We start from the raw sequence: 44,366 nt of genomic DNA, 5'->3' as shown, positions 1-44,366 counted from the left end.
GTTTCTGTTTTGGCTGCGGCTCTCCCAAACTCAGACCCTCTGCCATAATCCCTCTGTCAATAGGGTTTGAGACGCGCTAACCCTGCTATTTTTATTAACTGAACCGTATTGACACATAACCAATTGTCCACTAATTATGCAAGTTAAATTTGGAATTGGTAAAAAGTGAAATGGTGCGTTACGGTTAAAACCATAACGCACCATTCTTGATATTTACTAAAATTGATTTTGCGTATTAATAAATACCACTTTCTCGATTCAGTTGTTCATCATGCTTGGCAATTACCCAAATTGCATGAATACTACCGGGTAGCCAACCTAAAACTGTGAGCAGAATGTTAATAAACAATGTTGGGCCTACTCCAACTGTCAAGAAAACGCCTAAAGGAGGCACTAAAAAACCTAGAAGATAACGAACTAATTTCATGATTTTGTTGTATTTTTGTGACTTTGTTTAGTTACATTCTTTGAAGATGCCGATTTAGTAAATCCACCTTCGGATATTTTCTTTGGAGTAGAAAAATGATGAAATTACTATTTCTACTCCCTTTAATATTTATCTAGAAGGTAATTCATTTTGGCTTTTTACATCACCACTGCCGGTTAAAAGATTTTTTTCAACAAAGTAGTTGTTAATGAAAGTGTTAGCAAAGGTTAGAATCACTGGCCCAAGAAGGAAACCAATAATTCCACTAACTGAGAAACCAGGAACTAGGACTGCTGCTAACCAAAAACACAAACCGTTGACGATGAGCGAAAATGCTCCAAATGAGAGAAAGTTAAGCGGTAGCGAGAGAGCAGACAGAACTGGTTTAACTGAACCGTTAATTAGACCAATTACTAAAGCGGCAATCAAAGCTGCGGGAAAATTAGCAATATTAACGCCTGGAACAACTAAATCAACAATCAACAGGCTCAAAGCTGTAGCTAGGGCGGTTAATAATGGTGTCAACATTTTTTTGACCTAATATTTTTTGTTTGTAACTTCTTATCTCATCTTTAACTATGTGCCAGACTTTCACCTCTCTTGGAAGATAGAATTTGTTTCTACCATTAGGTCTATTATTGAGAAAACTACTCGCTGTAAGGGCAATTCATGAATTGCCACTACCTAAAAATCAGCGTTTTGGCTAAAGTTTTACGTAAATCCTATAATTTAATCAGATTTTCCAGACTCAGGCTGATAGTAAAGGGCTGATTTATACAAGACTTGTTCTTGATGGGTTTCTAAAGTGCAATTAGACAAAGGGTAAGTTACACAAGTCACAACATAGCCAGCCTGTATTTCACTTGGACGCAGAAATTTTTGCTCACTTTGATTAACTTCACCGCTAATGAGTTTGGCAATACAAGCAGAACATTCGCCTTGTTTACACCCAGATGGTAGGCGGATACCAGCTTCTTCCGCCATATCTAGAATATATTGATCGTCTGGTACTGGAATGGTGCGATCTAATCCAATTGTAGGATTGATGAATCGAACTTGATAAACTGCCATCTGCTGTTTCTTATTGTTTAACTGTTTTCATCGACAAACTAATCCGCTTCAGTTTCTCGTTGATTTCTAACACCTGCACTTTAACTACTTGTCCAACTTTGACAACTTTTTTCGGATCGTCTACAAATCTATCAGTAAGTTGAGATATATGCACCAAGCCATCTTGATGTACGCCGATATCAACGAAAGCGCCGAAGTTGGCGACATTTGTCACGATTCCTTCTAGTTCCATTCCCACCTTTAAGTCCCTGATTTCCTTAATTCCTTCTCGGAAGGTGGCATACTTAAACTCAGCCCGAGGATCTCTACCTGGTTTTTCTAGTTCGCTGAGGATGTCGCGTAGTGTGGGTTCGCCGACGCTATCGGTAACGTATTTCTTCAGGTTCGTCTTTTTGAGTTTTTCGGCAATTTGTGTCACCTGATTTAATGGCACATTTAGATCGGATGCGATCGCTTCTACTACAGAATAACTCTCTGGATGCACTGCTGTATTATCCAATGGATTGTCACCGCCGCGAATCCGTAGAAAACCGGCCGCTTGTTCAAAAGCCTTTGGCCCCAACTTCGGAACTTTCAAAAGTTGGCGGCGATTTTTAAAGGCTCCATTCTGGTTCCGATAGGAGACAATGTTATTGGCAACTGTTGCCGTAATCCCAGAGACGGAAGTCAGAAGTTCTTTGGAGGCAGTATTCAAGTCTACGCCGACGTAGTTAACGCAGCTTTCTACAGTGTCATCCAATTTCTTTTTCAACAACTTCTGATCGACATCGTGCTGATATTGTCCCACACCAATGGATTTGGGATCGATTTTCACTAGTTCCGCCAAAGGGTCTTGCAAACGGCGGCCGATGCTAATCGCACCGCGCACGGTAACATCTAAATCGGGAAACTCTTCTAGTGCTACAGGACTCGCAGAATATATAGATGCGCCAGACTCATTCACCATCACCTTAACGGGTTTGCGTTCTATTGTTTGCAATACTTGCGTCACAAACTCTTCTGTCTCGCGAGAGGCTGTACCGTTACCAATGGCGATTAACTCAATCTTGTACTTTTCAATCAGATTTTTGACAGTTTGTGCAGCTTTAGTACGTTGTTCGGCCGCTTGGTGGGGAAAAACCGCTTGGTATTCCAAAAATTTCCCTGTTTGGTCGAGGACTGCAACTTTACACCCAGTTCTAAATCCAGGGTCTATCGCTAAGGTTGGTTTCATTCCGGCTGGTGCAGACAGCAGCAACTCTCGCAGATTAGTTTCAAATGTCTTGATTGATTCTATGTCTGCATAGATTTTTTTCTCAGAAATGACCTCTCCCATTAGAGAGACTTTCATCAAACGGTTAAATGCATCCTTCAACATCGCCTGATAAAAATCCCGAATTGGCCGAACTTTGGTCTTAATTTCTTTCGACTCCAGATAGTAAAGTACCGTATCTTCATCGAAAGCGATTTCAAAGCTTAAGATTTTTTCGGTTTCACCCCGACACAACGCCAGCATATTATGGGGTGCAATATTTTTTACCCTAATTTGATAGTTACGGTACATCTCAAATTTGGTTGTACCTTCGGGATAATCGTCTTTGATGCGGGATATAAATACCCCTTCTTCTAAAAGATAATCGCGGATATATGACCGCAATTCCGCTTTTTCAGCGACTTCTTCCGCTAAAATATCAGCAGCACCTTTAAGCGCCTCTTCTGCTGTTTTGACTCCCGTGGTTTCAGAAATATACTTAGCTGCTTCTTCCTCCAGTGAAGCCGTTGCAGCATTTTTGAGGTTTAGCGATTTGATGAATTCCGCCAATGGTTCGAGTCCTTTTTCTCTGGCGATAGTGGCGCGGGTGCGTCGTTTTGGTCGATAGGGTAAGTATAAATCCTCAAGTTCGGTTTTTTGTAAGCAGGATGAGATTTTGGCTTTGAGTTCATCTGTGAGTTTACCTTGTTGTGCGATCGCACTTAAAATTACCGATTTTCGTTCTTCCAGTTCTGTTAAATAAGTATATCGATCAGCCAGTTCCCGTAGTTGCACTTCATTCATTTCATCGGTGCGCTCTTTACGGTAACGTGCAATAAAGGGAATTGTTGCACCCTCCGCCAAAAGTTCCAGCGCGTTCTGCACCTGATGGGGTTTGAGGTTTATTTCAGTCGCCAGTAGTTGAGGAATGTTCAGCATTAGGTGTGTAAAATAAAAAAATGAAAATGCTACTTCTAAAGGTAATATGCTAGATCCTTATCCTGGCGCAAGGCCAAAGTTTTAAGCTCATTTACCTTATGATTGCTCACAAGAGTGTAAGCGAAATAGACAAAACCCACCTACGCAAGTAAGTTTTAAACCCTATTAATCCGCGTAGATGAAGGAGAGTTTGTATAGCATAGCGCAGCTATCCTGAGTCGGGAGAGCGCTAGAACAAGTATCACTGAAAAAATGTATAATTATACACTTAAATTTTGCTACGCATAGTGTCTGAATGCCCCCACTTTGATAGTTCATTACACGCAGTGTCTACCACAAATGAAGGGGTTATTCGTCAAGCTTTTGAGTGCTTCATCTATCGCAATAATTATTCCAATTGGTGATAAGATGCAATGTTGCGTAATCTTGATTTTCCATAACATTTATTTCGTTCGACTGTTGTGCCTAAAACCTTATTGGATGTAAAATTGACCACAATTACCAAAACAATTTGTTTGATAAGCACAATAACTTTTCGTTCAGAGGTTTGCTAAGATGCCTTTGTTTTTCTTGATACCACTGTGTACTGCTTTAGCCACAGGCTACTTATTTAAAAAGAGTACTGATGAAATTGCATATCTTGCAGGTGTATTTGCAGCCATTAGCTTGATTTTAAGTCTAGTATTGGCACCCTGGCAGATTCAGTTTGGATTGTTAATCACTGTCTTAATAATTACGAACAGACTTTTGCAGAAAAATGAGTTCAAACAAACTGAAGCTACAGGAAAAAAACCTAGAGAAATTAAATAATATCAACCACGACAAACTATTTTTTTCTCAACTTTAAACTGCTGGAAATTATCAGACACATAAACCAGTAATGTCATTGACAACAAAACTTGTTAAATTTTTCATAGGGGTCTTAAACGCCAGTTATTCAGATGATTTTTAGGTCAGAATCACCAACTGGATTCTGTTAGCGGATAGCTAGGGTTTTGCCCGTTCTGACTGCTGAATTCTGTTTTCGATAAAGTTTGATCGTAAAATTCAGAAATCGGGTTTTCTTATTTACTTGGTATCATAGATAACTCTGAGAAATATTTTTTCTAAGATGTACAAAAACTTAATATCTTCGTGGATAATATAGAAAAAACAATTCAGACTATCGATTTTCATCTATGATATTTGCGGAATTTAGTTAGTGCTTAAGTATACTACGTAATATGTGCAGTTGTCTGCACTGTTGTTCAAGGCTAATTCTGCTTTCTCAAACTCTTAACTTTACGCTTCTAGAGTCTAATATTAAATCGCTACTTCCGTGAGTTTATTAGCCAGAAAGCGCTTCATAAATGTACAAATATATTAAAAATAAAAATTCATATATGGGAAAGTTTTGATTTTATGAAGTTTTTGTTTAAGTATATTTTCGGTAAATGAATTTTTGATGAAGTGTGGCGATAAATTTGCAACACGCTTTTCTCGTGGTATTCTAGTAAGTGGTTATATGTAACAATAAATTTAGAGTAAATCTCTAGTTAAAATTACATATAATTAATTAAGAACCATAAAACAAGCCTAAGACTAAATGTAAAACATCTCAAATCTTTAAATTAACGTAAACTGTGAGTTAATCGCCAAACGCTAGTTTACATTAGCCGTTAGTCTCGTGAAAAACTCAATTTTGGCATTAAGTAAAATTCCCCACAAACCTGTAAACATTACTTTAGACTAATTCATCTCTGGATTTTCCGCAGCCAAGCAGACTTCTATTACTAATTGTGTTCCCATGTCCAAAAAAAGTACGTATATACACTTAAGCTGAGTACAAATTTTTATTAATTCGGCTTAGTTACCAGCCCAGGTTAAAGATATGTATGTAAGCTTGGAGGATAACGAAGCCTTCGATTTTCGCATATCTGCATCAACTATGACACAGATGTTGCGATCGCACTAAAAGTACTCTGGAAGCATTGGCTGATACGGAAGACTTCTGCAATTCGCATTTGGGTAAAACCAAACTGGGAATACAACCACAAGCACTCTACGCTGATAATACCGGATGCTGCAATAATACAGTAACCGTTCTACAAGTTGTATAGTATTTAGTTGCTAACTCTTGGCATAGCTTCGATGGTCATTTTGATATTAGTCACTTCAAGATAGCCTTCTTAATGTTGTTGTCTATCTAATGAAGTAGAAGTCGAATTGCACAGAAAGTGTGACCGAAATTCAGAAACATCCAAAACAATAGGCTGTCTACTGTCCGGTTCATACCTACTATCTGGATTAAGGCAAATGTACGATGAAATCTATATTGGAAATTTCAAAATTTAAAATAATTCCCTACATCATCTTGTTTGTCAGTATTCTATTTAGTATTTCTGGGCAATTGCTGATGAAATATACCATGAGTCATACAGATGAGGGACTATTTGATTGGGCATTTATTCAAAAATTAGCATTAGCTGTTAGTGTTTATTGCTTGGGAATAGTCAATTGGATACTGGCTTTGCGTTCAGTAAAATTGAGTATTGCTTATCCACTGACTAGTTTAAATTATGTTGGTATACTTTTCGGCTCACACTACTTTTTTAATGAGGTGATTACACTAACTCGAATTGCAGGAGTAATCACTATTTTTCTAGGTATTCTTTTAGTGGTTATTCCTCTGAAAAAGTCTATATAAATTTATCTATAGTAAATCCTACAAAACCTATTGAAAAATGAACATTCTTACTTGGCTGCTTTTATTGATTGTAGTTTTATTCGGAACAACGGCTAACATATCATTAAAATATGGACTTCATATTTCTAGCCCTACTAAGGAGGGTAGCACATCTATTATAAATCTTTTATTGTCTCGTTACTTTTGGATTTGGTTTATCTGCTATGCATTTATGACTATATTATGGCTATATGTATTGCGAACCATTCCTCTAAGTCAAGCATTTCCAGTTTTAGGACTAATGTATGCACTAATACCGATTGCTTCTCACTATCTTTTAAAGGAGCGAGTTGTACTTAGCCAATGGATAGGAATATCTATTATTATAACTGGTGTAGTTCTGGTTGTAAATTGATAAAAGAGCCGAAGATTGAGGTTATTGATATTATTAACAGCCTCTGAAGATAAATCTCAAAAACATAGCTACAAAAATATAAATTAAATTTATGAATATAGGTATCATTGGTGGAGGTATAACTGGTCTAGTATTAGCCCAACGTCTTGCACATCAAGGACATATAGTAACTGTCTTCGATAGTAACAAACAGCTTGGTGGGCTGACCACCTATCATGATTATGGGTTGTTTACTTGGGATCGCTTTTATCACGTTATCCTACCTTCTGATACTCATTTAATAAATTTTCTCAGAGATATTGGTCTTGGTGATAAACTGCGTTGGCATCGAAGTTTAACAGGATTTTATGACAATAAAAAATTCTATTCTATCAGTAACACTATAGAATTTCTCCGCTTTCCTCTATTTGGACTTATAGGTAAAATCAGATTAGCCTTTACTCTCCTCTATGGTTCACGCCTTAATAATTGGCGGCGCTTAGAGAAGATTTTAGTGGAAGATTGGCTATTAAAACTTGGTGGTAAAAGTACATACGAAAAGCTCTGGAAACCTTTACTTCTATCCAAATTAGGAGAGAACTATAAGCGGATATCAGCAGTTTTTATTTGGGCTTATATTAAACGACTATTTTCAGCGCGGGATTCTTCATTAAATAAAGAACAGCTTGGTTATGTCTCAGGCGGTTACAAAACTGTTTTTGACCATATAGAAAAATTAATTTATGCGGCTGGAGGTCATATCCGCACAGGGGTTGCCGTAGAATATATCGCACCTCATTCAGCCGGTGGAATGTGGGTAGAATTTCAGGGTAAAAAAGAACATTTTGATAAAGTCATTTTTACTGGCCCAGTTAATATTTTGCAACAAGTTGCTGCCAATGAACTGGTAAAAGTTTCAGACACTGGTGAAACAGTAGAATACCTGGGTGTAATCTGCATGGTATTGATTACTCGCAAAGCTTTAGTTCCTTATTACGTAGTAAATATCGCTGATAGAACTATTCCTTTTACCGGAGTCATCGGTATGAGCAACTTAATTTCTTTGCAAGAAACAGCAGGATATCATATTACATTTCTCCCAAAATATATCCTTTCCACTGACCCGTTGCTAAAACAGCCAGATGAGGAATTGCGCCAAGTATTTTTCCAGGGTATACGTTTGATGTTCCCAGAACTCAAATCAGATGACATTGTAGCAGCACACATAAATCGAGCTATTAAAGTGCAGCCACTACAAGTTTTAAATTATTCCAGCCTTGTTCCAAAAGTGAGTACTGAAAACGAAGATTTTTTCGTCGTCAATACTTCACAGTTGGTCAATGATAGCGTTAACAATAACGCAGTTGTGCGACAGGTCGATGAATTTCTCAAGAAATCAACATTGCTGAATTCTTGAAATTTGAGTAATTGGATTTCATTTTAAAAATCATCAGGAGTATTTATGAGTCTTTTTGTTCTTTTACCCGCATACAACGAGCAAGAATCAATTCGCCCCTTGTTCAAAAGGTTTCAGACATTGCAGCAAATCTCTAATATGGAGATAAAACTGATTCTTGTTGATGATGGTAGTAGTGATGCAACTGCTCAGATTGCTTTAGAAGAGTCTCAATCACTGGGGGTATTACTTAACTTAGTCCAACATCCCAAAAATGCTGGTTTAGGTGAAGCAATTAAAACAGGTTTCAGGACTTTCTTAGAAATTTCTCAAGAAGGCGATTTTTTAGCCGCAATGGATTGCGACAACACTCAACCACCAGAACTCTTAATAAAGATGTATGACACTATGATAGCTGGTAGCTATGATATTGCGATCGCATCTAGATATCGAAAAGGCTCTAAAGTCATAGGTTTATCAAAATTTAGAGAGATAATGAGTTACGGAGCTAGCTGGCTGTTTAGAATTGCAGCCCGTGTACCTGGTGTAAGAGACTATACTTGTGGTTACAGGCTGTATAACCGTAATTTTGTTAGTAAACTGGATATGTATTATGGCGACAATCTATTTACTGAAAGTGGATTTGCCTGCATGATAGATTTACTACTGAAAGCCAAAGTACTCAGGCCAAAAATTGCAGAAGTTCCAATGGTTTTGAGATATGACCAAAAGCCAACTGCCAGCAAAATGAAAATTCTGAAAACTATTACTCGAACCCTGAAGCTCTTATTTAAGAATCTATTATCCACAGGAGAAACTTCCAATTTAAGTCAGACTTTCAATGAGCAAGAAACAGCAAGAATTCCGCTCAAAATGGCAAATCGCAAATAAACCTGAGAGAGATAGTCTAGATTGCAGGAAATAAGATTGCATATTTAGTAAGAGTTAGTCGTCAGGAAATTTCTTTATTCTTACCAGAGTTAGAGCATCTTTTAGCTCGTAACTCCCTTCGTTGAGAAGAGTACTAGTTAAATACATAATATTAGGTGCATCTCATTTTGCGCCGTCATCCTCAATGGTGCGAACTTTCAAAATCTCAGCCCGCAAAGCCGGGCTTTTTTATCGAAACAATCGGGTCTAAAACCGGACTTCGTCCCGCTACGAAGACAGCCTTTTAAGGCGAAAAGTTTTTGGAGCGGGGCATAAATCCCCGTTACAAAAACGGCCTCCTGCCTTCGTTAACGACAAGCCTTTTGAAGGAGGGTTAGGGAAATCCACACTACTTTTCAAAGAATTGGTCAAGATGGTAGTTGAGTAAATTTGCTAGAGTGAACACACCAGGATTTTTCAGTCAAATCTCTGAATTACGCCAGCAGACGAGGCTACCCATGCTTACAAGTACGCTACTTCTCTCAAATCAACTTCCCACCTTACAATATTCCTCTACACCAGAGCGTTTCGATGAAACCTGGGAAGCCCCCCTGGCTACCCTCCTGGGATTAGGACGCGCCGCAGGTGCTGACTTCATCGAATTATTTTTAGAACGTCGCAACTATATTAGTTGTCTTGCAGAAGAGGATTCTATCACCAGTATTTCACCAAGTCTGTCTACAGGCGCGGGAGTCAGAGTATTTCGCGGCAAAGCCGATTGCTACGTCAGTACTAATGACCTTTCCTTTTCCGGTTTGAAAGCAGCTTTAGAAAAAGGTCTATCTATCCTGGGATTGCAATTACCTGCTCCTAAAGCTTTCATCCCAGAAATTAACCTAGAACTACTGAGAGATTACGCCACCAAAAGAGGTAAAGATGCATGGCTACCAGTGTGTAGCTCTATCCGCGAAATGGGAGAAGTCCTCCTTGATGGGACTGCTCACCTGAAGCAAAAAGCTAGCCACGTCCAATCGCGCCGTGCTACCTATTTTCGGGATTGGCAAGAAGTCTTAATCGCCGCCAGTGACGGAACTTTTGCCCGTGATATTCGCCTCACCCAGTCGGTAGGATTTAACCTATTGTGTGCTGATGGTGCTAATCGTACCTCAATTGGCGATCGCGCGGGTAATACTAGCGATGCCAATTTCTTGAGAACTTGGGATTCTCAACAAGCCGCCGAAAAAATAGCAGAATCTGCCGGCAAAATGCTCTACGCCGATTACGTAGAATCAGGTACTTACCCGATTATTATGGCCAATCACTTTGGCGGCGTAATCTTCCACGAAGCCTGTGGACACCTCCTAGAAACCACTCAAATTGAACGCAATACCACTCCTTTTGCTGACAAAAAAGGCGAAAAAATTGCCCATGAAAGTTTGACAGCCTGGGACGAAGGGCGCTCTGAAAATGCCTTCGGGACAATTGACATGGATGACGAAGGTATGCCTGCTCAAAGAACCTTATTAATTGAAAAAGGCGTTCTCAAAAACTTCTTAGCAGATAGAACAGGTTCTTCGCGTACCGGACACCCCAGAACTGGAAGTGGCCGCCGCCAAAATTATACCTATGCTGCTGCTAGCCGGATGCGTAATACTTATATTGATTCTGGCGAATATAGCACTGATGATTTATTTACCTCTGTTGATAAAGGTATTTACTGTAAGAAGATGGGTGGTGGTAGTGTTGGTGCTACAGGTCAATTTAACTTTAGTGTTGATGAAGCTTATTTGATTGAAAATGGCAAAATCACTAAACCGCTAAAGGGAGCAATTTTAATTGGTGAAGCTAAGGAAATTATGAATAAAATTTCTATGTGTTCCCAAGATTTGGAAATTGCCCCAGGTTTTTGTGGCTCTGTCAGTGGCAGTATTTACACCACAGTCGGACAACCCCACATCAAGGTTGATTCTATTACCGTCGGTGGACGATAAGAATTTTAGATTTTGGACTTCGACTCTGCTCAGTCGAACGATTTTGGATTTTGGATTTTGAATACAATCCAAAATCCAAAATGCTCAAGCTCTCGGATAATTCCGTAGGTTCAATCTAAAATTTAAAAGAACAAATTGTTTGACTGTTAATTCAGTCAGAATTATTCGAGAGAAATATAAGCAATAACATCCAAAATCTCATCTTCAAAATAGAATCCCTGCAAATCTAAAATCTAAAATCCAAAATTGACTATGCCAAATATCAATGAAATTGCAAACTCTGCCAAGGACAATGCCGAGAAGCTTGGCATTAAAAAATTTGACATTTATGGCTCAACAGTAGATGATACTAGCGTGCAAGTAGACCAAGGTGAGCCAAAACAAGTTAAAGCTTCAAATCGCTCTGGTGTTACTGTTCGTGTCTGGAATGAAGATAATACAATGGGTGTCACCAGCACCACAGATGTAGATTCCAAAGGACTGGAATTAGCTTTGAAAACTGCTTATGAAGCCAGTTTCTTTGGTGTTAAAGAAAATGTTCCTGATTTCAGTCCCGAAGCTACTGTTCCTATTGCAAATAAAGCCCAAGATAAGACACCCCAAGCACCTGTTGCTGCACTCATAGAAAGATTGTTGGTAGCTGAAAAAGAATTACTAGCGGCTCATCCAGCAATTAAAGGTGTGCCTTATAATGGTTTATCGCAAAGAGATATTGACAGGTTTTATCTAAATAGTGAAGGTGCTGTGAGAACTGAATCTCATTCCTTAGCATCAGTTTATCTTTACAGCAAAACTGAAGAAGAAGGGAAAAAACCTCGCAGTGCAGGCGCTTATAGAATCAACCAAAGTTTAGATAATCTAGACATCAATGGTTGCATCAAAGAAACCGCCGATAAAACTATCAGCCACTTGAACTATGAAAAAATCAAAACTGGTAAATATCGAGTTGTTTTCTCACCGGAAGCTTTCTTAAGTCTCTTGGGTGCTTTTTCTAACTTGTTTAACGCTCAAAGCATTTTGGATAATCAAAGCCTATCTACTCCTGATGATTTAGGTAAGCAAATTGCTTCTCCTCTGCTTTCAGTTTTTGACGATGCACTGCACCCAGCTAACGTAGGAGCAGAAACTTTTGATGGTGAAGGAACTCCGACTCGTCAGATTTCGCTAATTGAAAATGGCGTTTTAACAAGCTTTCTCCACAGTGCAGGCACTGCTAAAAGGTTGAATACCCAGCCAACAGGTAATGCCAGTATTGGTGCAAAAGTCAGCGTTAGTCCAAATTTTTATCACGTTTTTACAACAGCAACTCCTGAAGAAGAGTTAAGTTTAGACACTGCTGAAAATGTGATTTTTATCGATGATTTACAAGCTCTCCACGCAGGAGTTAAATCCTTGCAAGGTTCCTTTTCTTTGCCGTTTGATGGTTGGCTAGTTAATAAGGGTGTCAGGACAAGTATTGAGTCAGCAACTGTTGCTGGCGATTTCTTGGAACTCTTAAAGTCAATTATTTATGTAGAAAAAGAGGCTGAGTTAACGCCAGGGGGAGTTTGCCCGAAAGTCTGGGTTAATGAACTGTCAATTACCGGTGAATAAAATTTAGTAAGTGCAGAGTTAGGAGTTGAATTTAACTCTTAACTCATCACTTTGAAATCATGGCTGATCATTAATATTCACCACCAACGCTAATGGCAGTGTTAAACACATCAGCACCGCTTAAATCAATATTAGCCAAAACTGCGCCATTTACGTCAGTATTATATAAACGGGAATTACTCAAATTAACGTTGGTGAGATTGGCATTATTTAAGATAGTATCGCTGACGAATGCTTCTGTGAGATTAGCTGACTTTAAATTTGCGCCTGTTAAATCAGCACCTTCTAAATTAGCACCTTCTAAATTAGCTCCTTTTAAATTTGCATTTCTCAGGTCAACACCTATCAAATGAGCGCCTTTGAGGTTTGCTCCTGCTAAATTACATCCCAAACATGCTCTAGTTTCCAGCAAGCGCTTGACAGGGGCGGAGTTTTCTGCTTTGACGGGAATAGGAGCAGCTAAAGATAGCGTGCTGAGTAAGGCTGCTGCCGTCAAAAAAATTCGTTTCATATTTACCTCCGACACTTCTAAAAGTCATTAAATTTTTGACTTCTACGATACCAGTGTGCCAAAATTACAGAATTCTGTACTCATGCGATCGGAGGAATATATAATTTCTATGAGATTAGGTATTCTTCCATAAACTAGTCCGATAGGCTTAAAATTAAAGGTTTTTTAGCAGATATTACAAGTCCTTTGACACCGCAAGCAACGCCGAAAAATCATTTTTAAACCGCAGAGGCACAGAGAGCGCAGAGAAGGCTTTTCGCGGTTCGTTCTCTTATACCTCAAATTTAATGGAACAGACCACTAGTACCGCAAGGCGGAATTCGGAATTCGGAATTCGGAATTCGGAATTAACTGTTCGCAAGGGTTTCAGACATTCCAAATGGTAGGTTTATTTCCGCCGTGACGTACTAGTAGTCTGTCAAATTCATTTTGACGGTTAAAGAGACGCGATAAATCGCCGTCTCTACAGGGAATTTATCCGTCAATTAGTTCTTGACAGACCACTAGTCCCATTATTGATTTGGGTATCAGCTTCCTTGGCTCCTAATTGAAGACTTGTTTAACTGACTAACTGCGCGGCGGAATTGAAAAACTGACGACACAACCCTTTAGTAAGCAAAATTGTCGTCAACAAGTTAGCGAAAGCAACCATAAAGATAATTAAAATTTCGTAAGATACCGCATCCAGAGGCTTCACACCAGCTAGTAACTGTCCGGTGGTAATTCCTGGTATTGCGACCATCCCGATGAGAATCATTTGATTGAGAGTGGGGAGCAATCCGGCTCTGATAGCCTCTTTGCGATACTGGCTAACTGCTTGCTGGGGCGTTGCACCTAAGCTCAAGTGGGTTTCTATTTCGAGATGGCTGGAATTAATGGTGCTGACAAGACGATCGCCTGCGATCGCAGCTGCATTGGTAGCATTACCTAAAACTATCCCTACTAAGGGAATTATATACTGTGGTTCATACCATCTGTCTGGTTGAATAATCAAGAAGTTGGTGTAAAGCACTGTCAAGGCGGTACTAATTAAAATTGCACCCCACACCAAAGGCAACAGATGAGGAATTTTTGGAGTAATGCGATTTCGTGCGACAATCGCCGTAATTGTCAGCATGATTGCTAATAGCGCCAAAACTGCCCAAGCATTGTCTAAAGCCAAGATGAAATCTAAAATGTATCCCAATACAAGAAGTTGTAAGATGGTTCTCCCAGTAGCAAGGGCTAGGTTCAACTCTAATCCTAATTTTTCCCAGGCAGATAAACCAATGGCGATCGCCATCAATCCCACAGCAATAGCTAAATCCACGAAATCCAGCTTGATCAGATCCTGCATGGGTTCTCTATCTCCTATTATTTTCTTCTCTAAGCAGCCTACACAAGAGGAACTTTGATCCGATGTGTTGGATCTTGGTTGATATATATCATCTTCATCAATTCAAAATTCAAAAATGGTACAACCTTAACATGGCAAACTCCTAGTATGTCTACTATCTGTAAATTAAATGTGCGGTAGTCTACCGCCCCACAATTTAAGTAAAAACCCTAATAGATGCGTATCTTAGGCGATAGTCTTTTAATTGCTCCTTTTTGATTAACAATTCAATCAGCAAAAATTGACTCTCGAAGTGCATCCTTTGTATCTCCCGATAAAATGAGAACTCATGATCCAAAGTGTAAATCCCATCCCTGCCTTTGATATCAAGCAGCAATACACCACCATCGAAGCAGAAGTAAGTGCAGCCGTTTTAGAAGTTCTAGCTTCTGGCCGCTATATTGGTGGCCCCCTAATCGAAGGCTTTGAGCAACAATTTGCTGCTTATAATACTGTTACTCAATGTGTGGCTTGTAATTCTGGTACTGATGCGCTCTACTTAGCGTTACGAGTCTTGGAAATTGGTGCAGGCGATGAAGTGATTACAACGCCTTTCACCTTTATTGCGACATCTGAAGTAATTAGCGCCGTGGGTGCAAAACCTGTTTTCGTTGACATTGACGCTACTACCTTTAATTTGGATGTAGAGCAAGTAGCAGCAGCGATTACACCTAAAACTAAAGCGATTATCCCGGTTCACCTGTTTGGACAACCTGTGGATATGACATCATTGATGGCGATCGCTCAATCTCACAATTTGGCAATAATTGAAGATTGCGCTCAGTCTACAGGCGCAATGTGGGCTGATAAAAAAGTAGGAAGTATTGGACATATTGGTTGCTTTAGTTTCTACCCTACCAAAAATCTTGGTGGTTGCGGCGATGGCGGAGCAATAACGACTAACGATCCTGCGATCGCTACTAAACTGCGAATACTACGAGAGCATGGTAGTAAAGTTCGATATTTACACGAGGAAATCGGTGTAAATAGCCGCTTGGATGCTCTCCAAGCAGCCATATTGAAGATTAAGCTGCGTTATTTAGATACTTGGAACGATCGCCGCCGAGATATCGCCAACTATTATTATCAGTTCCTTAGCCAAATTCCGGGAATCGTCCCGCCTCAAGAATTACCTGGGGGTATTGGGGTATGGAATCAATATACTGTTCGCATCTCAGGCGAAGGGCGAAATGGTTCTAGCGCCAAACATCGGGATTGGGTGCGTAATCAATTGCAAGAGAAGGGCGTAAGTTCAATGATTTATTACCCCTACCCTTTACATTTGCAGCCAGTTTATCAAAATCTGGGCTATCAAATTGGAGACTTACCAATAGCAGAGCAAGCTTGCCATGAAGTCATAGCTTTGCCCATGTTCCCAGAATTGACACAGCACCAGCAAGACCAGGTGATTTATGCGTTGAAGGATTGTTTGGGGTGAGGGGAGGAGGGGAGGAGAGGGGGAAAGGGAGTAGGGAGCAGGGGGAGCGGGGGGAACAGGGGGACAAGGAGGACAAGGGGGAATTATTAAAATTAAGTCTCTCCCTTGTCTCCCCCCTCTTCCTTGTCTCCCTTGTCTCTTTTCCATGCCCAATGCCCACTCCCTACTTCTTACTTCTGAGTTAGCACTCTTGCAGTCGCCAAGGCTTCTACTAAGCCACGTACAGCCGCAATCATTGCTATTTCGCTATTGAGTTGGTTGATGGCGGAACCAACACCAACACCAGCTGCACCCGCAGCGATCGCTAATGGTGCTGTAACGTTAGAAATGCCGGAAGCACACAATACTGGTACTGACACCACACGGGATATTTCAAAAGCTGCTGCCAAGGTGGGAGCAGCTTTTTCAATTAATCCTAAAGTTCCAGGGTGAACTGGGTTACTGCTAGTACCGCCTTCGGTTTGGATAATGTCTGCTCCAGCTTTCACCAGTTCTTCTGCTAACTGTACCTGTTGATCTAGTTCCAAAATGTGGGGAACGGTGACAGATAGGGTGATTTCTGGAAGAAGAGCGCGGGTTTGCTTAGTCAGCGCTAGCACTTCCAAAGCCTTAAAGCGGCGACCTTGAGCATAGAAGGAATCGAAATTCCCGATTTCAATTAAATCAGCACCAGCTGCCACAGCTTGCACAAATTTTTCTGGCTCTACTGCTGACACACAAACTGGTAATTTTGTCAAACTTTTAGCTAATTGTACCAAAGTGCGATCGGCGGCAATGTCAACAAAAGTAGCACCGCCAAATTCCGCAGCTTTGACAGTAGCAGCAACGCTAGCAGCGTCGAAATTATTCAAGCCGCTAATCACTTTCAGAACGCGGCGGTTATTAAATGCACGTTGGAGACTAGGATGCATCGTCATGGTTAGGCTTTTGAAGCTATGAGAATTATAAATTAGGTATATTCTACCGTCCCTCAGTTGATCGGCGACTAAATAGCGATCGCAGTTGCCAAATTTTGATAGTTTTATTTTGACAAAGTTTTACCACTGAAAGCGATCGCATAAACTTTGGCTGAATGCCTCAATACGCTTCGGTTCAGGTTTTTTGATGAAAATTCTAGATCGCAAAGACGCGATAAATCTTTCGTCAAGACGAAAGACAAAATTATTGTAGAGACGGCGATTCATCGCGTCTCTTGTCTGATTCATCGCGTCTCTTGTCTTAACCGAACAGTATTGGCACAGCACTACCACAAACCATAAAGTTCAGCAGATATCTATGTGAAAATAATTAAGTCCTGTTCAGTTATTCTTTTCAGGAGGAAGATATGACTGAAGAAATAATGGCAAAATTTGACGATCAAGAAATACTTGAACTCTGGGATAATAGAGCTAAAGACTGGGATATTCAAGTTGGCGATGATGGTGACAGCAATCGAATTCTGAACTCAGATCCAGTCATCTGGAGTTTCGCTGGTAATGTTGCAGGATTGTCTGTCCTCGATGCTGGTTGTGGCACAGGATATCTAGCACGCCAGCTTTGCCTGAAAGGGTCCAGCGTAACTGGTATAGATTTTTCACCTCAAATGATAGAAATTGCCAAATTCAAAGCTAGTCAAAATAATCTAGATATAGATTTTCATTTGGATTCATGCACTGAACTAAAGTCGCTTCCAGATGAGCAATTTGATATGATCGTCTCGAATTATGTTCTCATGGATTTGCTCGATCTCGAAGGAGCAATAAGAGCATTCAATCGTGTTCTTAAGCCTAGTGGTATTGCAATCCTTGTGTTCTCACATCCTTGCTTTCCCCAAGGCAAATCGACGACTGTAAATGAGGATGGGACGGTTTTTTATGGTTGGCCTTCTTCTTATTTTGAAAGAACACAACACAACGATGAACCTTGGAACCATTTTACAACGCCATTTATCTGGTTTCACCGCCCTCTTTCCGATTACTGGAAAACTTTCAAAGCAGCAGGTTTTTCTGTAGAAGAATTTGAAGAACCAAGAATTACTCCGGAGCGATATCATCTTGCAGAAAACGACCGAAAGCTATTCAATTCCAAAACACGCCCCTTTTCGGTAGTTTTTAAACTCAAGAAAGTAATTCGTAATTCGTAATGCGTAATTCGTAATTCGTAATTCGTAATAGAGCCTCCGGCACGCTCCGCGTTAAGCGAAGCTATGCCGCAGGCTTTACGTAATTAAGTTTTGTAATGGCAATTTAGACCCCTATTTTTAAATATGGGGTTCCCTTTCTCCTGCTTTTTGATCGCTATCCTAGTCAAACTCTAAAGGCCACAAATCTGCAATTGGTACTTCCCATCCTGGTAGCAGTTCGGGAACTGTTAAAATATCGCCATCACGAAGGATTATTGCTTCTTGTCCAAGGTTGTAAACTTCAACAATTCGTTCATCTGGATTGAGCAAAATTCCTACCTTAGTTCCCAAACTCAGAAATTCTTGAATTTTGGTTCTCAAATCCTCTAAATTATCACTAGGGGACTTCACCTCTACAGTCAAATCAGGAGCCAATTGAGCAAAAGACTTAGGACTGCGACGCAAGCGTTCGGCTAAAACAAATGAAGCATCTGGTGCGCGTAAATCTGAATTTGGCAATCTGAAACCGGCGCTAGAAGCTGCTGTTCGTCCCAGTTTACGCGGTCTAACCCAGTTACGTAACTGGGCTACCATTTCAGCTGCGACTTCATCTGATTCGTATCCTGATGGACTCATAACAATAATATTACCCTGAACTAGTTCCATGCGAAAGTCGGGATGCTGTTGCTGCATTTGTTCCAAGTCTTCAAGCGTTAGGGACATAAAAACCTCTAATTATCACACGCCTTGTATCTATATTATGGAGACAACAGACCTCTTTAGGAGCCAAGTCGCAAGTCGGAAGTACAGTTTTGTAACGGGTATTTAGAGGATGTTTGAAAAGTTTTTTGGTCGGTAGCAAAACGTTTTAGATCCCCCTAAATCCCCCTTCAAAAGGGGGACTTTAATTCCGGTTCCCCCCTTTTGAAGGGGGGTTAGGGGGGATCTAGAAGTTCCTAAAATTACAGCCGACCACTTTTCAAACAACCTCTTATACTAAAGATGAAAAAATATAAGCATTAAAATCGAATATTATTGCTTATTTTTCAAAACACTCCATTGCTATTTGAACTTTCTCAACTTGCCTGGGTGCTTGCATTTCGTTAAAAAGTGCGTAGGCGTAGCCCGTCGCAGACATCGCTTGCACAAAACTTTCCCTACTTCGATCAATTTCACCCATTTTTTTATGAGTCAATGCCAACTGATAATAAGCCTCAGCTAAGTCTGATTTAGCACCAATTTTATCAAGAATTTCTATCGCTTCTGAATGATGAAAAATTGCTCTGGCAAATTCTCCCTGTTCTCGAAAAAGTTCAGCCAGACAACTTATAGCCTTAGCCTTAATTTGGGTAAAGTTGTTTTGTTCAGAATGAAATATAGCTCTTTGGCACAATTCAAAGGATTTTTTTAGATTACCTAAATTTTTATAAGTTAAGCAGAGAGTTACTAAACTATGTCCTATTCCCCATAAAGTTACTCTAGTTGATGATGACATGGCATAAAAGGCAACTTCAGCAAGACCAAAAGCATCTTCTTTGCTACCAGAGCGTGATTTTATCAAAGCTAGACAGCATTGAGCATAAGTCATATAATCATCAAGGTTGCTATTCTGTTCAGCAAGGCTACAAACAGAATTGAAACAATCTTCGGCTGCTTCTATTTCCCATAATTCAAGTTTGCAAAGCCCTGTATTAAATAAAATAGATATTTTTGTTTGTTTGACATCTAATGTGCCTAAGACTTTCCCTGATTTTTCATAACATTCTATAGCTTCTCTAATACACCCGATTATTCGATATGTATAGCCAAGTATATTGTTAAGTCTAATTAGCCTTTCTGGCGATTTTATATCATCTATTATCCGTTGAATTACAGAGAAATTTTTCTGGAGCAGTCCCAGTTGGTAAAATGAGCAACCCAAAGGCAAACCTATACTCCACTGTTTACCTCGCCCTTGTAAAATTACATCACCAGCTTGCTCAAAATCACTAATTTCTACATAGTGATAATAAGCTTCTAAAGCAGTTAAAGCATCTGTGATATTTTTGATAGCTGTAACTCGTTGCGTCCAAGATTCGGCAGCTTTTCGGTTTACTAATTCCCATTCTTCACTGACTAACCTTAACCGACTAATCGCTTCATCACGAATTACCGGATGCAGCCAGTATTGTCCTTTTTTCGCTTCTATTAAAGACAAATCTTGCAGAGATTTAATTACACGTCTACGTTTTTGTTCTGGTACATCCCAAAGCAAACATAAAACTCCCTCAATAGGTAGTGAAGGAATATCTTGATAACGATAGCATCCTAAACGACACAAGAGGCGATAGGCTTCTAAGTCATTTTCTTGAAGACGGGTAAATTGACTGGTGACTAAATCTTTTAATTCTCTTTCTATTAACAAATCTGTACAGTTTTCCTGCCAATAGGCGTGTATATCACCAGAAAAATCTGTCAATATTGCTCCTCGGAGAATTTGCATTGCTTTGGCGTTACCTCCATAAGCTCTGCACATTTCATTGAGAATAGTACAATCACAATTGATGTGGCATCTGCTAAAAAACTCTCGCCATGCTTCATCATCTAAACCTCCGAGTGGGTAAAGATAAACCTCTACGCTAGATTCCCGCAAACGCTCACGACTTGTTACTAAAGTAATTGAATGTACATCCGAGTCTGCTAATACTCTCAATAGCTCAACATAAGGACGACGATATTCTAGGAACTTGCCATTTTTATCGAGAGCAGTTTCTAGATTATCGATAAATATCCCAATTTTAGAAGTTTGTTCTCGGAGTTTGCGCCGTAGCCGTTCTAAGCTGATACCAAAGTCTCCTCCCGGTTCTTCGTTAAAGTATCGCCGTAGCCATTCTTCAACTACACTCTCTACAGGAGTAAGGTTTTGGATTTCTGTGGCCATCCACAGTTCTAGAACAAAATTAAATTTTTGACTTTTAAAATATTTGCGTGCTAATCTAGTTTTGCCAACACCACCTTCACCCTGGATGAGGATAACTTTTTCTCCCCGGCTGACTAGGGTGTGGAGTTCGGCTATTTGGCGATCGCGCCCTACAAAGTTAGAATCTAAATCTTGGGGTTTAGTCCCATTCGTTGCTAAATTTGGTATCTGGGAAGCTTTTTGCGACTGTTGGGTTGTTCTAAATCCCTGAACCACGCCTTGGAAGGTAGATTTTGAGACTTTCGAGCCTAGCACTTTGGAAAGTAAATGCCAAAGGTCTGCACCAACTGCTTTTAAATGCGCCTCTGTATAACCACGGCTGTTAGCGATATGCTGGTAAGTCCGCTTTTCATCCTCCCACAAATTACGCAAGATAATCCTTTGAGTTTTATCTAGATGTTCTCCCGTCTCAAGAAAAACCAAGTTATCTAAAAACTCTAAGGCTTCTTCTACACCCATTTCCTAACTTGATGTATCATTTGTAATTATTATAACCATATTTTTACTACTTCTTCATACTTACCATACTACAAAATACTTTTTCCTACTCGGTAGGAAAGTTACTTTATCCGACTGCAAAGCATTCTGGTCTGTATTACTCTTGTAATTAATACAGGCGAAGTTAAGTTAAGCGCCAATAATAAGGTGGTTGAGGACAGATTTTACCAGCGCTACTACTGCAAGATTAGTAAATCACAGATATTACTTGTTACCGTCCGATATTAATGACTCATGAAAGTGATGTCTACTAAACAGCAGTGGGTATTAACTAACTAGATTCTGTAGAGCGTATTTACAACTAAGTATGTAAGTCTTTATCCTACAGGAGGTTCAATGATGTTAGACAGAGATTGTCATCATGATTGCAATCAAAATCAGTGCCCTTTTGCCCAAGATACACGTAATCCTAATAGATATGTTTGTCTCAAATGTGGTGTTGAACGAGAAATAAATAAGTATTCCTCTGGTTTCGGCTCGTTTTTGCTGCTGTTGTTGAGCCTGTTTATTTCGTTTCAACTATTAGTTAGTTATGAAAAGCAAAGCAATCCACAAAGGCAGCAACAGTCTTTGAATAATTCACCCAATCAGGTAAATATCCACGTGTAAAACTAATCTTCATCCTGGGTAGGATTTCCCATTTTCCGTTTTGTAAATGAAAAATGGGAAATCAAAAAGAATATTCACTGCTAAAAAATCAGCTACTTTCGTGAGTAAAATTATGGACACCAATGAGGATACGCTTTTATTTCGCTTTGCTTCTAAGTCTTTGAAATATTTTTTGTTAGCGCTGTTTGGGATTGCGATCGCTTACGTCCTATCCAGTGGTTTAGGGATCTTACAAATCATCCCCATACTGCTGTACCTGTTACAACAGTTTTTGCTTCCCGTGGGAATTATTCTGTTGTGTTTAATTACAATAGCGGTAATTATTGAATCCCTGCGTTAAGAATTGAGGAAGTGATTCAATTTTGGATTTTAGATTTGAGACTTCTCCTTCAATCCAAAATCCAAAATTTAAAATCTAAAATCGAATTTATTTGCCGTAGTAAACCCTGGCATTTCGGTATCCTATATTTCGCAGATACTTATTCCATTCCTCAGCTTGGAATCGATCGGAGAAAGGCCCTACTGCCACGTGTGGTCCTCGTGGTTGCGTCCTTTCGAGGACTGCGCCAGATCGTCCTAAATCTTGACTAAATCGGGCTAGATTCTGCCTAATTTGTTCTGCGATCGCAGATAACTGTTCTTGAGTGGTGGGAATAGCGACATAATATCTAGAGACTTGCTTGGGAGGATTTATATTGTTGCGATCGCCTCCAAAGCCTCTATTACCTATATCTATTTCCTGTCCGTTAGCAAAGCTGAGAATCCGGGCACTATATATTCCCCGTGACTGTAACTCATTCACCCGTTGTTGGGCGTTAGATACTCTGTTAAAAACACCTGACTGAATAACATTCCTTCCTTGGTACTGGCGAATGTAAGCACTGGGTTCAATTCGGCGGATTGCTTGTAGCGTCTGGAAATCACTACTATCTACGTAAACTAAGTAGCGCTCAAAGTTCTGGTTATATTGACTAAACTGTGTAGGTTGGGGGGGCTGAAAGTTCAGATCGGATTGATTGTTTTGTAATGGTTGGGGGGGTTGAAAGTTCAGATCGGATTGATTGTCCTCCACTAGTTCTGCTGGTTGTAACTGCGGTGATGGCTGTTGACCAAAAGGAATTGGCGGTGGTGGTAAAGCTTCACCTCCTTGTTGAGCCAGTAGCATACTGTTGTGGATTTGTGCTTGTGCTGGGGTAAAGTCAGAAATCAGCACTAACCATCCTCCTACTAACAGGGGGAGAAGTCGGATAGTGGGCTTCCAACCCTCAGAACTTCGGTACAGCATCTGAAATGGGGTAAATTTACTTGGTATTCCTCTCGACATAGTACTTAGAAAGTAGTCAAAGTATTTTTAGACAATTTCCATCAGGAACTAATTAGTTCACCGTTGTAGCAACTATATAGCGTTAACGTAAAATTAGCTCATCTGCGTGGCAAAAAATACAGATGTAATTAATCTTAGATAAGGGTGATGGAGGAGTAGAGCAGGGGGAGCGGGGGAGAGAAGAATGGCTTCCCAGTTCTCTTGGATGATAACGGAGTGAAGAACAATATTTATTTGCTTCTTCATAAACTGAAGTGCTTTAGTAGCAAGGCTTTTAAGAGTGTATGCTACAATTGGACAACCACGCAGCTATCGTGTCGTGCTTTGTATGAAAAAAGTCGTCGTTGGTCTTTCTGGTGGCGTTGACAGTTCCACCGCCGCAGCTATCCTGCACCATCAGGGCTATGAAGTGATTGGTTTGACTCTTTGGCTAATGAAAGGCAAAGGTCAATGTTGCTCTGAAGGTATGATCGACGCGGCTGATCTCTGTGAACAATTGGGTGTTCCCCATCAGATTGTAGATATTCGGGATCTGTTTCAGACGCATATTGTCGATTATCTGGTGACTGGTTACAGTGCTGGAATCACGCCTTTACCTTGCTCTCAGTGCAATAAAACAGTGAAGTTTGGGCCAATGGTACAGTATGCTCATGAACAATTGGGGTGCGATCGCATCGCCACTGGTCATTATGCCCGAATTAGCTATGACGAAGCAACTGGACGTTACCAATTATTAAGGGCTGTTGACCGCAACAAAGACCAGTCATACTTCCTCTATGATTTGTCTCAAGATTTACTTGCAGCAACGATATTTCCTCTCGGCGAACTCGAAAAAACTGATACGCGCCGGATTGCGACTGAATACGGACTGAAAACTGCCGACAAGCCAGAAAGTCAAGACTTATGCTTAGTGGAAAGTAACGGTTCCATGCGGGCATTTTTGGATAAATATTTAGCTCCCAAAACAGGCGATATTGTAGATACTACAGGCAAAGTTTTAGGACAGCATGATGGTGTCCATCACTACACCATTGGCCAGCGCAAAGGTTTGGGGATTGCGGCTGCCGAACCGTTGTATGTGATTGAATTAGATGCAGCCAATAATAAAGTAGTAGTAGGCGATCGCACCAAGGTAACTCAGCCAGAATGCACTGTCGGACGGGTAAACTGGGTTTCCATTGCCCAACCATCCACCCCAATTCATGCCGAAGTGCAAATTCGCTATCGTTCAACCGCTACACCAGTGACGGTGATTCCGTTGGAAAACTCTCGTGTGCGTTTGGTGTTTGATGAACCCCAATTCAGCATCACCCCCGGACAAGCGGCGGTGTGGTACGACGGGGAAAAAGTGTTAGGTGGCGGAATTATTGAGCAATTTAGTTAATAATAACTCTTACCCTGTTTTGGCATAAACTAAAACCACCCTGTCCTGATAAACGAGGAAGGGTGGTTTTAGTTTTTAATGGATATATGTCGAAAGAACCTATCTCTGACGAGTTTTTGATAGAGTTATTAAAAAGCTATACCTCAGCAGAGGCGGCAGAGATTCAACAGTACATAAGTGAGTGGGATGCTGCTACCTATACCAGTGTTGCCCAAAGCATTTTAGACCATGCTAATAGAAAAGGAATTAACCCATTAAAGTATCTACGCAAAGCTCATAACTTTAATAAAAAAGGAGCGATCAGAGTTCCGAAAACTGGATATCGTGGAGATAGTTCAGCTGTATACCGTAAAGGCAATGAATATCTGATTGTCAGACCTGACCAATATGGTACTGAAAAGATAGTTACTTATGGAGTGAATTATGACTAAAGCAATTTTAAATCAGCAAGAATTAGTTAAGATAAATATTAGTCAATTATTAGTACAATTGACTAATATTTATCAAAATACACGCGGCGAACGACAAGAAATTTCTATTCAGTTTCCACCAGAAGATGAAGAGTTTTCACTTTTAGAAGAACTTGAACTTTTAACAGTAAATATTAGAGGGTATGCAAGTCAAATTCAAAGCACAGGTAAAATTGTCAATCAAGACCAGGCAATTGAGCAATTACAAGCTATGCAAGTTTTAAATATACCTCAGATTGCGGGTTTTTATTTTGGCAGTACTGACAATTATGAACAGATAAAGAGTTATATTAGAACGTTAGACTACTTGCGGTTACTGGTGTTGGAATATTTACAGTTTCAAAGTGACTAAAATCATTTATCTAATGCTCCTTCAAACTCTTTCAAAGCTTGTACAGTTCCTACTTGCCAAGCTCGCTCAACTGTAGTAGCAACGATTTGAGTTAGAGGGATATTTGGGAAGTTAGAACTGTTATCAGATTCGATGTAATTTCCATCTCTGATTAAATAAATCCTCAGCTTTTTACTATCGTAAATCCATAGTTCTGGAACTGCGATCGCTTATCCTAAAAGTGATGCGTAAAATACTCGTAATTATTATTCCAAGTCATTCTCTGCTAAATCTTCATCCAAGATTGTTTCAATATCTCGTCCGCCATAAATGACTCTAAGAATCTGTATACCCGAATCCGAAGGAAGATAAAAAACAAGATACTTTTTAAATCCTTTTATTGCTTGCTGTCGAACACCAGCTAAATTAGGATGAGAGAATTGACAAGATTTTCCCATTCCTGGCATTTTACCCAGTTGTTTGAAAGTTGTTTCTGCTGCTGCAAGAAACCGATCTGAAGCTTCCAAGTTATCTTCTGCAATATAAGTTGCTAATTCTATCAAATCGCGGATGACTTGCGGTCGTTTGCTTACGTCGCTCATTAACCTTGGTTTGACCCTTTATGCTTGGTGATTCTTTCTCGCACAGCTTGGCGTATATCTTCCCAATCATCAGGAGTCATCTCAGTTGCATTCCCAGAATTTAGACCTTCTAAAAGCATCGTTTCCAAACGTTCAGCCGCTTGACGCTTTTGGTCTTGGCGCACTAACTCACGGAAATATTCACTGACACTGCTGTAACCACCAGTCGCCACTTTCTCTTCTATATAAGTCCGCATCGCATCAGGGAGAGATATATTTATACTTTTCACTGGTACTGCTTCCCTAATTTTTCCTTCATAATATTATTTTATGGCAGTTTATGCCATTTATTGCCATATTAGGCTCAATTAGCAAAAGTGAATCCTGAAAAGCGATACCTACGGCGGGCTACGACTACCTACTCTCTATCAAAAATTACTTCTACACTTGTTGTCGTTACTCTCGCACTGATTTATAGGAACATATACTAACTAACTGATTGATCGAGCTTATCTAACGCTTCGCTCAGAGCTTGACGACAAAACTCTGGATAATTGTCAATAGCTTTAATTTTTTCAGCCATTGACTTAGTAACTCGAATAGCAATCCGTTCTGTTAAAGGCTCATCTCTATCAGTTTTAAATCCATATTTTTTAATGTCTGGGTTGCCTTCAGGGTTAGGCATTTTTTAAGTATTGTGAATGTAAAGTACGATCAATTGGGCAACGCATTGTATGCTTAAAATTGGCGAGTATTTCCCCTAGAGAAGTTAATACCCGCCAATGTCCACTTTTAGCAAATAGACAATTCTATTTTATGTTCACAAGGTCAGAACTCGAAATCAAAACTACTCTTGAATTACATGATTTGTGTCATAGGTACGGGATTAAGCCTACAGGAAACCCAGGTTACAAGACGAGCTTCATCGTATCTCTAATGGCATTTCCCCAACTAGCGCTACAGCAGATGAGACAAGGAAGGGGATTGAAGACTCCTGACTTTAACACTATCCAGATAATAAGCACTGCAATTGATGAAATGGGTTCACCTACTGATGAACAGTCAGCACTCATCAAAATCACTCTTGAGGGAAGGAGAATGAACTATCCAGACAGATACGACCAAGAGAAACTGCTAGGTTTGCACATGGCTAAGATGAAACTGGAGCAAGTGATAGGACTGTTAGAAATGCAATAACTCTTCACTAACTCTCTAGACTCTCTTCATTCACTTTAGGGGAGTTTTTTGTTAGGGTATACCCCCAATCTCTCGGAGCGCTGATACCAATTTCAGAACCCAGAACCCTATATCCCTAAACTCTTTTTTTCTACGTACCAGCATTTGATAAGTTAGTACATAATCTGAAACAATAACAGTAAAAGCAAAGAGGGGATTACGTTGAGTCACAATCCAGATGCCATAGCCCCCCACGGTGGACAGTTGGTTAACCGTATCGCCACACCAGAACAAAGAGCAGAGTTTCTCTCAAAAGCTGACTTTTTGCCGCGAGTGCAACTTGACGATCGCGCCGTTTCCGATGTAGAAATGATTGCGATCGGGGCTTTTAGTCCACTCACGGGTTTTATGAACCAGGAAAACTACGATCGCACTGTTACAGAAATGCGACTAGCTAATGGTCTTGTGTGGTCAATCCCGATTACACTATCGGTCAGCGAAGAAGTAGCTTCCCCGTTGCAAGAAGGTGGCTTAATCCGTCTGGATAACTCCAGAGGTGAATTTATTGCAGTTTTGCAACTCACGCAAAAATATAACTACGACAAAACCCGCGAAGCAATAAATGTCTACCGCACTGATGATGTCAAACATCCAGGCGTACAGGTACTCTATAACCAAGGTAATGTACATCTGGCGGGTGATATTTGGCTATTGCAGCGTGAACCTCATCCCCAGTTTCCCACTTACCAAATAGACCCAGCTGCCTCACGGCAACTATTTAAAGACAAGGGTTGGAAAACAATCGTTGGTTTCCAAACTCGCAACCCTATCCACCGCGCCCACGAATATATTCAAAAGTGCGCTTTAGAAATTGTTGATGGTCTATTTTTGCACCCATTAGTCGGAGCAACAAAAGAAGATGATATCGCCGCCGATGTGCGGATGCGCTGCTATGAAATTTTGCTGGAACATTACTACCCCTTAGATCGGGTAACTTTGGCAATTAATCCAGCCGCAATGCGCTACGCTGGGCCTCGTGAGGCAATATTCCATGCTTTAGTCCGCAAAAACTACGGCTGTACTCACTTTATCGTCGGACGGGATCATGCTGGCGTTGGTGACTATTACGGTACTTACGATGCTCAGTATATCTTTGATGAATTTACCCCAGGTGAATTAGGCATTGTGCCGATGAAATTTGAACACGCTTTCTACTGTATGCGTACTAAGCAGATGGCAACATCTAAAACCAGTCCCAGCAAACCAGAAGAACGCATTCACCTATCGGGGACAAAAGTCCGAGAAATGCTGCGGCGTGGTGAATTACCTCCACCAGAATTTTCTCGTCCTGAAGTAGCAGCAGAGTTAGCGCGGGCAATGCGGATAGAAGTACCTGTTTAGGGCATTGGGAATTGAAAAGAGGCAGAGGGGCAGACAAACTTACTCTTTCTCTCCAAAGAACAAATAAAAATTGAAAAGAGGCAGGGGGCAGAGGGGAAAACTCTTCTCCATTTCCCCCTGCTCCCTGCTCCCTGCTCCCTGCTCCCTGCTCCCCTGCTCCCCACTCCCCACTCCCCACACTTTTGTAACTTTACAATACAGAGTTCAGCCCTGTAAGCTGCTAGCTAATGGGCTTAGGGCTGATAGCTAATTATGAAACGCCGCACGTTTTTACATAGAATTGGCTCAATACTCGCGGTATTGGGAGTAACGGAAGCTGAGTGGTTGTCTTTAGGAAATCGCTATTATCAGGCTTTGGCACAACCCAGTCCCCGCAAGTTGGCATTGTTAATAGGTATTAACCAATACTCCAAAACCCTAAACCTCAGTGGTTGTCTGACGGATGTGGAACTGCAAAGAGAACTTTTGATTAACCGCTTTGGTTTTCAAGGGTCAGATATTTTAACCTTAACTGAGGAACAAGCCAGCAGGGAATTCATTGAGGCGGCTTTTTTGGATCATCTAGGCAAACAAGCTAAACCTGGTGATATGGTTGTTTTCCACTTTAGCGGTTATGGCACTCGTGTCACATTGGAAACATCGCCAGATACAATGCAAAATGCTCTGGTGACAGCTAATGTGGCTCTAAATTCACAAGATGACAAAATAGTCAACCATATATTAGAAGAAACTCTACTGCTATTATTGCGATCGCTCCCCACAGACAAAGTAACAGCAGTATTGGATACTAGCTATGATGCTCTTAGCACAGTAATAGGATTAAAAACCCGCGCCCTTCAAGAGTCGGTAGCAAAGCTAGCAATAGAAGAACTCGACTTTCTCCAACAACTTAAAACTCAGAATTTATCCAACACTCCGATTGTTTTAGCAGCTACCTCAGAACCAAAGCAGCCAGCAAGGGAAGGTCTTTTTTCTGGTTTTAGTGCTGGGTTATTTACCTACGCCTTGACGCAGTATTTGTGGGAATTTACCCCAGCTACCAAAATTCAAATCGCCCTCTCCCACGTAGAAAATTCTCTATATAAATTAGGTAGTAAACAGCAACCAGCGTTATTAAGTAGTCAGAAAAATTCAGATGTAACGTCTCTACTGCCAGACGATATCATTGGTGCAGAAGGTGCGGTGAGTGATATTGAAGAAGACGGTAAAACAGTCCATCTGTGGTTAGCAGGATTACCCCCACAAGTACTGCTATACTACGGAGTGAATTCTCGATTTACCCTACAGACAAAAGAGCAATTAGTATTGCGATCGCGCACTGGCTTAACAGCAAAAGCGCAAATTGCCAAAATTGAAGGTGCAAATCCCCTAAAAATCGGGCAACTCGTCCAAGAAGCAGTCCGGGTTTTACCGCGAAATATTAATTTAATAATAGCTTTCGATACTGGATTGGAAAGAATTGAGCGGGTAGACGCTACAAGTGCCTTTGCTGGATTTTCCCATGTCTCTACCGTAGTTGCAGGAGAGAAACCAGCTGATTATGTATTTGCCAAGCTACAGGAAACTCCCACTCGTTATGGTCTATTTTCTCTTGGTGGTGAGCTAATTCCCAATACCACGGGGGAAGTAGGAGAAGCAGTAAAATTAACAGTGCAAAAGTTAGCGCCAAAATTATCAACCTTGCTAGCAGCCAAGTTATGGCGACTTACAGAAAATCAAGGTTCTTCTCGCTTGGCTCTCAAGGCAACCTTAGAAATAATTAATAATATATCGCCTCGCGTCGTTATGCAGCGCGAAACAGTACGAGCTTTCAAAACTGAAACTTCCATAAAAAAATCAGTACAGACACGATTAATCACGTCTCTCCCCACTCCCATAGTGCCTATCGGTAGTCGAATGCAATATCGAGTGGAAAACCAGAGCGATCGCTCAGTATATTTAATCTTGCTGGGATTAAACAATAATCATACAGCAGTTGCCTTCTACTCTTGGGAAACCCCCCAAGAACCAAACACTGCGGATACCAAGCCCATCCTCAAAGAAATCGTCATCGCGCCAGGTGAAAGCCTCACCCTACCCCAAAATACTGCTTCTCAATGGGTGATTTCAGGGCCAGCTTCTGAGTGCGAACAACAACTGATTTTTAGTACTACGCCCTTTAGCGGAACTCTCGCTGCCTTGAATACTGCTAAGTATTCCACAGCCGAACAACAGCCGATTGGCCCATTGTTAAATCCTTTAGACGTTGCACAAGCCTTGCTACAAGACTTGCATAACGCCAGCGCCCTCAAAACCGAGATGAACACTACAGCAGCCGACTCATATAGCTGGGATGTGAATAATTGGGCAAGTCTTAGCTTTAGTTTTCAAGTAGTGTAAATATGGAACTCAGGAATTTAGTATTGATCTGGGTATTAAGGGAAAAAGCGGTATACTCAAATCCATGAAATCCCGTACTGCTTTTTTGAAAGACCCAACACATAGAATCGTCTTTCATTACACACCAAAACATTCTTCTTGGCTCAACCAAATTGAGATTTGGTTTAGTATTTTAGTTTGTAAGTTACTTAAGCGTGCTAGCTTCAAAAGCCAGGATGACCTCAAAACTCGAATTCTCGGATTTATCGACTATTTTAATAAAACAATGGCTAAACCTTTTAAGTGGACGTATGAGGGAAAAGTGTTAGCTATCTAATACTTGGCTTATTTACGCCAAGCTGTACTAGTAGTTTCTGTTGCCAAGAAATACCAGAACCGCAATTTGGAATTCTTAGATTTGATTCAGGAAGGAGCAATTGGTTTACAAAGGGGTATAGAAAAGTTTGATCCCAACCGAGGCTATAAGCTATCGATTTGATTACAGCACTTCCGGCAGCTATGAGGTACATCCTAAAAGCTGAAAGCAATGATAGGAGAGGGGCAAGGAGAAAACTATATTGCATAATAGCCGGAAGCGCTGTAAGTAGAATTACTTTCGTCAGATGACGCACGGATCTTGCAGAACTAAGATAAAAAACTATATTTTAGAAGTAAGACCACAATAGGTAATCAATGCCCAGCAAAACAATTGATGTCCGAGAGTACACTGTCAGAGCGCACAAGCGGGAAATTCATACTCGCGTTTTTAACTTTGTGTGTAAGCAGTGCGAACAACCCACACAACGAGAAACTTTTGGGGTTAGACCTCTATATTGCGAGAAATGCCGTCCACCACAAGCACCCAAGCAATCGAAAGTAGTCCCTATAGGCAAGAGGAAACCCAGAGCGATGAACTACAAGAGTGGCAAAGGTATTGCTGGGTGATTTTTTGCCATTCGGTTAAGAGCGATCGCTACGGCGGGCGGTTACGCCATCGCACTTTGTGAGTGAAGCAGTAGTTATGTGTGAGGTTACGGCAGTTGCATCAAGTGGCCAGGCGTGACGAGGCTGTGGATTCGCTGTTGCAGGGGTTGGGTAAGCCAAACCGTATCTTTCACCGTTGCAGTCAAAACTGCTGGCGGCTGTTGAAAGGGAGTACAACCTTGTATGGAGACAGTCAAAGTGAACTTAATTCTTAATGTAACAATTCAAAAATTAACTCGTTGTTATGAAAGCAATGCTGAATCTCGTTGGTCTTCTGTGCTTGATCTTAAGAGACGTTGCATTGCAACGTCTCTACTGTTGGGTGCGAAATGGGAAATTGCGTATTTCTAGGCATTTACAACCGTGGGAAAAATCCGATTCAAGTCTAATAAAACATCTTCAAATCCAGGAATCGCTACTGACTCATGTGGTAAAGATATCTGCTTGCTGAGATAATTGAATTCACCTTGAGCATTTTGATAGGGTTGGGTGTAACGTTCAAGTTGGCGAACATTTAAGTTGACAATCCAATAATCAGAAATTGCGGCTTCTGCGTAGATTTTTAACTTTGTTGTTTGGTCGTAATCTAGGGTTGAGTCCGAAATCTCAATCACTAAAAAAATATCTTCTGGATAGGGATGATGGGCGAGATAATCTTCATCTTTGCCACGTGCTACCGCCACATCTGGTTCAGGTTCACTTTGATTTGGCAAAGTAATCGGATCTTGTCCGCGAATCACGGCGCGATCGCCCAACAACCGATCCAATTGGCGGCATAAGATAGAACCACAGACTGTATGAGGTGTGCCCTTGGCTACCATCTGAATTAGTTCTCCGCGAATCAACTCGATGCGATCGCTCTCCTTTAGAAATTCCAGTTCAATCAGCCGATGATATTCGTCAATAGTAAATCGTTTTGGTGTGACAACGTTCATGGGACATCATCGATTTAACTGTTATGTACTTTCTAGCTTACCATCTGTATCCATTGGCTGTTGTCCATCTTGTGCCCACTAATTTTTCTTGTCAAACGGGTGAGATGCCTATATCCCTATTGACAAGATCAGGTGTTGCAGGCTTTTGCAAAACAATACAGTGTTTCACTATATCAATATAAGGATATGTTTGAGATTGCCTCAAGCTACTGCCCAGTACGACCCTGCCCGTTGCATCCAGAATCCTAGAGATGACCGAATAATTCGTAATTCGTAATTCGTAATTCGTAATTCGTAATTAATTAGGAGTTAATTAATAATTAAATCATTGAGGGTACAAGCCCCTAACTTCAGTTATGAAGAAAGAGAAAACGCGTAGCAACTTTATTCAAGCCCCCGGATTTATCCGTAAGGCAATAATTACGAATTACGAATTAGAAATTACGAATTATTATGACCACATACCGCCAATTAACAATCTGGGATGTATTAGATGAGTTGTCTGAATCTCCAGCGACATCAACACTAGCACCGATGTGAGAATGTTTAGATGCCGAGCTAGAAAAACTACCCTTGGAGGCACAGCTATTAACCGCAGCGCTTGCCTTCAGTCAAATTGGGGATATTCTCAGGTCTCGTGCCGAAGTGCTGTTGCAAGATACCCGCGATGGGCTACGCCCCGCCGTAGGCGATCGCAATAGTCTTTTGGGGCCAATTATTAGCACCGATCTCTTTGCTGGTCTAGTGCGGACAACAATGCACCTCGATTTAGATGATTTGATTGAACCGGAAACACCACAAACTTTTAAACCACACGGCCCACACCAATTTTCATATCCTAACCAGGAGGGTGATTCTGTAGTACCACCTGTTGAAAAAGCGAATGTTTTGGCAGTGCTTGATGAGGTGACGAGTTTAGAAGATGTTCACAAGCTGGCTGGAGACGAAAATGTGGAAAAATGGCAGAGCGCGATCGCTAATTAAATTCCATCCTAACTACCAAAACCTACGCTCTTACAGCGTTACAGCACTTACGGCAGCTATGAGGTACATTCCCAAATCTGAAAGCTTTGATAGGAGAGGGCAAGGAAAAAAACTGTATTGCATAATAGCCGGAAGCGCTGTATTGCTGCCTAGTTTTGTCCGGAGCATTGTTAGATAGCAAATCCGGTCAAGATGTAGTCAACCTCATGCAGACATTAGCCAAAGAACAAGGCTGTACCATTCTACTCGTCACCAATGATAACCGAATTCTATATCTAGCCGATCGCATTGTGCAAATGGAAGATGGCAAACTGACCAACCATGAAGTTTTAAGCGCAGCCGTTTAGCCCTCGTAAATTGGCGAAGGTATTGCTAAAGCTATCCCTTTAGAAATAGATTAAACTGAAGTCATTACGATTACAGTAAGCCTTGGCAATTTGACTGATAGAGGGTGTGAATCATGGTAGGGGAAGAGGCTCCGAGAGTTGATTTGGCTAGCAAAGCTGATTCTTTTATGCTCTATCCACACAAAGCTCTGGTTTCGAGCGCCTCAGCAGATTGGGATCGGTTTTATCTTCAATACCAGCGTCAGCCACCGTATGAAATGGTTGAACACTCCTGTAGGCAGCACCGCATCATTATTCACGATCGCACGCTGCAATCACCTATGATTGAGACCATTGAAGAACTAACCCAACCAACTCAAATTAGCTATGGAACGATCACAGTTATACCAGCAAATGCCCGAAACTGGGCGTGTTGGAATACTGAACATCAATTTATTGCGTTGGCTTTTGAATCTACACTATTAGCGCAGCACATTGCTGAAGCGCCCGACATAATAAAAGATGTTGAACTGACACCCACTCTCAGTCGTCCCGATCCCTTAATTCATAGCATTGGATTAGCTCTTAAAACAGAACTCGAATCGAATGGTATGGGGGGGCGTCTCTATGTGAACGCAATGACGACTGCGTTAATAGCTCACCTGTTATGCCATTATTCTACTCAGAAACAGATGCTTCCGGCAGTTGCAAGCGGTTTGCCAAAACGCAAATTGCAGCAGTTGGTGGATTATATTCATGCTCATCTAGAACAAGACTTGACATTATCGGCTTTAGCCGCAGTGGTTCATATTAGTCCGAGTTATTTCTCTGGCTTGTTCAAACAGTCAACAGGTTTGGCACCCCATCAATATGTGATCCAGTGCAGGATAGAACGTGCCAAGAAATTGCTATTGCAAGATGAACTACCGATCGCAGAAATTGCCCATATTCTTGGCTTTACCCATCAAAGTCACCTCAGTCGTCACTTCAAACGATTAGTTGGGGTCACTCCTAAAGCCTTTCTCAAAAGTCAGTAAGAATGTGTCCAAAATCGAAAGAACGTGCAAGACAGGGTTGATGCAATTTTATAGAGTTTATTTATAAAGATTTTTCTTTATAAAACCAACGCCATTTTAGCAATACAGTTGCCAGCTTTCTCATCAGCAAGCGATCGAGTCAGATTTTGCTGACGATCGCCATCATCACCGTAATACCAATTCTGTATGAAGATGCATTTAATTTTTTTAACGAACCGCCAAGAACGCCAAGAGCGCCAAGGTAAGAGTTTGAGAGAGTTTGGCGCAGCTTCACAAAGAAACGGTATAACCAATTTGTGTTGCCATCAAACCGTTATGACGACAAATCAAAAATTAGAGAACGTGCAACAAAGTTTTGAGTCTGCTTTGAATACTCAACATCGTTAGCGTCATTCATACAAGTGATTACCGAAAAGGAATATCGTCTTCTATAAAAGGAAAGGAGTTATGAGCAAGAGCATATCAACGCTAAGGGGTGTTAGCTACCTCTTTTCAACTGTTTTAATCCTGACGTTTGCAGGAGCTTGTCATTCTGTTGATTCCAATGCAAAAGCAGAAAAAGCACAAGCTACCGCAGCCGTTCGCGTCAAACTTGCCTCAGTCCAAGCTGGAAAAGTTCGCAACACCTCAGAATTCATTGGTCGGTTAGAGTCGAGGCGATCGATCGCACTTCACCCCCAAGTGGATGGGCGAGTCGCTCAAATCTTCGTCCAGCCTGGAATTGAAGTTGCAGTGGGCACTCCTCTGATTCAAATCAATCCCGATCGCCAACAAGCCGAGATTACCAGTTCTCGTGCTGCCGCCGCGTCAGCCCAAGCAGACGTTGAAAGTGCCAAAGCTTCACTAATTCCCTTGGAAGCCGATCGCCGCGCTAAAGCGTCAGATGTAGCACTGCAACAACAGCAATGCGATCGCTACTCAACCCTCTACCAAGAAGGCGCAGTCAGTCAAGAAGTGTTAGATGGCAGGCGCAATAACCTTGATAATGCCAAAGCAGAACTTGATGCCGCTAAAGCTCGAATTGAAGCACAGCGATCAATCATTGCCAGTAAGGAGAAAGTTTTCCAACAGACGGCTGCCAATGTTAGGGGACAGCAGGTTGAACTTCAGTACTACCAGATTATTGCTCCTTTTGCCGGGACAATTGGCAATATTCCTACAAAGGTGGGTGATTATGTCAGTCCTTCCACTCAACTTGCCACCATTACCCAAAATCATCCTCTAGAAGTCAATTTATCAGTACCCTCAGAGCGTGCTGCTGATTTACGACCAGGAATGACTGTACAGCTCATTAATCAACAGGGCAAGTTGATCGGCAACAGTCAAGTTTTCTTTATCTCACCTAATGTCAATAATCAAAGTGAATCTATCTCGATCAAGGCACTCTATACCAATCCAGACGGGCGTTTACGAGCCGATCAACAAGTGCTGTCACGAGTGATTTGGGATGAGCGTCCAGGTGTGCTTGTACCGACGGCGGCAATTTCCCGTTTGGGTGGGAAAGATTTTGTTTTCGTCGCTCAGAAAGCTGATACAGACTTAGTGGCTCGTCAAAGACCTGTGATCCTGGGTGAGGTGGAAGACGGAAACTACCAGGTGATTGAAGGGCTGAAACCCGGCGAACAAATTGTCGTTTCTGGACTTCAGCAACTCTCTGATGGAACAGCAATTCTCTCAGAAGCGATGAAACCGATCGCGTCCAGTTCATAGCGTAGATATCTGAGGCATGAAGGATTAGGGACTTCCAAGAAATAAAATAAACGAACCACACAGACAAGGCAGCGCGGTCTTGGGGAGCCACTGCGGTCTTGGGGGTTTCCCCCATGAGCAAGTGGCGTGGTTTCCCCCATGAGCGACTGCCGCGCAGAGAACACAGAGAGAGGAGAAATGAGAGGGGTTTTGGGTCAGTTTTGGGATATTTTTTATTTGGAAGTTTCTTAGAAGATTTCTGCTCATGTTGGCAGTCTTAAACTTCCTTATGTGCGATCGGTGTGTTAGTTGCCGCAGGTGTAGTTTAGGTTCACTTTTGATTTCAGGAAATTTGATGCTTTACAGGTTATGCTATGTTCGTCAATTTTTTTATTAAGCGTCCTGTCTTTGCCATTGTTTCTGCTCTGATCGTCATCCTGGTTGGGGCAGTTAGCGCTTTTACACTTCCGATTGCTCAATATCCAGAAGTTGCACCGCCTCAAGTGGTTGTGAAAGCGACCTACACTGGAGCCAGTGCAGAAGTTGTAGAATCAGCTGTCACGGTGCCGTTGGAGCAAGAAATCAACGGTGTGGAGGGACTGAAATACATCACCTCTACGAGTGGCAATGATGGCAGCAGCACAATCACCGTCACGTTTGATTTGTCACGTGCCATCGATCTGGCGGCTGTGGATGTGCAGAATCGGATTAAAGCCGCAGAGGGTAGGCTACCTGAAGAGGTGCAGAAGACAGGCGTAACGGTGACAAAAACCTCTACACAACTAATTTTGGCGATCGCTCTCTACTCCGAAAATGGCGAATATGACAACCTATATATTAGTAACTATGCAGATTTGTTCCTCAAAGATGTGTTAAAGCGCGTTAACGGTGTGGGTGAGGTGCGGTTCTATGGCGAGCGCAAGTATGCAATGCGCCTATGGCTTGATCCCAATCGACTTGCCGTGCGTGATTTAACAGCGGCAGATGTCGCTAACGCCCTACGGGAGCAGAATGCACAAGTCGCAGCCGGACAGTTAGGCCAGCCACCCACGTCAGGCAATCAGCCCTACCAGTTCAGTGTCCGGGCATTAGGTAGGCTGACCGATCCGAAAGAGTTTGGCGAGATGATTGTCAAATCAGATGTAGATGGAACGCTTGTCAAACTTAAAGATGTGGGGCGCACAGAACTTGGAGCCGAAGATTACAGCATCCTGGTTCGCTTCAATGGCAAGAGTGCAGTCGGCATCGGAGTTTCGCTGCGACCTGGGGCAAATGCTCTAGATGCAGCAAGAGAAGCAAGGGCAGAATTAGAGCAACTGGCTAAACAGTTTCCACCTGGACTCAAGTATGCGATCGCACTCGACACGACGACCTTTGTGGAAGAATCCATGCATGAGGTGATTAAGTCTCTGTTTGAGGCGATTGTCTTGGTGATCGTTATTATCTTCATCTTCTTGCAGGACTGGAAAAGTACGCTGATTCCATCGATTACGATTCCAGTTTCCTTAATCGGTACATTTCTATTCACAAAACTATTTGGTTTTTCAATTAACACGCTGACACTGTTTGGTTTGGTTCTAGCAACTGGACTGGTGGTAGATGATGCCATTATCGTAGTCGAAAACATCGCTCGTTTCATCCAAGACAAAGGGATGTCGCCTCGTCAGGCTGCCTCTGCTGCAATGCAGGAAATCTCTGGCGCAGTCTTGGCGACTTCCTTAGTGCTAGCAGCTGTATTTATTCCAGTCGCTTTCTTTCCAGGCACAACTGGGCAACTTTACAAGCAGTTTGCATTAACCATTACCTTTTCGATCGCGGTTTCGACTTTCAATGCCTTAACCCTGACTCCAGTTCTTTCAGCTATTTTGCTTCGCCCAGGTAGCGATCGGCGAGGATGGTTTTTCACTCCCATCAATCGCGTACTGACAGGGCTACAGACGGGATATAACTGGACTTTAAGTCATTTAATGCGGTTCAAAGTTGTAATTGTTTTTGGCTTTGTTCTCTCTCTAGCATTGACCTACTGGATATTTCAGCAAGTACCAACAGGGTTTGTACCGACTGAAGACCAAGCCTATTTTGTTGTAACCATTCAAGCACCGTCAGGCTCTTCGCTGGATTACACGGATAAGATTATGAATCAAGTTGAACAGGAGCTTCTGAAGATTCCTGAAATCACAGGTGTCTTTGCAGATGCCGGATTCACGTATACAGGCAGTGCAGCGAATCAAGCGACAATTTATGTCACGCTCAAGCCTGTGTCTGAACGCAAAAAAGCCGAGCAGTCGGTTGATAAAATTATGGCGCGATTGAGTCAACCTTTTGGAAACATCATCGGCGCAACCGTCGTTAGCTATCCGGCTCCGGCGGTACAAGGAGTAGGCAATTTTGGCGGCTTTCAGTTTGAACTGCAAGAGCAGGTTAACCGGGGCTTTGATCCGCTGGCTCAGGCAACAAGCTCACTGGTGAAGCGGGGAAATACGCTGCCTCAGTTGCAAAACTTATATTCCAGCTTTAGCGCTAATAACCCACAGCTACTCGTTAAAGTAGAGCGAGAGAAGGCGAAGGCACTTCAGGTGTCTTTGGAGGACATATTTAGCACACTACAAGTTTTTCTAGGATCTGAATATGTCAACGACTTTGACTTTTTAGGGCGGATTTACCGAGTTTATGTTCAAGCAGACCAGCCGTTCCGCTCTAGTCCCAAAGATATCAACCGCTTTTATGTTCGTTCTCAAGCTGGAGAGATGATCCCTCTGAATAACTTGGTCGAAATTACTCAAACAACTGCGCCTCAACAAATCAGCCACTACAACTTATCTCGTTCTACTGAGATCAACGGCTCACCAGCGACGGGTTACAGTTCTGGACAGGCGATCGCAGCCATGCAGCAGGTAGCAACCGAGCTATTGCCAAAAGGAATGAGCTATGAGTGGTCAGGATTATCGCTTGAACAAGTGCAAGCAGGTTCACAGGTTATGATCATCTTTGGCTTAGGAATTGTCTTTGTATTTCTAGTTCTAGCGGCTCAGTATGAAAACTTTATCGATCCTTTGATTATCCTTTTGGCAGTGCCGCTTGCTCTTTTAGGCGCTCTACTATTTCAACTGATTCGAGGGCTAGAAAATGACATTTTCTGCCAAATTGGATTGGTGATGCTGATTGGCATGGCAAGCAAAAATTCAATTTTGATCGTTGAGTTTGCTAACCAACTCAGAGATACTGGGCTTTCCATTCCCAAAGCAGCTGTTGAAGCGGCTCAGACTCGCTTACGACCCATTGTGATGACCTCATTGGCCACACTTTTAGGCATTTTGCCCCTTGTCACTGCATCTGGTGGTGGAGCAGCCAGCCGACAATCTCTTGGAACAGCCGTTTTTGGTGGGATGATTGTCTCTACGTTTTTGAGTTTATTTGTAGTGCCAGTGCTGTATGTGGCGATCGTTTCTCTAGGCGATCGCTTTCAACACCATTAATTTTGCGATCGCGCTACTTTAAAATACTGACTACTAGAACATCGATTCAGTAATCGGGGAAGAAAAGAAAAATGGCAAGGCGCGATCGCCAAATATCTTCTAGATGTAAAAGACGAAATTTCTTTAAATAAACTACAACGATTCTCGCAATGGCAGATATCCAGGTAAAGCTCAATTTCGTCCGCCATCTACTGCTACTGATAAGCCGACTTGGGCTAGTTTTTGGGAAGTGCAAGATTTGAAACCATTAACTTCTCCTAGAAAAATTGGCTTTTTGAAAGGTTTAGGTAAAAAGTCTTATTATAATTCTCGCTTTATTCCTGAAAGTCCATTGTTAATTGAATGTCCCTGAGTTTTTTTTGTTTAACTAGATAAATATTTATTAATAGTTCATCTCAAGTTCCCAACACATAATCTTAAAAAGAATAAAAACATGAGCAAAAATGGACTTATTGTTTTAGTACCTTACAAGACAGGACAAGAATTTTACTCCGAATATGATTATGAAAATGGAGACGATGAAGAAAATGAAGATTTTTTAGAAACGAATGAAGACGATGAAGATTTTTTAGAAGCGGATGAAGATGAGAATTTAGCTTATCTTCCTGTTTATGTTGAAACAGAAGATCAAGATTTAGCTTTAATGGCTGTTGCTTACGAAGCTTGTCAATGCACATACGTAACTTTCTCGTCATCAATTGCAACAGCACAAGAATGGGAAGAATCACCCCTCGCCCAGAGGGAGAGGGGACGGGGGTGAGGGTAAACCTCGCTTATTAGTGCAGATTGTATCGCCTCAGCAGAATTTAGAAAAACCCCTCAAAGACCGCCGTTGGAAAGCAAGTCCAGCGACGCGGATGATGGAGTTACTGCACGCTTGTAATGTGCGGTTGGGGTTGGTGACGAATGGAGAACATTGGCTGCTGGTAAACGCCCCACGCGGGGAAACGACTGGTTTTATTTCCTGGTATGGGGCGCTGTGGCTGGAAGAACACATCACACTGCGGGCATTTCGGAGTTTGCTGGGTGTACAGCGCTTTTTTGGGGTAGATGACTCAGAAAGCTTGGAGGCTTTGCTGCAAGCAAGTGTTACCGACCAGCAAGAAGTTACCGACCAACTTGGCTATCAAGTCCGCAAGGCGGTGGAGGTGTTGGTAGAGGCGTTAGACCACATCGACCAAGATAGAAACCGCACTCTCCTTCAAGGTATTTCTGAAACAGACCTTTACGAAGCTGCGTTGACGGTGATGATGCGGCTGGTGTTTTTGTTTTCGGCGGAAGAACGGGGTTTGTTGCTACTGGGCGACCCCCTTTATGACCAGTATTATGCTGTTTCCACTCTGCGGGAACAGTTGCAGCAACGGGCTGATAAAGAAGGTGAGGAAGTATTAGAACGGCGTTATGATGCTTGGTGTCGGCTGTTGGCGACATTTCGGGCAGTTTATGGCGGTGTTCAGCATGATATTTTGCAGCTTCCCGCCTATGGTGGTAGTTTATTTGACCCTGACAGGTTCCCATTTTTAGAAGGTCGAATGTCGGGGACACGCTGGGAAGAAATTTCTGCTGACCCGATTCCTGTGAATAACCGGATTGTGCTGCACCTATTGGAAGCTTTACAATTAAGGTGGCTGGTACTGTAGAACCACGTAGGCTATCCTTCCGGGCGTTGGATATTGAACAAATTGGTCATGTTTATGAAGGTTTACTCGACCATACAGCAGTAAGGGCAACTGCGCCTGTTTTGGGGTTGATGGGAACGCGATCGCAGGAACCGGAGATAGCGCTGGAGACTTTGGAGGATAAGCTGGCGCAGGGTGAGGAGGAGTTAATTAAGTTTCTTAAAGATGAAACTGGTAGGTCAATTTTGGCACTAAGGAAGACCCTCACCCCAGCCCTCTCCCCCTGGGAGAGGGGGCAAGATCAAGATGGGGTGAGGAGGGGGCAAAATCGCCCCTCGCCTAGAGGGAGAGGGGACGGGGGTGAGGGCAAACTTCTCATTGCGTGTAATAATGACCAGGAATTATTTAACCGCGTGTTGCCTTTTGCTGGGTTAGTAAGATTAGATACTTTAGGTTATCCGGTGGTGATTCCTACGGGAAGCGTGTATGTGACGCAGGGAAGCGATCGCCGGGAGACGGGGACACACTACACGCCGCGCAGTTTGACGGAAGAAATTGTGCAGTACACTTTGGAACCCTTGGTGTATGAGGGTGTGGCTGAGGAGAAGCCGAAAGAACAGTGGAAACTCAAGTCAGCAGCAGAGTTATTAAAATTGAAAATCTGCGATATGGCGATGGGTTCGGGGGCGTTTTTGGTGCAGACTTGTCGCTATTTGGCGGAACGGTTGGTGGAAGCGTGGGAAAATGCGGAAAAGGCGAATCCGGGGAAGGTGGTGACTGCACCGGAGGGAACTTTATCTAAGTCGCGTCCAGAGGAGTGTGTAATTAATTCCCAAGGATGCGGATGAACGGTTGATGGTGGCGCGGCGGATAATTGCGGACAGGTGTTTGTATGGGGTGGATAAAAACCGCTTGGCGGTGGAAATGGCAAAGTTATCGCTGTGGTTGATAACGTTGCAAAAGAATCGTCCGTTTACCTTTGTGGATCATGCCCTGAAGTGTGGGGATTCGCTGATTGGGGTGAGTTTGGAACAGTTGCGTTATTGGAATTTAGACACAACTGGGACACCGGAGTTATTTGCTGAGGAGATTCGGCGGGAAGTTGATAAGGTGATTGAGTTACGGCGAGAGATTGCATCGCTTCCGGTGTTGACGAGGGAAGACCAAAATCGCAAGGTGTATTTATTGACGGAAGCAAATGCGAGAAGTTTTGATTTACGCAGAGGTTGCGATTTATTAGTTGGGAGTTATTTTAATGATTGGTCAGAGAAGGAAAGGGAAGGTTTAAGAAAGACTTTGTTAACTACTTTTCGGGATGGTGCAGATATTCCTGATGGGATGGGTAAGGCTTTACCTGATTTTGAAAAGTTGCGTCCGTTTCATTGGGAGTTGGAATTTCCAGAGGTGTTTTTGCCCTCACCCCAGCCCTCTCCCTCTGGGAAAGGGAGTAAAGTCACCCCTCGCCCAGAGGGAGAGGAGACGGGGGTGAGGGTTGGATTTGATGCGATCGTGGGAAATCCGCCGTTTATGGGTGGGGGAAAAATATCGGATGCTTTGGGTACGGATTATCGAGATTTTATTGTTAAATGGATTGCGAATAATAAAAAAGGTAGTGCTGATATTTGTGCTTATTTTTTCTTACGTGCAAAGCAGCTATTAAATAATTATGGTGGATTTGGTTTAATTGCCACAAACACAATAGCGCAAGGCGATACCCGTGAGGTGGGTTTAGACCAGTTAGTTGCTGATAAATGTCTGATTACTCGTGCTGTCTCTAGTAAAACATGGACTGGTACCGCGAATTTAGAGGTTGCTTATTTTGTGATTTTACAAGCAATGACACATATTGCATGGTTAAGCCATCATTCATCAACTCTTGGTGTTGGAATTCGCTACACCTCCTCAGACTGCTTTGAAACCTTTCCCTTCCCCACATCAACCGCAAATCTAGAAGAAATAGGCGATCGCTACTACAACCATCGCCAAAATATCATGCAAACACGCCAAGAAGGATTAACCAAAACCTACAATCGCTTCCACAACCCCGACGAAATCGCCGCCGATATTCAACAATTGCGCGAATTGCACATAGAAATGGATAATGCTGTAGCTGCTGCTTACGATTGGCAAGATTTACTCCCCTCTCCCAGTGGGAGAGGGGCTGGGGGTAGGCTGTTGACTTTGTGGGTTTTTAAGTGATATTTTTCATACAATAATGATGTC

45 protein-coding genes and 2 pseudogenes are annotated in these 44,366 nt (G+C 41.9%); 29 read left to right on the top strand and 18 right to left on the bottom strand.

Annotated elements, in window-relative coordinates:
- Window positions 1–235: 235 nt before the first annotated feature.
- From HWQ36_RS10650 to HWQ36_RS10635, 4 genes are all read right to left on the bottom strand, one after another.
- A complete protein-coding gene (locus HWQ36_RS10650; protein ID WP_292701744.1) occupies window positions 236–427 on the bottom strand; it encodes a YqaE/Pmp3 family membrane protein in 192 nt (63 codons plus the stop codon).
- A 129-nt stretch (window positions 428–556) separates the two neighbouring features.
- Complete coding sequence (locus tag HWQ36_RS10645; protein WP_292701742.1) at window positions 557–955, bottom strand: phage holin family protein; 399 nt, start codon at window positions 953–955, stop codon at window positions 557–559.
- A gap of 201 nt (window positions 956–1,156) precedes the next feature.
- Entirely contained in the window at window positions 1,157–1,498 is a 342-nt protein-coding gene (locus tag HWQ36_RS10640) for a 2Fe-2S iron-sulfur cluster-binding protein (RefSeq protein WP_292701740.1), read from the bottom strand.
- Between the two features lie 10 nt (window positions 1,499–1,508).
- A complete protein-coding gene (locus HWQ36_RS10635; RefSeq protein WP_292701738.1) occupies window positions 1,509–3,668 on the bottom strand; it encodes a Tex family protein in 2,160 nt (719 codons plus the stop codon).
- Between the two features lie 555 nt (window positions 3,669–4,223).
- Here HWQ36_RS10635 and HWQ36_RS10630 point away from each other — a divergent pair.
- The 7 genes from HWQ36_RS10630 (at window position 4,224) to HWQ36_RS10600 (ending at window position 12,577) form a co-directional block, all read left to right on the top strand.
- Window positions 4,224–4,478: a hypothetical protein gene (locus HWQ36_RS10630; protein ID WP_292701735.1), complete on the top strand. Its 255-nt coding sequence runs from the start codon at window positions 4,224–4,226 to the stop codon at window positions 4,476–4,478.
- Window positions 4,479–5,970: 1,492 nt separating this feature from the next.
- The gene (locus HWQ36_RS10625) at window positions 5,971–6,354 is read left to right on the top strand and encodes an EamA family transporter (RefSeq protein WP_292701734.1); all 384 of its coding nucleotides are present in this window, start codon (window positions 5,971–5,973) and stop codon (window positions 6,352–6,354) included.
- 37 nt (window positions 6,355–6,391) lie between these two features.
- On the top strand, window positions 6,392–6,748 hold the full coding sequence (locus tag HWQ36_RS10620; protein ID WP_292701731.1) for an EamA family transporter: 357 nt from the start codon (window positions 6,392–6,394) through the stop codon (window positions 6,746–6,748).
- 91 nt (window positions 6,749–6,839) lie between these two features.
- Window positions 6,840–8,144, top strand: coding sequence for an NAD(P)/FAD-dependent oxidoreductase (locus HWQ36_RS10615; RefSeq protein ID WP_292701729.1), 1,305 nt, complete (start codon window positions 6,840–6,842; stop codon window positions 8,142–8,144).
- 45 nt (window positions 8,145–8,189) lie between these two features.
- A complete protein-coding gene (locus tag HWQ36_RS10610) occupies window positions 8,190–9,014 on the top strand; it encodes a glycosyltransferase family 2 protein (RefSeq protein ID WP_292701727.1) in 825 nt (274 codons plus the stop codon).
- A 497-nt stretch (window positions 9,015–9,511) separates the two neighbouring features.
- Window positions 9,512–10,984 (top strand): TldD/PmbA family protein, encoded by a 1,473-nt coding sequence (locus tag HWQ36_RS10605; RefSeq protein WP_292701751.1) that lies wholly within the window; start codon window positions 9,512–9,514, stop codon window positions 10,982–10,984.
- 252 nt (window positions 10,985–11,236) lie between these two features.
- Window positions 11,237–12,577 carry a TldD/PmbA family protein gene (locus HWQ36_RS10600; RefSeq protein ID WP_292701724.1) on the top strand — a complete coding sequence of 447 codons (1,341 nt, stop codon included), beginning with the start codon at window positions 11,237–11,239 and terminating at the stop codon, window positions 12,575–12,577.
- 70 nt (window positions 12,578–12,647) lie between these two features.
- Here the strand turns inward: HWQ36_RS10600 and HWQ36_RS10595 are convergent, their stop codons facing one another.
- Both HWQ36_RS10595 and fetB read right to left on the bottom strand, forming a co-directional pair.
- On the bottom strand, window positions 12,648–13,088 hold the full coding sequence (locus HWQ36_RS10595) for a pentapeptide repeat-containing protein (protein ID WP_292701721.1): 441 nt from the start codon (window positions 13,086–13,088) through the stop codon (window positions 12,648–12,650).
- 559 nt (window positions 13,089–13,647) lie between these two features.
- A complete protein-coding gene (gene fetB, locus HWQ36_RS10590; RefSeq protein ID WP_292701718.1) occupies window positions 13,648–14,424 on the bottom strand; it encodes an iron export ABC transporter permease subunit FetB in 777 nt (258 codons plus the stop codon).
- A 328-nt stretch (window positions 14,425–14,752) separates the two neighbouring features.
- Between fetB and HWQ36_RS10585 the strand changes: the two genes are divergently transcribed.
- Complete coding sequence (locus HWQ36_RS10585) at window positions 14,753–15,901, top strand: DegT/DnrJ/EryC1/StrS family aminotransferase (RefSeq protein ID WP_292701716.1); 1,149 nt, start codon at window positions 14,753–14,755, stop codon at window positions 15,899–15,901.
- Window positions 15,902–16,071: 170 nt separating this feature from the next.
- Here HWQ36_RS10585 and HWQ36_RS10580 read toward each other — a convergent pair whose 3' ends face one another.
- Together HWQ36_RS10580 and HWQ36_RS10575 are read right to left on the bottom strand one after the other, a co-directional pair.
- Window positions 16,072–16,818, bottom strand: a complete 747-nt coding sequence (locus HWQ36_RS10580; protein ID WP_292701713.1) for a DUF561 domain-containing protein — start codon at window positions 16,816–16,818, stop codon at window positions 16,072–16,074.
- A 120-nt stretch (window positions 16,819–16,938) separates the two neighbouring features.
- Window positions 16,939–17,106, bottom strand: a complete 168-nt coding sequence (locus tag HWQ36_RS10575) for a hypothetical protein (RefSeq protein WP_292701710.1) — start codon at window positions 17,104–17,106, stop codon at window positions 16,939–16,941.
- Window positions 17,107–17,225: 119 nt separating this feature from the next.
- Between HWQ36_RS10575 and HWQ36_RS10570 the strand changes: the two genes are divergently transcribed.
- Entirely contained in the window at window positions 17,226–18,023 is a 798-nt protein-coding gene (locus HWQ36_RS10570; RefSeq protein WP_292701707.1) for a class I SAM-dependent methyltransferase, read from the top strand.
- Between the two features lie 159 nt (window positions 18,024–18,182).
- On the opposite strand, the gene HWQ36_RS10565 is transcribed toward HWQ36_RS10570, so the two are convergent.
- Window positions 18,183–18,725, bottom strand: a complete 543-nt coding sequence (locus tag HWQ36_RS10565) for a Uma2 family endonuclease (protein ID WP_292701704.1) — start codon at window positions 18,723–18,725, stop codon at window positions 18,183–18,185.
- Between the two features lie 316 nt (window positions 18,726–19,041).
- Entirely contained in the window at window positions 19,042–21,420 is a 2,379-nt protein-coding gene (locus tag HWQ36_RS10560) for a tetratricopeptide repeat protein (RefSeq protein ID WP_292701703.1), read from the bottom strand.
- A 375-nt stretch (window positions 21,421–21,795) separates the two neighbouring features.
- Between HWQ36_RS10560 and HWQ36_RS10555 the strand changes: the two genes are divergently transcribed.
- Together HWQ36_RS10555 and HWQ36_RS10550 are read left to right on the top strand one after the other, a co-directional pair.
- Window positions 21,796–22,068 carry a hypothetical protein gene (locus HWQ36_RS10555; RefSeq protein ID WP_292701701.1) on the top strand — a complete coding sequence of 91 codons (273 nt, stop codon included), beginning with the start codon at window positions 21,796–21,798 and terminating at the stop codon, window positions 22,066–22,068.
- Window positions 22,069–22,180: 112 nt separating this feature from the next.
- Window positions 22,181–22,408, top strand: a complete 228-nt coding sequence (locus tag HWQ36_RS10550; protein WP_292701699.1) for a hypothetical protein — start codon at window positions 22,181–22,183, stop codon at window positions 22,406–22,408.
- Window positions 22,409–22,495: 87 nt separating this feature from the next.
- Here the strand turns inward: HWQ36_RS10550 and HWQ36_RS10545 are convergent, their stop codons facing one another.
- Window positions 22,496–23,353 carry a hypothetical protein gene (locus HWQ36_RS10545; protein WP_292701695.1) on the bottom strand — a complete coding sequence of 286 codons (858 nt, stop codon included), beginning with the start codon at window positions 23,351–23,353 and terminating at the stop codon, window positions 22,496–22,498.
- A 367-nt stretch (window positions 23,354–23,720) separates the two neighbouring features.
- On the opposite strand from HWQ36_RS10545, the gene mnmA reads away from it, so the two are divergent.
- The 3 genes from mnmA to HWQ36_RS10530 all read left to right on the top strand — a co-directional run bounded on the left by mnmA (window position 23,721) and on the right by HWQ36_RS10530 (window position 25,598).
- Window positions 23,721–24,776 (top strand): tRNA 2-thiouridine(34) synthase MnmA, encoded by a 1,056-nt coding sequence (gene mnmA / locus HWQ36_RS10540; RefSeq protein WP_292701749.1) that lies wholly within the window; start codon window positions 23,721–23,723, stop codon window positions 24,774–24,776.
- Between the two features lie 86 nt (window positions 24,777–24,862).
- Window positions 24,863–25,207 (top strand): hypothetical protein, encoded by a 345-nt coding sequence (locus HWQ36_RS10535; protein ID WP_292701693.1) that lies wholly within the window; start codon window positions 24,863–24,865, stop codon window positions 25,205–25,207.
- A complete protein-coding gene (locus HWQ36_RS10530; protein ID WP_292701690.1) occupies window positions 25,200–25,598 on the top strand; it encodes a hypothetical protein in 399 nt (132 codons plus the stop codon). The genes HWQ36_RS10535 and HWQ36_RS10530 overlap by 8 nt, the downstream gene beginning before the upstream one ends.
- A 245-nt stretch (window positions 25,599–25,843) precedes the next feature.
- On the opposite strand, the gene HWQ36_RS10525 is transcribed toward HWQ36_RS10530, so the two are convergent.
- The 3 genes from HWQ36_RS10525 to HWQ36_RS10515 form a co-directional block, all read right to left on the bottom strand.
- Entirely contained in the window at window positions 25,844–26,179 is a 336-nt protein-coding gene (locus HWQ36_RS10525; RefSeq protein ID WP_292701687.1) for a type II toxin-antitoxin system RelE/ParE family toxin, read from the bottom strand.
- Window positions 26,179–26,448: a type II toxin-antitoxin system ParD family antitoxin gene (locus HWQ36_RS10520; protein WP_190936344.1), complete on the bottom strand. Its 270-nt coding sequence runs from the start codon at window positions 26,446–26,448 to the stop codon at window positions 26,179–26,181. Before HWQ36_RS10520 ends, HWQ36_RS10525 begins: the two co-directional genes overlap by 1 nt.
- Window positions 26,449–26,645: 197 nt before the next feature.
- Window positions 26,646–26,843, bottom strand: coding sequence for a hypothetical protein (locus HWQ36_RS10515; protein ID WP_292701680.1), 198 nt, complete (start codon window positions 26,841–26,843; stop codon window positions 26,646–26,648).
- 131 nt (window positions 26,844–26,974) lie between these two features.
- Here HWQ36_RS10515 and HWQ36_RS10510 point away from each other — a divergent pair, with 131 nt between their 5' ends.
- The 6 genes and pseudogenes from HWQ36_RS10510 (at window position 26,975) to HWQ36_RS10485 (ending at window position 32,038) form a co-directional block, all read left to right on the top strand.
- Window positions 26,975–27,355 carry a hypothetical protein gene (locus HWQ36_RS10510; RefSeq protein WP_292701677.1) on the top strand — a complete coding sequence of 127 codons (381 nt, stop codon included), beginning with the start codon at window positions 26,975–26,977 and terminating at the stop codon, window positions 27,353–27,355.
- A gap of 201 nt (window positions 27,356–27,556) precedes the next feature.
- Window positions 27,557–28,735, top strand: a complete 1,179-nt coding sequence (gene sat / locus HWQ36_RS10505; RefSeq protein WP_292701674.1) for a sulfate adenylyltransferase — start codon at window positions 27,557–27,559, stop codon at window positions 28,733–28,735.
- Between the two features lie 252 nt (window positions 28,736–28,987).
- The gene (locus tag HWQ36_RS10500; RefSeq protein ID WP_292701671.1) at window positions 28,988–31,114 is read left to right on the top strand and encodes a caspase family protein; all 2,127 of its coding nucleotides are present in this window, start codon (window positions 28,988–28,990) and stop codon (window positions 31,112–31,114) included.
- A gap of 85 nt (window positions 31,115–31,199) precedes the next feature.
- Window positions 31,200–31,430 (top strand): transposase, encoded by a 231-nt coding sequence (locus HWQ36_RS10495; protein ID WP_292701747.1) that lies wholly within the window; start codon window positions 31,200–31,202, stop codon window positions 31,428–31,430.
- Between the two features lie 27 nt (window positions 31,431–31,457).
- Window positions 31,458–31,580 (top strand): annotated as a pseudogene (locus HWQ36_RS10490) (sigma factor); the annotation flags it as partial.
- A 206-nt stretch (window positions 31,581–31,786) separates the two neighbouring features.
- A complete protein-coding gene (locus HWQ36_RS10485; RefSeq protein ID WP_292701669.1) occupies window positions 31,787–32,038 on the top strand; it encodes a hypothetical protein in 252 nt (83 codons plus the stop codon).
- 15 nt (window positions 32,039–32,053) lie between these two features.
- Here the strand turns inward: HWQ36_RS10485 and HWQ36_RS10480 are convergent, their stop codons facing one another.
- Together HWQ36_RS10480 and HWQ36_RS10475 are read right to left on the bottom strand one after the other, a co-directional pair.
- Window positions 32,054–32,254: a hypothetical protein gene (locus HWQ36_RS10480; protein WP_292701666.1), complete on the bottom strand. Its 201-nt coding sequence runs from the start codon at window positions 32,252–32,254 to the stop codon at window positions 32,054–32,056.
- Window positions 32,255–32,424: 170 nt separating this feature from the next.
- Window positions 32,425–33,012, bottom strand: coding sequence for a Uma2 family endonuclease (locus HWQ36_RS10475; protein ID WP_292701663.1), 588 nt, complete (start codon window positions 33,010–33,012; stop codon window positions 32,425–32,427).
- Between the two features lie 573 nt (window positions 33,013–33,585).
- Here HWQ36_RS10475 and HWQ36_RS10470 point away from each other — a divergent pair.
- The 3 genes and pseudogenes from HWQ36_RS10470 (at window position 33,586) to HWQ36_RS10460 (ending at window position 35,359) form a co-directional block, all read left to right on the top strand.
- Window positions 33,586–33,996, top strand: a complete 411-nt coding sequence (locus tag HWQ36_RS10470; protein ID WP_292701660.1) for a hypothetical protein — start codon at window positions 33,586–33,588, stop codon at window positions 33,994–33,996.
- Window positions 33,997–34,145: 149 nt separating this feature from the next.
- A pseudogene (locus HWQ36_RS10465) lies at window positions 34,146–34,343 on the top strand (ABC transporter ATP-binding protein); the annotation flags it as partial.
- 113 nt (window positions 34,344–34,456) lie between these two features.
- The gene (locus HWQ36_RS10460) at window positions 34,457–35,359 is read left to right on the top strand and encodes an AraC family transcriptional regulator (protein ID WP_292701657.1); all 903 of its coding nucleotides are present in this window, start codon (window positions 34,457–34,459) and stop codon (window positions 35,357–35,359) included.
- Between the two features lie 77 nt (window positions 35,360–35,436).
- Here the strand turns inward: HWQ36_RS10460 and HWQ36_RS10455 are convergent, their stop codons facing one another.
- The gene (locus HWQ36_RS10455) at window positions 35,437–35,652 is read right to left on the bottom strand and encodes a hypothetical protein (RefSeq protein WP_292701654.1); all 216 of its coding nucleotides are present in this window, start codon (window positions 35,650–35,652) and stop codon (window positions 35,437–35,439) included.
- A gap of 154 nt (window positions 35,653–35,806) precedes the next feature.
- On the opposite strand from HWQ36_RS10455, the gene HWQ36_RS10450 reads away from it, so the two are divergent.
- Window positions 35,807–37,069 (top strand): efflux RND transporter periplasmic adaptor subunit, encoded by a 1,263-nt coding sequence (locus HWQ36_RS10450; protein WP_292701651.1) that lies wholly within the window; start codon window positions 35,807–35,809, stop codon window positions 37,067–37,069.
- Window positions 37,070–37,422: 353 nt separating this feature from the next.
- A complete protein-coding gene (locus tag HWQ36_RS10445; protein ID WP_292701648.1) occupies window positions 37,423–40,524 on the top strand; it encodes a multidrug efflux RND transporter permease subunit in 3,102 nt (1,033 codons plus the stop codon).
- Here HWQ36_RS10445 and HWQ36_RS10440 read toward each other — a convergent pair.
- The gene (locus tag HWQ36_RS10440) at window positions 40,521–40,712 is read right to left on the bottom strand and encodes a hypothetical protein (protein WP_292701646.1); all 192 of its coding nucleotides are present in this window, start codon (window positions 40,710–40,712) and stop codon (window positions 40,521–40,523) included. The two genes, HWQ36_RS10445 and HWQ36_RS10440, sit on opposite strands and share 4 nt — an antisense overlap.
- A 245-nt stretch (window positions 40,713–40,957) precedes the next feature.
- Here HWQ36_RS10440 and HWQ36_RS10435 point away from each other — a divergent pair, with 245 nt between their 5' ends.
- Genes HWQ36_RS10435 through HWQ36_RS10420 form a run of 4 tightly spaced genes read left to right on the top strand, consistent with a single transcriptional unit; the run spans window position 40,958 to window position 44,342 of the window.
- Entirely contained in the window at window positions 40,958–41,284 is a 327-nt protein-coding gene (locus HWQ36_RS10435) for a hypothetical protein (RefSeq protein WP_292701644.1), read from the top strand.
- Between the two features lie 19 nt (window positions 41,285–41,303).
- Window positions 41,304–42,164, top strand: coding sequence for a type IIL restriction-modification enzyme MmeI (locus HWQ36_RS10430; protein WP_292701641.1), 861 nt, complete (start codon window positions 41,304–41,306; stop codon window positions 42,162–42,164).
- Entirely contained in the window at window positions 42,149–42,991 is an 843-nt protein-coding gene (locus tag HWQ36_RS10425; protein ID WP_292701640.1) for a hypothetical protein, read from the top strand. The genes HWQ36_RS10430 and HWQ36_RS10425 overlap by 16 nt, the downstream gene beginning before the upstream one ends.
- A 49-nt stretch (window positions 42,992–43,040) precedes the next feature.
- On the top strand, window positions 43,041–44,342 hold the full coding sequence (locus tag HWQ36_RS10420; protein WP_292701638.1) for a DNA methyltransferase: 1,302 nt from the start codon (window positions 43,041–43,043) through the stop codon (window positions 44,340–44,342).
- Window positions 44,343–44,366: the final 24 nt, after the last annotated feature.

It is taken from the genome of Nostoc sp. NMS2 (assembly GCF_017115105.1).
Taxonomy (GTDB): Bacteria; Cyanobacteriota; Cyanobacteriia; order Cyanobacteriales; family Nostocaceae; genus Nostoc.
This window is presented reverse-complemented; position numbering and strand designations above follow the sequence as displayed.

What these genes read in the sequence shown, in the direction of transcription:
- HWQ36_RS10650 (WP_292701744.1), bottom strand. Translation starts at nt 427, where the DNA reads ATGAAATTAGTTCGTTATCTTCTAGGTTTTTTAGTGCCTCCTTTAGGC.
- HWQ36_RS10645 (WP_292701742.1), bottom strand. Translation starts at nt 955, where the DNA reads ATGTTGACACCATTATTAACCGCCCTAGCTACAGCTTTGAGCCTGTTG.
- HWQ36_RS10640 (WP_292701740.1), bottom strand. Translation starts at nt 1,498, where the DNA reads ATGGCAGTTTATCAAGTTCGATTCATCAATCCTACAATTGGATTAGAT.
- HWQ36_RS10635 (WP_292701738.1), bottom strand. Translation starts at nt 3,668, where the DNA reads ATGCTGAACATTCCTCAACTACTGGCGACTGAAATAAACCTCAAACCC.
- HWQ36_RS10630 (WP_292701735.1), top strand. Translation starts at nt 4,224, where the DNA reads ATGCCTTTGTTTTTCTTGATACCACTGTGTACTGCTTTAGCCACAGGC.
- HWQ36_RS10625 (WP_292701734.1), top strand. Translation starts at nt 5,971, where the DNA reads ATGAAATCTATATTGGAAATTTCAAAATTTAAAATAATTCCCTACATC.
- HWQ36_RS10620 (WP_292701731.1), top strand. Translation starts at nt 6,392, where the DNA reads ATGAACATTCTTACTTGGCTGCTTTTATTGATTGTAGTTTTATTCGGA.
- HWQ36_RS10615 (WP_292701729.1), top strand. Translation starts at nt 6,840, where the DNA reads ATGAATATAGGTATCATTGGTGGAGGTATAACTGGTCTAGTATTAGCC.
- HWQ36_RS10610 (WP_292701727.1), top strand. Translation starts at nt 8,190, where the DNA reads ATGAGTCTTTTTGTTCTTTTACCCGCATACAACGAGCAAGAATCAATT.
- HWQ36_RS10605 (WP_292701751.1), top strand. Translation starts at nt 9,512, where the DNA reads ATGCTTACAAGTACGCTACTTCTCTCAAATCAACTTCCCACCTTACAA.
- HWQ36_RS10600 (WP_292701724.1), top strand. Translation starts at nt 11,237, where the DNA reads ATGCCAAATATCAATGAAATTGCAAACTCTGCCAAGGACAATGCCGAG.
- HWQ36_RS10595 (WP_292701721.1), bottom strand. Translation starts at nt 13,088, where the DNA reads ATGAAACGAATTTTTTTGACGGCAGCAGCCTTACTCAGCACGCTATCT.
- fetB (WP_292701718.1), bottom strand. Translation starts at nt 14,424, where the DNA reads ATGCAGGATCTGATCAAGCTGGATTTCGTGGATTTAGCTATTGCTGTG.
- HWQ36_RS10585 (WP_292701716.1), top strand. Translation starts at nt 14,753, where the DNA reads ATGATCCAAAGTGTAAATCCCATCCCTGCCTTTGATATCAAGCAGCAA.
- HWQ36_RS10580 (WP_292701713.1), bottom strand. Translation starts at nt 16,818, where the DNA reads ATGACGATGCATCCTAGTCTCCAACGTGCATTTAATAACCGCCGCGTT.
- HWQ36_RS10575 (WP_292701710.1), bottom strand. Translation starts at nt 17,106, where the DNA reads ATGAATCAGACAAGAGACGCGATGAATCGCCGTCTCTACAATAATTTT.
- HWQ36_RS10570 (WP_292701707.1), top strand. Translation starts at nt 17,226, where the DNA reads ATGACTGAAGAAATAATGGCAAAATTTGACGATCAAGAAATACTTGAA.
- HWQ36_RS10565 (WP_292701704.1), bottom strand. Translation starts at nt 18,725, where the DNA reads ATGTCCCTAACGCTTGAAGACTTGGAACAAATGCAGCAACAGCATCCC.
- HWQ36_RS10560 (WP_292701703.1), bottom strand. Translation starts at nt 21,420, where the DNA reads ATGGGTGTAGAAGAAGCCTTAGAGTTTTTAGATAACTTGGTTTTTCTT.
- HWQ36_RS10555 (WP_292701701.1), top strand. Translation starts at nt 21,796, where the DNA reads ATGATGTTAGACAGAGATTGTCATCATGATTGCAATCAAAATCAGTGC.
- HWQ36_RS10550 (WP_292701699.1), top strand. Translation starts at nt 22,181, where the DNA reads ATGGACACCAATGAGGATACGCTTTTATTTCGCTTTGCTTCTAAGTCT.
- HWQ36_RS10545 (WP_292701695.1), bottom strand. Translation starts at nt 23,353, where the DNA reads ATGCTGTACCGAAGTTCTGAGGGTTGGAAGCCCACTATCCGACTTCTC.
- mnmA (WP_292701749.1), top strand. Translation starts at nt 23,721, where the DNA reads ATGAAAAAAGTCGTCGTTGGTCTTTCTGGTGGCGTTGACAGTTCCACC.
- HWQ36_RS10535 (WP_292701693.1), top strand. Translation starts at nt 24,863, where the DNA reads ATGTCGAAAGAACCTATCTCTGACGAGTTTTTGATAGAGTTATTAAAA.
- HWQ36_RS10530 (WP_292701690.1), top strand. Translation starts at nt 25,200, where the DNA reads ATGACTAAAGCAATTTTAAATCAGCAAGAATTAGTTAAGATAAATATT.
- HWQ36_RS10525 (WP_292701687.1), bottom strand. Translation starts at nt 26,179, where the DNA reads ATGAGCGACGTAAGCAAACGACCGCAAGTCATCCGCGATTTGATAGAA.
- HWQ36_RS10515 (WP_292701680.1), bottom strand. Translation starts at nt 26,843, where the DNA reads ATGCCTAACCCTGAAGGCAACCCAGACATTAAAAAATATGGATTTAAA.
- HWQ36_RS10510 (WP_292701677.1), top strand. Translation starts at nt 26,975, where the DNA reads ATGTTCACAAGGTCAGAACTCGAAATCAAAACTACTCTTGAATTACAT.
- HWQ36_RS10500 (WP_292701671.1), top strand. Translation starts at nt 28,988, where the DNA reads ATGAAACGCCGCACGTTTTTACATAGAATTGGCTCAATACTCGCGGTA.
- HWQ36_RS10485 (WP_292701669.1), top strand. Translation starts at nt 31,787, where the DNA reads ATGCCCAGCAAAACAATTGATGTCCGAGAGTACACTGTCAGAGCGCAC.
- HWQ36_RS10475 (WP_292701663.1), bottom strand. Translation starts at nt 33,012, where the DNA reads ATGAACGTTGTCACACCAAAACGATTTACTATTGACGAATATCATCGG.
- HWQ36_RS10460 (WP_292701657.1), top strand. Translation starts at nt 34,457, where the DNA reads ATGGTAGGGGAAGAGGCTCCGAGAGTTGATTTGGCTAGCAAAGCTGAT.
- HWQ36_RS10450 (WP_292701651.1), top strand. Translation starts at nt 35,807, where the DNA reads ATGAGCAAGAGCATATCAACGCTAAGGGGTGTTAGCTACCTCTTTTCA.
- HWQ36_RS10445 (WP_292701648.1), top strand. Translation starts at nt 37,423, where the DNA reads ATGTTCGTCAATTTTTTTATTAAGCGTCCTGTCTTTGCCATTGTTTCT.
- HWQ36_RS10440 (WP_292701646.1), bottom strand. Translation starts at nt 40,712, where the DNA reads ATGGCGGACGAAATTGAGCTTTACCTGGATATCTGCCATTGCGAGAAT.
- HWQ36_RS10435 (WP_292701644.1), top strand. Translation starts at nt 40,958, where the DNA reads ATGAGCAAAAATGGACTTATTGTTTTAGTACCTTACAAGACAGGACAA.